General features: G+C 55.4%; 56 protein-coding genes, 1 other RNA gene and 1 other annotated feature (2 of these 58 only partly in view). Of the genes, 26 read left to right on the top strand and 31 right to left on the bottom strand.

Annotated elements, in window-relative coordinates:
* The 5 genes from AC0T7J_RS23915 to AC0T7J_RS23895 all read left to right on the top strand — a co-directional run.
* Positions 1-391: the 3' portion of a lysozyme inhibitor LprI family protein gene (locus AC0T7J_RS23915; RefSeq protein ID WP_473797972.1), read on the top strand. 59 nt of this gene lie to the left of the window's left edge; the window shows 391 of its 450 coding nt (coding positions 60-450); its start codon lies off the left edge, out of view; the stop codon is at positions 389-391.
* Positions 392-576: 185 nt separating this feature from the next.
* Positions 577-1,350: an SDR family oxidoreductase gene (locus AC0T7J_RS23910; protein ID WP_473797969.1), complete on the top strand. Its 774-nt coding sequence runs from the start codon at positions 577-579 to the stop codon at positions 1,348-1,350.
* A gap of 79 nt (positions 1,351-1,429) precedes the next feature.
* Positions 1,430-2,287, top strand: coding sequence for a tetratricopeptide repeat protein (locus AC0T7J_RS23905; RefSeq protein WP_473797966.1), 858 nt, complete (start codon positions 1,430-1,432; stop codon positions 2,285-2,287).
* A gap of 58 nt (positions 2,288-2,345) precedes the next feature.
* Complete coding sequence (locus AC0T7J_RS23900) at positions 2,346-3,260, top strand: SPFH domain-containing protein (RefSeq protein WP_010259065.1); 915 nt, start codon at positions 2,346-2,348, stop codon at positions 3,258-3,260.
* Positions 3,260-3,706 (top strand): NfeD family protein, encoded by a 447-nt coding sequence (locus tag AC0T7J_RS23895; RefSeq protein WP_473797962.1) that lies wholly within the window; start codon positions 3,260-3,262, stop codon positions 3,704-3,706. The genes AC0T7J_RS23900 and AC0T7J_RS23895 overlap by 1 nt, the downstream gene beginning before the upstream one ends.
* On the opposite strand, the gene cueR is transcribed toward AC0T7J_RS23895, so the two are convergent.
* Complete coding sequence (gene cueR / locus AC0T7J_RS23890; RefSeq protein WP_473797960.1) at positions 3,694-4,098, bottom strand: Cu(I)-responsive transcriptional regulator; 405 nt, start codon at positions 4,096-4,098, stop codon at positions 3,694-3,696. The two genes, AC0T7J_RS23895 and cueR, sit on opposite strands and share 13 nt — an antisense overlap.
* 97 nt (positions 4,099-4,195) lie before the next feature.
* Between cueR and copA the strand changes: the two genes are divergently transcribed.
* The 3 genes from copA (at position 4,196) to ybaK (ending at position 8,238) form a co-directional block, all read left to right on the top strand.
* Complete coding sequence (gene copA, locus AC0T7J_RS23885) at positions 4,196-6,709, top strand: copper-exporting P-type ATPase CopA (RefSeq protein WP_473797958.1); 2,514 nt, start codon at positions 4,196-4,198, stop codon at positions 6,707-6,709.
* Positions 6,710-6,780: 71 nt separating this feature from the next.
* The gene (locus AC0T7J_RS23880; RefSeq protein WP_473797955.1) at positions 6,781-7,584 is read left to right on the top strand and encodes a TraB/GumN family protein; all 804 of its coding nucleotides are present in this window, start codon (positions 6,781-6,783) and stop codon (positions 7,582-7,584) included.
* A 174-nt stretch (positions 7,585-7,758) separates the two neighbouring features.
* On the top strand, positions 7,759-8,238 hold the full coding sequence (gene ybaK / locus AC0T7J_RS23875; RefSeq protein WP_473797952.1) for a Cys-tRNA(Pro)/Cys-tRNA(Cys) deacylase YbaK: 480 nt from the start codon (positions 7,759-7,761) through the stop codon (positions 8,236-8,238).
* Here the strand turns inward: ybaK and AC0T7J_RS23870 are convergent.
* Positions 8,235-9,104: a LysR family transcriptional regulator gene (locus tag AC0T7J_RS23870; protein ID WP_010671230.1), complete on the bottom strand. Its 870-nt coding sequence runs from the start codon at positions 9,102-9,104 to the stop codon at positions 8,235-8,237. The genes ybaK and AC0T7J_RS23870 overlap by 4 nt on opposite strands.
* A gap of 89 nt (positions 9,105-9,193) precedes the next feature.
* Here AC0T7J_RS23870 and AC0T7J_RS23865 point away from each other — a divergent pair, with 89 nt between their 5' ends.
* Positions 9,194-9,625 (top strand): multidrug/biocide efflux PACE transporter, encoded by a 432-nt coding sequence (locus AC0T7J_RS23865; protein WP_473797949.1) that lies wholly within the window; start codon positions 9,194-9,196, stop codon positions 9,623-9,625.
* A gap of 34 nt (positions 9,626-9,659) precedes the next feature.
* Here AC0T7J_RS23865 and ushA read toward each other — a convergent pair whose 3' ends face one another.
* Positions 9,660-11,426, bottom strand: coding sequence for a bifunctional UDP-sugar hydrolase/5'-nucleotidase UshA (gene ushA / locus AC0T7J_RS23860; RefSeq protein WP_473797946.1), 1,767 nt, complete (start codon positions 11,424-11,426; stop codon positions 9,660-9,662).
* A gap of 541 nt (positions 11,427-11,967) precedes the next feature.
* Here ushA and ybaL point away from each other — a divergent pair.
* On the top strand, positions 11,968-13,662 hold the full coding sequence (gene ybaL / locus AC0T7J_RS23855; RefSeq protein WP_473797944.1) for a YbaL family putative K(+) efflux transporter: 1,695 nt from the start codon (positions 11,968-11,970) through the stop codon (positions 13,660-13,662).
* A 257-nt stretch (positions 13,663-13,919) separates the two neighbouring features.
* On the opposite strand, the gene AC0T7J_RS23850 is transcribed toward ybaL, so the two are convergent.
* From AC0T7J_RS23850 to AC0T7J_RS23835, 4 genes are all read right to left on the bottom strand, one after another.
* Positions 13,920-15,221: an inosine/guanosine kinase gene (locus AC0T7J_RS23850; RefSeq protein WP_010255936.1), complete on the bottom strand. Its 1,302-nt coding sequence runs from the start codon at positions 15,219-15,221 to the stop codon at positions 13,920-13,922.
* 58 nt (positions 15,222-15,279) lie between these two features.
* Complete coding sequence (hemH, locus tag AC0T7J_RS23845) at positions 15,280-16,239, bottom strand: ferrochelatase (RefSeq protein ID WP_473797941.1); 960 nt, start codon at positions 16,237-16,239, stop codon at positions 15,280-15,282.
* A gap of 113 nt (positions 16,240-16,352) precedes the next feature.
* Positions 16,353-16,997 carry an adenylate kinase gene (gene adk, locus AC0T7J_RS23840; RefSeq protein ID WP_010671225.1) on the bottom strand — a complete coding sequence of 215 codons (645 nt, stop codon included), beginning with the start codon at positions 16,995-16,997 and terminating at the stop codon, positions 16,353-16,355.
* Positions 16,998-17,102: 105 nt separating this feature from the next.
* Positions 17,103-17,987 (bottom strand): DUF6024 family protein, encoded by an 885-nt coding sequence (locus AC0T7J_RS23835; protein WP_473797938.1) that lies wholly within the window; start codon positions 17,985-17,987, stop codon positions 17,103-17,105.
* A 187-nt stretch (positions 17,988-18,174) separates the two neighbouring features.
* On the opposite strand from AC0T7J_RS23835, the gene AC0T7J_RS23830 reads away from it, so the two are divergent.
* Complete coding sequence (locus AC0T7J_RS23830) at positions 18,175-19,044, top strand: LysR substrate-binding domain-containing protein (RefSeq protein WP_473797936.1); 870 nt, start codon at positions 18,175-18,177, stop codon at positions 19,042-19,044.
* A 349-nt stretch (positions 19,045-19,393) separates the two neighbouring features.
* Here AC0T7J_RS23830 and htpG read toward each other — a convergent pair whose 3' ends face one another.
* The 6 genes from htpG to AC0T7J_RS23800 all read right to left on the bottom strand — a co-directional run bounded on the left by htpG (position 19,394) and on the right by AC0T7J_RS23800 (position 25,678).
* Positions 19,394-21,268, bottom strand: coding sequence for a molecular chaperone HtpG (gene htpG, locus AC0T7J_RS23825; RefSeq protein WP_473797934.1), 1,875 nt, complete (start codon positions 21,266-21,268; stop codon positions 19,394-19,396).
* Positions 21,269-21,365: 97 nt separating this feature from the next.
* Positions 21,366-21,971: a recombination mediator RecR gene (gene recR / locus AC0T7J_RS23820; protein WP_003850420.1), complete on the bottom strand. Its 606-nt coding sequence runs from the start codon at positions 21,969-21,971 to the stop codon at positions 21,366-21,368.
* Entirely contained in the window at positions 21,971-22,303 is a 333-nt protein-coding gene (locus AC0T7J_RS23815) for a YbaB/EbfC family nucleoid-associated protein (RefSeq protein ID WP_003850423.1), read from the bottom strand. Before AC0T7J_RS23815 ends, recR begins: the two co-directional genes overlap by 1 nt.
* A gap of 55 nt (positions 22,304-22,358) precedes the next feature.
* The gene (dnaX, locus tag AC0T7J_RS23810) at positions 22,359-24,434 is read right to left on the bottom strand and encodes a DNA polymerase III subunit gamma/tau (protein ID WP_473797931.1); all 2,076 of its coding nucleotides are present in this window, start codon (positions 24,432-24,434) and stop codon (positions 22,359-22,361) included.
* Positions 22,956-23,017, bottom strand: a sequence feature (DnaX frameshifting element). It overlaps the preceding gene by 62 nt.
* A gap of 158 nt (positions 24,435-24,592) precedes the next feature.
* Positions 24,593-25,144 (bottom strand): adenine phosphoribosyltransferase, encoded by a 552-nt coding sequence (gene apt / locus AC0T7J_RS23805; RefSeq protein ID WP_473797928.1) that lies wholly within the window; start codon positions 25,142-25,144, stop codon positions 24,593-24,595.
* A 144-nt stretch (positions 25,145-25,288) separates the two neighbouring features.
* Positions 25,289-25,678, bottom strand: coding sequence for a DUF454 family protein (locus AC0T7J_RS23800; RefSeq protein WP_010255914.1), 390 nt, complete (start codon positions 25,676-25,678; stop codon positions 25,289-25,291).
* A 57-nt stretch (positions 25,679-25,735) separates the two neighbouring features.
* Here AC0T7J_RS23800 and priC point away from each other — a divergent pair, with 57 nt between their 5' ends.
* Genes priC through rsmS form a run of 3 tightly spaced genes read left to right on the top strand, consistent with a single transcriptional unit; the run spans position 25,736 to position 26,730 of the window.
* Entirely contained in the window at positions 25,736-26,266 is a 531-nt protein-coding gene (gene priC / locus AC0T7J_RS23795; RefSeq protein WP_473797925.1) for a primosomal replication protein PriC, read from the top strand.
* A 57-nt stretch (positions 26,267-26,323) separates the two neighbouring features.
* Entirely contained in the window at positions 26,324-26,569 is a 246-nt protein-coding gene (locus AC0T7J_RS23790; RefSeq protein WP_473797922.1) for a GlsB/YeaQ/YmgE family stress response membrane protein, read from the top strand.
* An 8-nt stretch (positions 26,570-26,577) separates the two neighbouring features.
* Positions 26,578-26,730: a pleiotropic regulatory protein RsmS gene (gene rsmS, locus AC0T7J_RS23785; RefSeq protein WP_086905328.1), complete on the top strand. Its 153-nt coding sequence runs from the start codon at positions 26,578-26,580 to the stop codon at positions 26,728-26,730.
* Here rsmS and acrR read toward each other — a convergent pair.
* On the bottom strand, positions 26,727-27,371 hold the full coding sequence (acrR, locus tag AC0T7J_RS23780) for a multidrug efflux transporter transcriptional repressor AcrR (RefSeq protein WP_473797919.1): 645 nt from the start codon (positions 27,369-27,371) through the stop codon (positions 26,727-26,729). The genes rsmS and acrR overlap by 4 nt on opposite strands.
* Positions 27,372-27,513: 142 nt before the next feature.
* Between acrR and AC0T7J_RS23775 the strand changes: the two genes are divergently transcribed.
* From AC0T7J_RS23775 to ykgO, 4 genes are all read left to right on the top strand, one after another.
* Positions 27,514-28,707 carry an efflux RND transporter periplasmic adaptor subunit gene (locus AC0T7J_RS23775; RefSeq protein ID WP_473797916.1) on the top strand — a complete coding sequence of 398 codons (1,194 nt, stop codon included), beginning with the start codon at positions 27,514-27,516 and terminating at the stop codon, positions 28,705-28,707.
* 16 nt (positions 28,708-28,723) lie between these two features.
* Positions 28,724-31,879, top strand: coding sequence for an efflux RND transporter permease subunit (locus tag AC0T7J_RS23770; protein WP_473797913.1), 3,156 nt, complete (start codon positions 28,724-28,726; stop codon positions 31,877-31,879).
* Between the two features lie 161 nt (positions 31,880-32,040).
* Entirely contained in the window at positions 32,041-32,295 is a 255-nt protein-coding gene (locus tag AC0T7J_RS23765) for a type B 50S ribosomal protein L31 (RefSeq protein ID WP_010671219.1), read from the top strand.
* An 11-nt stretch (positions 32,296-32,306) separates the two neighbouring features.
* Positions 32,307-32,447: a type B 50S ribosomal protein L36 gene (gene ykgO, locus AC0T7J_RS23760; RefSeq protein ID WP_473797909.1), complete on the top strand. Its 141-nt coding sequence runs from the start codon at positions 32,307-32,309 to the stop codon at positions 32,445-32,447.
* 45 nt (positions 32,448-32,492) lie between these two features.
* Here the strand turns inward: ykgO and AC0T7J_RS23755 are convergent, their stop codons facing one another.
* Genes AC0T7J_RS23755 through AC0T7J_RS23745 form a run of 3 tightly spaced genes read right to left on the bottom strand, consistent with a single transcriptional unit; the run spans position 32,493 to position 34,891 of the window.
* On the bottom strand, positions 32,493-33,371 hold the full coding sequence (locus AC0T7J_RS23755; protein WP_473797907.1) for a metal ABC transporter substrate-binding protein: 879 nt from the start codon (positions 33,369-33,371) through the stop codon (positions 32,493-32,495).
* Between the two features lie 15 nt (positions 33,372-33,386).
* Positions 33,387-34,226 (bottom strand): metal ABC transporter permease, encoded by an 840-nt coding sequence (locus tag AC0T7J_RS23750; protein ID WP_473797904.1) that lies wholly within the window; start codon positions 34,224-34,226, stop codon positions 33,387-33,389.
* Positions 34,223-34,891 carry a metal ABC transporter ATP-binding protein gene (locus tag AC0T7J_RS23745; RefSeq protein WP_473797901.1) on the bottom strand — a complete coding sequence of 223 codons (669 nt, stop codon included), beginning with the start codon at positions 34,889-34,891 and terminating at the stop codon, positions 34,223-34,225. The genes AC0T7J_RS23750 and AC0T7J_RS23745 overlap by 4 nt, the downstream gene beginning before the upstream one ends.
* A 341-nt stretch (positions 34,892-35,232) precedes the next feature.
* Here AC0T7J_RS23745 and AC0T7J_RS23740 point away from each other — a divergent pair, with 341 nt between their 5' ends.
* The 3 genes from AC0T7J_RS23740 (at position 35,233) to AC0T7J_RS23730 (ending at position 36,351) form a co-directional block, all read left to right on the top strand.
* Positions 35,233-35,586: a hypothetical protein gene (locus tag AC0T7J_RS23740; RefSeq protein WP_473797898.1), complete on the top strand. Its 354-nt coding sequence runs from the start codon at positions 35,233-35,235 to the stop codon at positions 35,584-35,586.
* Between the two features lie 147 nt (positions 35,587-35,733).
* Positions 35,734-36,111: an Hha toxicity modulator TomB gene (gene tomB / locus AC0T7J_RS23735; RefSeq protein ID WP_473798004.1), complete on the top strand. Its 378-nt coding sequence runs from the start codon at positions 35,734-35,736 to the stop codon at positions 36,109-36,111.
* A gap of 24 nt (positions 36,112-36,135) precedes the next feature.
* Complete coding sequence (locus tag AC0T7J_RS23730) at positions 36,136-36,351, top strand: HHA domain-containing protein (RefSeq protein ID WP_003850458.1); 216 nt, start codon at positions 36,136-36,138, stop codon at positions 36,349-36,351.
* A gap of 134 nt (positions 36,352-36,485) precedes the next feature.
* Here the strand turns inward: AC0T7J_RS23730 and ffs are convergent.
* Positions 36,486-36,582: signal recognition particle sRNA small type (ffs, locus tag AC0T7J_RS23725), an RNA gene on the bottom strand.
* Positions 36,583-36,757: 175 nt separating this feature from the next.
* Between ffs and AC0T7J_RS23720 the strand changes: the two genes are divergently transcribed.
* Positions 36,758-37,069, top strand: coding sequence for an MGMT family protein (locus tag AC0T7J_RS23720; protein WP_473797894.1), 312 nt, complete (start codon positions 36,758-36,760; stop codon positions 37,067-37,069).
* 37 nt (positions 37,070-37,106) lie between these two features.
* On the opposite strand, the gene AC0T7J_RS23715 is transcribed toward AC0T7J_RS23720, so the two are convergent.
* Positions 37,107-37,664, bottom strand: a complete 558-nt coding sequence (locus AC0T7J_RS23715; protein WP_473797891.1) for a YbaY family lipoprotein — start codon at positions 37,662-37,664, stop codon at positions 37,107-37,109.
* A 190-nt stretch (positions 37,665-37,854) separates the two neighbouring features.
* Here AC0T7J_RS23715 and tesB point away from each other — a divergent pair, with 190 nt between their 5' ends.
* Positions 37,855-38,718, top strand: a complete 864-nt coding sequence (tesB, locus tag AC0T7J_RS23710) for an acyl-CoA thioesterase II (protein WP_473797888.1) — start codon at positions 37,855-37,857, stop codon at positions 38,716-38,718.
* 49 nt (positions 38,719-38,767) lie between these two features.
* Here the strand turns inward: tesB and amtB are convergent, their stop codons facing one another.
* The 5 genes from amtB to AC0T7J_RS23685 form a co-directional block, all read right to left on the bottom strand.
* Entirely contained in the window at positions 38,768-40,054 is a 1,287-nt protein-coding gene (gene amtB / locus AC0T7J_RS23705; protein ID WP_473797885.1) for an ammonium transporter AmtB, read from the bottom strand.
* A gap of 34 nt (positions 40,055-40,088) precedes the next feature.
* The gene (gene glnK, locus AC0T7J_RS23700; RefSeq protein WP_003850469.1) at positions 40,089-40,427 is read right to left on the bottom strand and encodes a P-II family nitrogen regulator; all 339 of its coding nucleotides are present in this window, start codon (positions 40,425-40,427) and stop codon (positions 40,089-40,091) included.
* Positions 40,428-40,684: 257 nt separating this feature from the next.
* Positions 40,685-42,460, bottom strand: a complete 1,776-nt coding sequence (locus AC0T7J_RS23695) for a SmdB family multidrug efflux ABC transporter permease/ATP-binding protein (protein WP_473797882.1) — start codon at positions 42,458-42,460, stop codon at positions 40,685-40,687.
* Positions 42,453-44,222, bottom strand: a complete 1,770-nt coding sequence (locus tag AC0T7J_RS23690) for a SmdA family multidrug ABC transporter permease/ATP-binding protein (protein ID WP_473797879.1) — start codon at positions 44,220-44,222, stop codon at positions 42,453-42,455. Before AC0T7J_RS23690 ends, AC0T7J_RS23695 begins: the two co-directional genes overlap by 8 nt.
* A 24-nt stretch (positions 44,223-44,246) precedes the next feature.
* Complete coding sequence (locus AC0T7J_RS23685) at positions 44,247-44,708, bottom strand: Lrp/AsnC family transcriptional regulator (protein WP_031592177.1); 462 nt, start codon at positions 44,706-44,708, stop codon at positions 44,247-44,249.
* A gap of 117 nt (positions 44,709-44,825) precedes the next feature.
* Between AC0T7J_RS23685 and AC0T7J_RS23680 the strand changes: the two genes are divergently transcribed.
* Complete coding sequence (locus AC0T7J_RS23680) at positions 44,826-45,860, top strand: PLP-dependent cysteine synthase family protein (protein ID WP_473797876.1); 1,035 nt, start codon at positions 44,826-44,828, stop codon at positions 45,858-45,860.
* 34 nt (positions 45,861-45,894) lie between these two features.
* Here AC0T7J_RS23680 and cof read toward each other — a convergent pair whose 3' ends face one another.
* Positions 45,895-46,716, bottom strand: a complete 822-nt coding sequence (cof, locus tag AC0T7J_RS23675) for an HMP-PP phosphatase (protein ID WP_473797873.1) — start codon at positions 46,714-46,716, stop codon at positions 45,895-45,897.
* A 92-nt stretch (positions 46,717-46,808) separates the two neighbouring features.
* Here cof and AC0T7J_RS23670 point away from each other — a divergent pair, with 92 nt between their 5' ends.
* Together AC0T7J_RS23670 and queC are read left to right on the top strand one after the other, a co-directional pair.
* The gene (locus tag AC0T7J_RS23670) at positions 46,809-48,527 is read left to right on the top strand and encodes an SgrR family transcriptional regulator (RefSeq protein WP_473797870.1); all 1,719 of its coding nucleotides are present in this window, start codon (positions 46,809-46,811) and stop codon (positions 48,525-48,527) included.
* Between the two features lie 41 nt (positions 48,528-48,568).
* Entirely contained in the window at positions 48,569-49,264 is a 696-nt protein-coding gene (queC, locus tag AC0T7J_RS23665; RefSeq protein ID WP_473797867.1) for a 7-cyano-7-deazaguanine synthase QueC, read from the top strand.
* Between the two features lie 50 nt (positions 49,265-49,314).
* Here the strand turns inward: queC and AC0T7J_RS23660 are convergent, their stop codons facing one another.
* The 6 genes from AC0T7J_RS23660 to clpX form a co-directional block, all read right to left on the bottom strand.
* Entirely contained in the window at positions 49,315-49,713 is a 399-nt protein-coding gene (locus AC0T7J_RS23660; RefSeq protein ID WP_010671209.1) for a YbgC/FadM family acyl-CoA thioesterase, read from the bottom strand.
* 97 nt (positions 49,714-49,810) lie between these two features.
* The gene (locus tag AC0T7J_RS23655; protein WP_010255849.1) at positions 49,811-50,164 is read right to left on the bottom strand and encodes a ComEA family DNA-binding protein; all 354 of its coding nucleotides are present in this window, start codon (positions 50,162-50,164) and stop codon (positions 49,811-49,813) included.
* A 140-nt stretch (positions 50,165-50,304) separates the two neighbouring features.
* Positions 50,305-52,173: a peptidylprolyl isomerase gene (gene ppiD / locus AC0T7J_RS23650; protein ID WP_473797862.1), complete on the bottom strand. Its 1,869-nt coding sequence runs from the start codon at positions 52,171-52,173 to the stop codon at positions 50,305-50,307.
* Between the two features lie 247 nt (positions 52,174-52,420).
* Positions 52,421-52,693, bottom strand: coding sequence for a nucleoid-associated protein HU-beta (hupB, locus tag AC0T7J_RS23645; RefSeq protein ID WP_473797860.1), 273 nt, complete (start codon positions 52,691-52,693; stop codon positions 52,421-52,423).
* A 214-nt stretch (positions 52,694-52,907) separates the two neighbouring features.
* Entirely contained in the window at positions 52,908-55,262 is a 2,355-nt protein-coding gene (lon, locus tag AC0T7J_RS23640; RefSeq protein WP_086905315.1) for an endopeptidase La, read from the bottom strand.
* 186 nt (positions 55,263-55,448) lie between these two features.
* Positions 55,449-55,789, bottom strand: the end of a protein-coding gene (clpX, locus tag AC0T7J_RS23635; protein WP_473797856.1) for an ATP-dependent protease ATP-binding subunit ClpX. 931 nt of this gene lie beyond the right edge of the window; only the last 341 of its 1,272 coding nucleotides appear in the window; the start codon falls outside the window, past its right edge; the stop codon is at positions 55,449-55,451.

Raw genomic sequence — 55,789 nt, 5'->3', positions numbered from 1 at the left:
ATTATCATCAGGGCCAGAACGTGACGCCTGCTTCAAACAGAATGAAGACATACCAACTGCATATAACTGTCTGTCTGCCAAAAGAGACAACAGCAATAAAGCGCTGGATGCGCTAATAACGGATACAGTCAAAAGAATCAAAGCCAATAATGTCGGCCCTTTTAATGGAAAAGAGTCCAGCAAAGAAACGTCCGGAGACGTTTACTCTCGGCGCTTTCTGGATGCGCAAAAAAAATGGAAGGATTACCGGACTCAACTTTGTCTGTCAGTAGCTACAGAGCTTAACGAAGACGCATACGACTACCAGTCATATATCGACCAGTGCCAAATTAATCTGAACAAAAACCATTCTGCTGAAATCACACAAATGGGACTGCCACCCGTCAACTAAGCACACTGGTCTTTCTGCTCAGACGTAAAATCTGAAACCGGGCATTTTTTGCGGGGCTGTATAGCCCCGTTTACCGCCCATTCTGCCAGCCGGTGCGGGCAACAAACTGTCAATCCACAACATAAAACATTAACCAATACAACTTAACTTATTGATTATTAATCTAATTAAAGGGGCGTGAATTTGTGCAAAAAACCATTCTGATTACAGGTTGTTCCAGCGGTATTGGCCTGGTTGCCGCTCACGATTTACTGGCGCGGGGTTACCGGGTGATCGCCGCCTGCCGTAAAGCAGAGGATGTCGCCCGCATGGAAACACTGGGCTTTACCGGGCTACAACTGGATCTCGACGATCCGCAAAGTGTGGATCGCGCCGCCGACACTGTGATCGCGCTCTGCGATAACCGTCTGACGGCGCTATTCAACAACGCCGGATTTGGACTCTATGGCCCGCTGCACACCCTCTCCCGCCAGCAGCTGGAACAGCAGTTTTCCAGCAACTTTTTCGGCGTCCATCAGCTGACACTGCGTCTGTTGCCCGCGCTGCAGGCCAGCGGCGATGGCCGCATTATTAATACCAGCTCCGTGCTGGGGCTGATCTCCACGCCAGGCCGGGGTGCCTATGCCGCCAGTAAATATGCGCTGGAAGCCTGGAGCGATGCGCTGCGGCTTGAAGTGCGCAGCAGCGGCATCCGGGTCAGCCTGATTGAACCCGGTCCGATTGAGACCCGTTTTACCGACAATGTGACGCAGGGCGAACAGCAGAACCCGGTGCGTAACCCCGGCATCGCGGCACGCTTTACTCTGCCACCGGAAGCCATTCTGCCTAAACTTCGTCATGCACTCGAGAGTAAACATCCGCGTTTACGCTATCCGGTGACGCTGGTCGCACACGTGATGATGCTGCTTAAACGGTTACTGCCCGGCTGGATGCTGGATCGCATTTTGCGCAGCCATTAATCAGCCATGCGCAATAGCGCTTGAAGCCGGGCCAGTTGGCCCCATATCCTTAGAACACTTTTTGCAAAGAGACTTATCCATGTCACCACAAGCTTCTATCATCGACATCAACGAATCTAACCTGCAGCAGACCCTTGAGCAGTCGATGCAGCTGCCGGTGTTGTTCTACTTCTGGTCTGAGCGCAGCCAGCACTGTCAGGAGCTGACGCCTGTGCTGGAGCGCCTGGCGCAGGAGTACGCGGGTCAGTTTATTCTCGCAAAACTGGATTGCGACAAAGAGCAAAGGGTGGCCTCGCAGTTTGGTCTGCGTTCAATCCCGACCGTCTACCTGTTCCAGGATGGTCAGCCGGTTGACGGTTTCCAGGGCCCACAGCCGGAAGAAGCGATCCGCGCCCTGCTGGAAAAAGTGCTGCCGCGCGAAGAAGAGCTAAAAGCGCAGCAGGCGATGGCGCTGATGCAGGAAGGTAAACCGCTGGAGGCGCTGCCGCTGTTAAAAGACGCATGGCAGCTGAGCAACCAGTCCAGCGAAATTGGCTTCCTGCTGGCTGACGTACTGATTACACTGAACCGCAGCGATGAAGCGGAAGCGGTGCTGAAAGTGGTGCCATTGCAGGATCAGGATACCCGCTATCAGAGCCTGATGGCGCAGATCGATCTGCTGAAACAGGCGGCCGATACGCCAGAGATTCAGCAGCTGCAAGCCGAGCTGGAGGCTGATCCGACTAACGCCGGGCTGGCTGCTAAACTCTCGTTACAGCTGCATCAGGTGGGTCGCAATGAAGAAGCGCTGGAACTGCTGTTCAGCTTCCTGAAATCCGATCTTAATGCCGCTGATGGCCAGGCGCGTAAAATGCTGCAGGAAATTCTGGCGGCGCTGGGTACCGGCGATGCACTTGCGGCACGTTATCGTCGCCAGCTCTATTCCCTGCTCTACTAACCGGCAGCACCCCGGGCCGAAGCGACTCGGCCCGTTAATCTGACAATGTGGAGGTTGTATGATAACTGTAATTCCTGCCCTGATTATTCTGGCACTGGTGGCGGTCTGGGCCACGGTTAAGATCGTGCCACAAGGTTTTCAATGGACGGTTGAGCGTTTTGGCCGTTATACCCGCACGCTGCAGCCAGGGTTGAGCCTGGTGGTGCCGTTCATGGATCGTGTCGGTCGTAAGATCAATATGATGGAACAGGTACTGGATATTCCCTCTCAGGAGATCATCTCCAAAGACAATGCCAACGTCACCATCGATGCGGTCTGCTTTATTCAGGTCGTTGACCCGGCGCGTGCTGCGTATGAAGTCAGCAATCTTGAGCAGGCAATTCTGAACCTCACCATGACCAATATGCGTACCGTGCTTGGCAGCATGGAGCTGGACGAAATGCTGTCACAGCGCGACAGCATCAATACCCGCCTGCTGCATATCGTGGATGAAGCGACCAATCCATGGGGCGTCAAGATCACCCGCATCGAGATCCGCGATGTGCGTCCGCCGCAGGAGCTGATTGGCGCGATGAATGCGCAGATGAAAGCGGAGCGCACCAAGCGCGCCGATATTCTGACCGCCGAAGGGGTGCGACAGGCGGCGATCCTGCGCGCTGAAGGGGATAAACAGTCGCAAATCCTCAAAGCAGAAGGTGAACGGACCTCGGCATTCCTGCAGGCAGAAGCGCGCGAACGCCAGGCTGAAGCGGAAGCTAATGCCACTAAAATGGTTTCGGAAGCGATCGCATCAGGTGATATTCAGGCTATCAACTACTTTGTGGCGCAGAAATATACCGATGCACTGCAAAAAATTGGTGAAGCCAACAACAGCAAAGTGGTGATGATGCCGCTGGAGGCGAGCAGTCTGCTGGGTTCGATTGCGGGCATCGGTGAACTGCTGAAGGAATCACGCACTGAGTCGAAACGCTGATGCTGGTCGATATTATCGCGCATCCGCACTGGTTCTGGCTGACGCTGGGCGGGTTATTGCTGGCGGCTGAGATGCTCGGCACCAGCGGTTACCTGCTCTGGAGCGGTCTGGCGGCAGTCATCGTCGGCCTCATTGAGTGGTTTATGCCGGTGAGCTGGACGGCGCAGGGTTCTCTGTTTGCCGTGCTGACGCTGATCTGCGTCTTTTTGTGGTATCGCTGGATGCGCCACCGTGAAGCGCGTCAGAAACCCAATGTTCTGAACCAGCGCGGCAGCCAGATGATCGGGTTGCAGCTCACGCTGGATACCGCGCTGCATAACCGCACCGGCCATGTGCGACTCGGGGACAGCAGCTGGCGGGTTGAGGCGGATCAGGATCTGCCTGCGGGCACACCGGTGGTCGTGGTCGGCATTGAGGGTATCACCCTGCGTATTCAGCCACGCTGATCGCAGCACCCGGCCAGATTGTTGATAATCGGGCATTCAGCGCTGTCATCGCCGGGACAGGCGTCCGCCAGCGCCAGCAGGCGAGCGCGCATGGCGTGTAGCTCTTCAATATGTGCCGCAATTTCATCCGCTTTCTGCAGGGTACGGGCTTTTACATCGGCACTGTGGCGCAACGGATTGTTAAACAGCGCCACCAGCTCACGACACTCATCAAGCGTAAAACCAACCTGCCTTGCCTGACGTAACAGGCTCAGCTCCTCAAGATGGTGTCCGTTATAGCTTCGGTAACCATTTTCACTGCGCAACGGCGGCGTCACCACCCCCTTCTCTTCGTAAAAACGAATCGCCTTGCTGGTCAGACCGGTCTTTTTTGCCACATCGCTGATGTTCATTTTCGTCCCCTTGACCTTCCCCTTGATGGAAGGTTTATGCTTAAGCATGAATCGAAACTGACCAATCGGTCAAATGGGATTACAGAAGGAGTTGATTATGTCACACACTATTTCTCTGGCACTGGACGGCTTGTCCTGCGGCCACTGCGTTAAACGCGTCAAAGAGGCACTGGAACAACGCGATGATGTTGACCAGGCCGACGTGACCCAACAGGAAGCGCTGGTTTCCGGTCACGCGGATGCGGCGGCGCTGATCGCCACCGTGGAGCAGGCGGGTTATCACGCGACGCTGAAAACGGCGGACGCTTCCCCAAAGTCTGAACCGTTGACAGCATCGGAGCCGCCGTCGGAGGCGCTGACAACGGAGACCGCTTCCCGTCCGGCAGAAACAACACTCCCCACCCATATGCTGCTGATTGAGGGCATGACCTGCGCCAGCTGCGTGAGTCGGGTGGAAAAAGCGCTGCAGCAGGTCGCTGGCGTCAGCCAGGCGCGCGTCAATCTCGGCGAACGCAGTGCCCTGGTGCTGGGCGGCGCTGATCCGCAGCAGCTGGTATCTGCCGTCGATGCCGCAGGTTATGGCGCGCAGGTGGTGGATGATGAGCAGGAGCGACGGGAGAAGCAGCAGCTCAGCGCCCGCAGCGCGATGCGGCGTTTCAGCTGGCAGGCTGCAGTCGCCTTAGCGTTTGGCGTGCCGCTGATGATCTGGGGCATGGTGGGCGACAACATGATGCTCACCGACCACAACCACGGCGTCTGGCTGACGCTGGGCATCGTGACTCTGCTGATCATGATCGTCACCGGCAGCCATTTTTATCGCAGTGCCTGGCGCAGTTTACGCAATGGCAGCGCCACCATGGATACGCTGGTGGCACTCGGCACAGGCGCCGCCTGGATTTACTCCTTTAGCGTGGTGCTGTGGCCCGACTTTTTCCCGCCACAGGCACGCCATCTCTATTTCGAAGCCAGCGTCATGATCCTGGGCCTGATCAATCTGGGGCATGCCCTGGAGCAACGGGCGCGTCAGCGATCCTCTAAGGCGCTGGAAAGATTGCTGGATCTGACGCCAGCCCAGGCGCGGCAGGTTGATCAACAGGGCGACAGGCTGATTCCGGTCAGCGAAGTGCAGCCCGGCATGACGCTGCGGCTGGTCACCGGCGATCGGGTGCCGGTCGATGGCGAAATCGCCACGGGTGAAGCCTGGTTTGATGAAGCGATGCTGACCGGCGAAGCGGTGCCGCAAAGCAAGACCCCGGGCGCAGCCATCTTTGCCGGCACCCTGGTGCAGGATGGCTCGGTAGAATTTATCGCCCGGGCGACGGGTAATCACACCACCCTGTCGCGCATTATCCGGCTGGTGCGTCAGGCGCAGAGCAGTAAACCGGATGTGGGCCGTCTGGCAGATCGCATCTCTGCCGTTTTTGTCCCGGTGGTGGTGTTGATTGCACTGCTCAGCGGCGCAGTATGGTATCTGTTCGGACCGCAGCCACAAATTGCTTACATGCTGGTGATCGCGACAACCGTACTGATTATCGCCTGTCCTTGTGCGCTGGGACTGGCGACGCCGATGTCGATTATTGCCGGTGTTGGCCGCGCCGCCGAGCTGGGCGTGCTGGTCCGCGACGCCGATGCCTTGCAGCGCGCCAGCCAAATCGACACCCTGGTGTTTGATAAAACCGGCACACTCACTGCTGGTAAGCCGCAGGTCAGTGACGTGCAGGTCTGGGGTGATGCCACCCGTGAATCCGTGTTAGCGACCGCGGCTGCGCTGGAGTTCGCCTCGGGTCATCCACTGGCGAAAGCGATTGTCGCCGAAGCGAAACTGACCCAGCCGCCTCTGTTAGCGCAATTTCGTACAATACGTGGCAAAGGGGTCAGCGGTAGTCTGGATGGCAGAACGCTGCTGCTGGGTAATGCCGCGCTGATGCAGGATAACGGCGTCGATTGCCAGACGGCGGAAGCAGAGATTGCGCGGCTGACGCAACAGGGTGCAACGCCGGTGTTACTGGCTGAGCAGGGCCAGTTAACCGGGCTTATCGCGCTGCGCGATCAGCTTCGACCGGAAAGCGGCGCAGCCCTGAAGCGACTGCATCAGCAGGGTTATCGCCTGATTATGCTGACCGGCGACCATGAAAATACCGCGCGCGCCATTGCGGCCGAGGTCGGTATTGATGAAGTGATCGCGGGCGTGATGCCGGAAGGCAAAGCGGCTGCCATTGAACAATTACAGCGGCAGGGCCGTCGCGTCGCGATGGTGGGTGATGGCATCAATGACGCGCCCGCACTGGCGCAGGCCGATGTGGGCATTGCCATGGGCGGCGGCAGCGATGTGGCGGTGGAAACGGCAGGTATTACGTTGATGCGTGCCGACCTGAACAGCGTGGCAGACGCGTTAGCGCTCTCTTCCGCGACCCTGCGCAATATCCGGCAGAATCTGTTTGGGGCATTTATCTATAACAGCATCGGCATTCCGGTGGCAGCGGGTGTGCTCTATCCGCTGACCGGAACCCTGCTCAGCCCGATTGTGGCGGGTGCCGCAATGGCGCTCTCCTCCATTACCGTGGTCAGCAATGCTAACCGCCTGCTGCGTTACCGGCCACCGCGCGAGTAATCGCCGTTTCAGCGCTGTTTTTCGCGCGCTGAAGTCGCTAGCATGGGGTTTTGAATCGCAAAGGACCGGGAATGACAGGCAACGTTTGGCGCTCACTGCGCGGCTTTATCAGCCAACTTTTTCCCGCCAGTTACCGCTGGCCTGCGATGGATGTCCGGCTTGGCGATCGTCAGCTGCATCTGGTCGGCAGCATCCACATGGGGACGCGCGACATGCAGCCGTTGCCCGCCCGTCTGCTGCGTCAGTTGCAGCAGGCGGATGCACTGGTTGTGGAAGCGGATATTACTCAGGGTGGTTCACCCTTTGATCACCATGGCGATCGTCCCGCGCTCTCCACCCGGCTGGATAGCCACGCGATGCAAACGCTTACCGCACTCTGTCAGGAGATGAGCCTCAATCTGAGCCTGTTTGATAATCTGCCCGCCTGGCAGGTGGCGCTGATGTTACAGGCGCAGCAGGCACAAAGGCTGGGATTGCGACCTGACTACGGCATCGATTATCAGCTGTTGCAGGCCGCGAAAGGTCTGAACAAACCGGTGATTGAACTGGAAGGTGCAGAGGCGCAGATCGCCCTGCTGACTGCACTGTCGGATGACGGCATGGCGTTGTTGCAGGATACGCTGCTGCACTGGCACACCAATGCGCGTCTGCTGCAGATGATGGTGAGCTGGTGGCTCGATACGCCGCCACGCCAGCCGGAGATCACCCTGCCCGCCACCTTCAGCCAGGCGCTGAATGATACGTTGATCGGTCAGCGAAATGCGCAGTGGTGTGACAGACTTCAGGGGTTATCGGCGGGAAACTATGTGGTGGCGGTCGGTGCTCTGCATCTTTACGGCGAAGATAACCTGCCTGAGATGCTGAAGAAGCCCTGAAAAAAAGAGAGCCGATAATATTATCGGCCCGTCAAAGAGGAATTTGTTTATGATTTTGGTTATCGCTCAGCAATCAGATTGCTGGCGCGCGGCCAATTCTTACTCAAAGAACAAAATTTCGCCACCTTTTTCCTCGATTCTGCGTAATAAGATTTTTCTTAGTAAGGAACCTGTATGACGCCCGCCGTAAAATTGCTGGAAAAACAAAAAGTCAGTTTCACCCTGCATCCCTATGAGCATGACAGCAGCGAAACCCATTTTGGTGACGAAGCGGTACGTAAACTGAATCTGGATGCGCGCCAGGTCTATAAGACGCTGCTGGTGACGCTGAATGGCGAGGCAAAACAGCTGGCAGTGGCGATTACGCCGGTATCGACGCAACTGGATCTCAAGAAGGTGGCAAAGGCGCTGGGCGCGAAGAAAGCGGATATGGCCGACCCACAGCTGGCGCAGCGGGTCACTGGCTATCTGGTGGGCGGCATCAGTCCGCTGGGCCAGAAAAAACGGCTGCCGACGGTGATCGACCACTCTGCCAGCGCGTTTGACGCCATGTTTATCTCAGGCGGCAAGCGTGGGCTGGATATCGAACTGGCTCCCCAGGATCTTTCACGACTGCTGGACGCCCCGTTTGCGGATATCGCCCGCCACGACTAAACCCGTGGCTGGGCGCAGAGTTGATCGATCATCCAGCGACCTGCCGGCCCAGGTGGCGTACGGCGTGACCAGACCACCTCAATGGCGATATGCTGCGGCCAGCCCGGCATCGACAACTCTTTCAGAACGCCATGACCAAACTGTTTCACCAGCCAGCGCGGCAGAATCGTCCAGCCAAACCCCTGCTCTGCCATCTCCAGCAGTAACAGATAGGTCGGTGCCGACCAGATGCGCCCCATTGGCGCGGGTTCAGATGCCTCAACCCAGGTATTTAATCGCAGGTGACGAACCCCTTCCAGCTCGCTCTCGCTCAGGGTCTTAAGCTGGGCCAGCGGATGATCGCGATGTAAAAAGACCGCCATCTGTGCTTCAACCTGCAGTCGCGCCACCGCAATATCCACCGGCAGATTGGGCTGTGCCCGCACCACGCCCAGATGTACCCGCCCGGCCTGCAGCAGATCCAGCACATCACCATCCTCGGCAATCATGACCTCCAGTTCAATCTCCGGATAACGGGCATCAAATTGCCTGAGCAGATGCTCGTGATGATCCGTTTGCCAGAAGTCTGACATGGCAAAACTGAGCCGGGGTTCAACGCCCTGCGACAGCCGTATCGCCAGCGCATCCAGCCGCTCGCTGGCTGCCAGGATCTGCTGAACCTGAGGAATCACGCGGCGTCCCTGCTCGGTGAGAACCGGCTGACGCCCTGCCCGTTCAAACAGCGCAAAGCCAAGGTCGTCTTCAAGACTGGCTACCGCCGCGCTGATGGTGGACTGACTTTTACCCAGCGCGCGCGCAGCGGCAGAGAAAGAACCGCTCGCCACAGTCTGCATAAAAGCCTCAAGGGATTCCGGGGAGTAACGCATCTGAACCATCGCTTTTTTCGATAGGTATTCATTTTATCTTAGCATTCCGACGTGTGAAAATGCGCCGCATCACTAAAGGAGAATTAATAATGCGTACCCGCTCACTTAAAGAACGTATTCTTCATGCTGTCTGCTTTGAAACGCTGGCGATTCTGACCGTTTCGCCGCTGGCGGCATGGGCAATGAATAAGCCGCTGTTTCAGATGGGATCGCTGGCGATTATGCTCTCGACGGTCGCGATGCTATGGAACATGATTTACAACAGCGGATTTGATCGCCTCTATGCGCCAGGCCAGAAACGCGGGCCGGGCGTGCGTGTATTACATGCGCTGGGATTTGAAGGCGGTTTTATCCTGATTGGTCTGCCGATTGCCGCCCTGATGCTGGATATTTCTCTGTGGCAGGCTTTCCTGGTTGAAGTGGCCTTTTTCCTCTTCTTCCTGCCCTATACCATGACCTACAACTGGGTGTGGGACAAACTGCGCGAGCGCTGGATCAGACGTCACTCCTGCCGGGCGTGATGAAAACGGGAGGCGCTTGCGCCTCCCTGTCAGTTCAATGCCTGGCGGCTGTTTCGTTCCCCCATGGCCAGATCCAGGCCAGGATCATTTTGGGATAGTTACGCTTCCGCGCTTTTTCCGCAGCCTCATCGCGCGCCCGGATCTGCTCATCGGTCAGATGCACAATCTGCCCTTTCGGCTGATAGTCGCTGGCTTTTACCGGCGAATGCGTCTTGATCCAGTCACGCAACACCTGCGCATCGATTGCGCCGCTGTTGAGATAACCCGCATGATTATCCAGACGCGGATAACCGTCGCCGCCAGCCGCATTGAAGCTGTTGGTTGCCATGCGATAATGCTGCGCATCCTGCAGCGGTTTTCCGTTAATACTGACGTCGCTGACATGTTTACCGTCGGCGGTCAGGCTGATACCGGCAAACTGAGCGTAGCCGCCAGAGTCAGGCTGAATATTTGCGACCACATCCAGATATTTTTTGATCTCCGCGCCGGTCAGGCTGACCGAGACCACCTGATTGCCAAACGGCTGGACCTGCAGCAGGTCACGCCAGCTCAGCTTGCCCGATTTCAGCGAGGTGCGAATACCCCCACCGCTCATCACCGCAAAATCGGCTTTGGTGTGCGCCATCTGAGCGCGCAGAATCAGCTGGCCGAGATTCGTCTGCTCAAAGCGAACCTGCTCTTTTTCACCGCTGAAGTTACCGTCGGCGCTGCCGACATTTACGGTTAACTTCGCCTCAGCCCGTTTCTGAAATGGCATCAACAGTTTCATCATGGCGGTGTTTTTCGGGATCTCTTCCTGCCAGGTGAGCCAGGTTTCGCTGCCATCCGCATTCTTTATCTGATGTTTGAGGTTGACCGGCACCAGCTGATAAGCCTCCAGCGTCACCTGCCCGTTACGGAAGGTAAAGTCACCACGTCCGACATATTTGCCCCATTTATCCGCCTGCATAATCCAGATCCCGTTTTGCTGATCGGGTTTGCAGGGCTGGCCAGGCTGATAATTTTTGACGCTGACGTTCTCTTTCTCCATGCAGACCGCATCATGCGAATGACCACCCACAATCAGATCGATCGTTCCGGCAGGCAGGCTGCGCGCCAGGGTGACGTCATCAATGCCATTGCTGCCATGCTTACCGTCGTCATAGTGACCAAGGTGGGTCAGCGCGACAATCACGTCCGGCTTCTCGGTGGCGCGCAGCTCGGCAACCGCCTTCACCGCCTCCGCAATCGGATCGCGGAATTCGGTATCTGTCAGGCCCGCCGGATTAGCCAGTTTCGCCGTATCCGGGGTGATCAGCCCGACCACCGCAATTTTCAGCCCGAGACGGTTGAATACTGCCCAGGGTTTAAACAGGCGCTGACCAGTACTTTTCTGATAAACGTTGGCGGCGAGCAGCGGGAATCGCGCCCACTTCTCCTGCTTGCGCAGAACCGCGATGGGCTTGTCGAATTCATGATTGCCCAGCGCCATGGCATCATAGCCAATCAGGTTCATCGCGCGAAAATCGGGTTCAGCATCCAGCTCATCGGATTCCGGCACGCCCGTATTCACATCTCCGGCAGAGAGAATCAATGCGCCACCGCCTCTGGCCTGCACATCATAGCGCATCGTGTCCATCAAGGTTTTCTGCGCCGCCAGACCATACTCACCCTGTTCATTAAACCAGAAATGACCATGCTCATCGTTGGTGTGCAGCAGGCTGAAACGATAGGTGCGATCGGCCTGAGCGGCCTGTGAAAACAGCGGCATCAGGGCCACCAGTAACGCTACGCCCGCCCCTGTCCATTTTGATAACAACACTGTGATTCTCCTTAATTTGCCGTCTGGCCCGATTTTCTGTCGGTTTGCCCCACTGTGTCGCACATTCCCCCGGCGAACTCAAGGCCAACCCACATCCGCCTGCCTGAATATGCCCACTCTTTTTATCACGGGCCCGCTTCTGCTTTGCGTGGCTGCGCCAGCCTAAGCCCGAGCGATCACGCCAGAGCCACGGCTGTTTAGGCCGATGACACCGCGACAGGCTGCAATGTCTGTTGTTAACCCGCTGCTTACTCCTGCAAAAGTGCCGCTGAACGGCTTTAGTGAGTCTGCCTGCAAATTTGACGCTTATCCGCGTCACACTCAGGTCATTTAGTCGTATTAATTTTTATTTATCCGCTGCGGTTTAAACCGCCAAATCAGCCAGCATTATGGAAAATGAATCAAAACGGCCTTCCGGTTGCGTTTTCATCTGATTTTCCTATTTTTTTAGGGTATTCCCGCAAATTGCTCAGCGGAAGAATAGATTTTGAATTAAACTCATTTGTTACAAGCGGATACATTTGTATACAAGGAGGCAGGCATGCATCACACCACACCGTTGATCACTACCATTGTCGGGGCACTGGTTCTGGCATTTCTCCTTGGGATGCTGGCGAACCGCCTGCGTATATCGCCCCTGGTGGGCTACCTGTTGGCAGGCGTGATGGCTGGTCCCTATACTCCCGGCTTTGTTGCAGATACCAATCTGGCCCCTGAACTGGCTGAACTTGGCGTAATTCTGCTGATGTTCGGTGTCGGCCTGCACTTCTCAATGAAAGATCTTATGTCGGTAAAGTCGATCGCCATTCCCGGTGCTATTGCACAGATCGCAGTTGCGACGTTACTGGGAATGGGATTGTCGTGGACGCTGGGATGGTCGTGGATGACCGGCCTGGTGTTTGGTCTCTGTCTCTCTACCGCCAGTACCGTGGTGTTACTGCGCGCGTTAGAGGAGCGACAGCTGATCGATAGCCAGCGCGGGCAGATTGCGATTGGCTGGCTGATTGTTGAAGATCTGGTGATGGTGCTGACGCTGGTGCTGCTGCCTGCGATTGCCGGCATGATGGAACAGGGCAACGCCAGTGCCGGACAACTGGCCTGGGACCTGCTGTGGACCATCGGCAAAGTCGCCGCCTTTATGGTGCTGATGATGGTGGTGGGACGTCGTGCGGTGCCCTGGATCCTCGCCCGCAGCGCCGCCACCGGCTCGCGTGAACTGTTTACTCTGGCGGTATTGGCACTGGCGCTGGGCATCGCCTTTGGTGCCGTTGAATTCTTTGATGTGTCGTTCGCGCTGGGCGCTTTCTTTGCCGGTATGGTGCTGAACGAGTCGGAACTGAGCCATCGCGCCGCGCGCGATACCCTGCCGCTGCGTGATGCCTTTGCCGTGCTGTTCTTTGTCTCGGTCGGCATGCTGTTTGACCCGTCAATTCTGGTGACGCAGCCGCTGGCGGTGCTGGGCGCGCTGGTGATTATCGTGCTGGGTAAATCGGTCGCTGCCTGGCTGCTGGTGTCGCTGCTCGGCCATTCACGTCGTACGGCATTGACCATTTCGGTCAGTCTGGCGCAGATTGGTGAATTCGCCTTTATTCTGGCCGGACTCGGTATCTCGCTGGGCCTGCTGACTGACGAGGGCCGCAACCTGGTGCTGGCCGCCGCCATCCTGTCGATTATGCTTAATCCGATCCTGTTTACCCTGCTGGAGCGTTTCCTGGCGAAAACGGAGACGATGGAAGAGCAGACGCTGGAAGAGGCGATTGAAGACGAGAAGCAGATCCCGGTAGATTTCTGTAATCATGCGGTGATTGTGGGTTACGGCCGGGTGGGCAGTCTGATTGGTCAGAAGCTGCTTGAGGCCAATGTTCCGCTGGTGGTGGTTGAAAACTCCCGCGCCCGTGTTGAAGCGCTGCGCGAGCGCGGTATTAAGTCAGTGCTGGGTAATGCAGCCCGCGCTGACACCATGGAACTGGCCCGACTCGACTGCGCGCGCTGGCTGTTACTGACTATTCCGAATGGCTATGAAGCGGGTGAAGTGGTCACCGCCGCACGTGAAAAACACCAGAATATCGAGATTATCGCCCGCGCCCACTATGACGATGAAGTCGAGTACATCATGGAACGGGGTGCCACCCGTGTGGTGATGGGTGAACGTGAGATTGCCAGCAGTATGCTGCAAATCCTGCAGGATGAGATGACACAGGGCGAAGATTTACAGCCCTGCGATGTCGTGCGCTGATTCGTGTTAAGCAAAGCGTGGCAGGCTACTGATATATCAAAATCAGGGTGAATTTTTACCGCAACGAATACACTCAACACGCAGGGAACACGGACAGAAAAAGAAAGCGTCCCGCGCCAGGGATGGCTTAAGCAACTTTCTGATCTGACCGTGTTCCCTGAGCAGGCTCGATCTCATCCGTGAACGAGGCAGACGTTGCCACTCATCTAAGGCCCTTCTCATCAGAAGGGCTTTTTTATGCGCGGCAGCTGCCAGCTTTACCGATCCCAGTAGGACTCTTCCAGACTGTCTTCCCGCTCCGGCAGGCCGCGGGTCAGACGCGGCGAATGCTGATTCAGCACCTGGTAGCTGACGCGGTTGGCATATTTACATACCTGCGCCAGCGACGAGTAGGTCAGATAAGGACGCGCATGTTTGCTGGAGTTCGGCACATTCAGGCTGTGATAGTTGTTGGCGGTGATGTCATGCAGTAACGCCGCCAGCGCACCATCTCCGGCGCCGTTGGTGTTCATGATCTTTTCCGGTCCGCCCATATAAGGCGCGATGTGCGAGAAAATGCGCAGCGGCTGCTGGCAATCCTGCTGGCGCATCACCCGGCTGAACTCATACTGATTGAATTCAGCAATCGCGCCAGGCAGCAGCGGATGGTTGGTTTTGCGTTTGAACTCTTCTTCGGTGTAACCCGCCATATAGAGCCCAATCGGGCCAGCGGTACACAGCACCAGATCGACCCAGTCCAGCGCCATATTGGCAGCGAGCAGCGGATCGCTTTCGCCGGTCAGCGCCAGCGCTTCTTCTTCATTCATCGCCACGATGCTGACATGCTCGCGCAGAAAATCGCGCCAGAACTGAGGATTGTCGCCAATCACATGTTTGGTGCCCAGCGTCAGCACCACCGGCACGTTATGGCGTTTGGCATACTCAATCGCCCGTAACGTTGCCTGCGGCATCGGTTCACCTTCGGCACAGCGCACCAGATAGGAGGTCAGTACCAGCGCAGAGGCTCCGGCGATCACCTCTTCCGGTACGTTATCCGGATGGAGCTGGTTCATCTGGCCGGGACTGATAGCAAAGGTTCGCTCGCCATGTTCGCCAATCAGCGTAAAGCAGCGGCCAATGGCGCCATCCACGCCCTGCAGATAGTTAAGATCGACCCGGCTTGAGGTGTTGCAGAGATAGCGATAGGCGTAGCCGCCAATCTGGATATTATTGCACATGACGCCGAGCAGCACGGAGCGGTCATCGGCCAGCACCGAGAAGTTATGCAGTGTGTTACCGATGGTGCCACCGGCAAACTGATGGGTGATCAGTGCTTCCTGCATCAGCTCGTTGTACAACGCTTCCGCGACGGCATTATCGATAACCAGCGAGTGCCCGGCACTCAGGCCATAACGTGCGAGAAAAGCGTCATCGACTTTGGCTTCGATATCCACCAGCGTCTGGTCGATACCCACCACCCAGCTGCCTGCATCAACATCGTGCTGGGCGGGCTGTAACAGGGGATCGCGTGCGCTGACGGGAAAGTAGTGTTTGGATTTGCGTTTGCCGGGAAATTTCATCGGGAGGTGCCGTCTGGAAAAACAGGCGGAGAATGATATCACACTCTCCGACTGCGCTTTAACGGCGTGCGTCGACCAGTTGCGCCATCATGTCGATATGCGCCTCATCGGCGTTCAGCGCAGGGATATACTCAAACTTCTCCCCCCCGGCATGCATAAAGATTTCGCAGTTTTCACCACTGATCTCTTCCAGCGTCTCCAGGCAGTCTGACGAGAAGCCCGGGCTCATCACCTGAACATGTTTGATCCCTTTAGCGGGCAGGCTTTCCATGGTTTTGTCGGTGTAGGGCATCAGCCAGGGCTCACGACCGAAACGCGACTGGAAAGTCATCATGTACTGATCGTCACGCAGGCCCAGCGCTTTGACCAGGGCCGCCGTGGTATCCGCACAGCGCTGCGGGTAGTCATCGCCTTCGTTAGCAAAACGCTGCGGAATGCCGTGGAAGGATAACACCAGCAGATCGGGCTGACCGTGCCGCTCAAAGGATCGCTCTACCGTCGCTTTCAGCGCGGCGATATAGGCCGGATGTTCGGCGTAGTCGCGGATAAACTGCACATCTGGCAGCGAGCGGTAATCTTTGAATACCTCGGTCAGGCCATCCCACACTGCGGCCACGGTGGAGCAGGAGAATTGCGGATAGAGCGGCAGCACAATCAGGCGGGTCACGCCCTGCGCCATCAGCTTATCTACCGCGCTTTTCAGGCTCGGATTGCCATAGCTCATACCCAGCTCGACGGGCATATCGACCCGTGCTGCCAGCGCATCGCGCTGACGCATGCTGTAAACCATCAGCGGGGAACCGCCTTCCATCCAGACCGATGCGTAAAGCTTAGAGACGCGCGGCGAGCGAAACGGCAGAATTACGGCATTGAGAACCGGCCACCAGAGCCAGCGCGGCGCGTCGACCACGCGCGGATCGCTTAAAAACTGTTTCAGATAGCGTTTAACTGCAGGTGTGGTGGGCGCGTCTGGCGTACCTAAATTAACCAATAACACGCCGGGCTTATCTTGCCTCATTTGAGTTCCTTGATAACAACGGGGATGCGTGAAAACGGGGAAATTGTAGCGGAATTAGTGGGAGGTAAAAGCGATTACTGCAAAAGGGGCCAGTAATACCGGCCCCTGTGAGCTTAGCCCAGGATCTTAGCCAGCTCGGCACTCACTTCGGTCACCTTACGGGTGCCGTCGATTTTGTGATAGGCGGTGTTGCCCGCTTCCGCTTCTTTGCTGTAGTAAGCAATCAGCGGCGCGGTCATCTGATGGTATTCCACCAGGCGCTTACGCACGGTCTCTTCCTGATCGTCTTTACGCATGGTCAGCTCTTCGCCAGTCACATCATCTTTGCCTTCCACTTTCGGTGGATTAAAAGTGACGTGATAAACGCGGCCTGATGGCGTGTGAACGCGACGGCCCACGATACGCTCAACGATCAGTTCATCCGGTACGGCAAACTCCAGCACGTGATCAACGGTGATCCCGGCCTCTTTCATTGCATCTGCCTGAGGAATAGTGCGCGGGAAACCGTCCAGCAGGAAACCATTTTTGCAGTCTTCCTGGGTGATACGCTCTTTGACCAGCGCAATCACCAGCTCATCGGTCACCAGTTTGCCAGCATCCATAATGGCTTTCGCCTGGTTGCCCAGCTCGCTGCCTGCTTTTACTGCTGCACGCAACATGTCACCGGTGGAGATTTGCGGAATGCCATACTTCTCCATGATGAATTGGGCCTGAGTCCCCTTACCTGCGCCCGGAGCTCCGAGCAGAATAATACGCATTGCGTAAATCCCCTTGCGAATCGCATTGATCTATCTTAGAAGCGAAAGAACATACCATTATGACCCGCTCATCACAAGGAAGGGCGCGGATCGCGCAGGACGCCTTTACTGGCTTTTTGGCCCTGAACCCGACCCCGCAGGTCTGTCGGCCGCTTTTTCAGATTTAACGCCTGCGCTGAGCAGGTATTGCAGTCGTCGGCTCAGATGATGCGTCATATTCACGCTTTTTTTGCCGCTGCCGCGCACGTTTGCATTCAGCAGTAGCCGCGCCTGCTGCGGCCATTTCACCACATCTTCCGCATCTGACAGCGCAGAGATCACAGAGGCCGGGACGTTAAAGCTGGCAAACGGCAAACCGGGCTGATGGCAGGATTTCATCGGCAGCGGATCTGACAGGGAAAGCGCATCGACGATGGCGGTATTGTAAGGCCGCCACTGCGGATCGTCGAAGCGGCGCAGTGCCTCATGCGTGGCGGTCAGGGTCATCCCCTGTTCAAACAGACGCAGTTCGCTGCGCACCAGCGTACTGAAGTCACAGGTCCGCAGCGCCACCAGCACCAGATCGCTGCAGATCTCGGCATGGCGATCCAGTCGGGTGACAAACAAATGGGCTTCGTCGATCAGTTTCTGATGCAGCACGCTGGCGAAACTCTCGCTCGCCTCCGTCACGCCATGATTCTGGCAATCCTGGAGCGGACGCACCCGGCCATTGGGCAATTCGACATGCGGCACCAGCCTGATGCTGCCCGCGATAAGCGGAACCGCTGGCAGGATGTTGAGTTCAGTCACCGGAAAGTGCAAGGCGTAACGGTTCTGATTGCGTGCCTGCTCCTGCCGCAGAAACAGCTGAGAAAGAAGGACCTGCGCCACATGCAGTGAGGGCGCAAAGAAGATATCGAACTGCTCCAGCCGGTAAAAGCGAGAAAGCGCCAGGCGTAACCGATGGCGCGCCTCTGCTGACGTTTCAGAGGATAAAGGGCCGTGTGCCATGGTTGTCTCGCTTTGGGGAATGTGCGGCGTAAACGCAGGTTAAGCGAGGCAGAATATCCATGAAAAATCACAGATATAAGGCTGAGTCAACCTGCCAGAATTTGCCCTACAGAGTAGGTCAATGCATCTGGACTTTAAAATGATATAAATTAACAATCCCTGTGAGATTTTTGCACAGGGGATAAGGATGAACGGACTGCCGCCACTGAGAGCGCTGCACTATTTTCACCAGGCAGCCTTACACAGCAGTTTTAGCGTGGCGGCTGAACATCTGCATGTTACACACAGCGCCATCAGCCATCAGGTTCGCCAGCTGGAGAGCTGGATGGGCAAACCACTTTTTGTCCGCAGTAATGGCCGCGTGAAACTGACCTCACACGGTGAACGTCTGCTGCTGAGCTGTCAGCAGGCGTTCAGTGAGTTGCGCAGTAGCTGCGAAAGCATTCGTACCGGTCTGCTTCAGCAGATTCGGATCTCCTGCGCTCCCAGCTTTTTGTCGCAATGGCTGATTCCCCGTATCGCCAGCTTTTATCAACGCTATCCGGAGATTGAAGTTCACTTCCAGCCGCTGACGCAGATCTCGCAACTGCGCAGCGAACATGTGGATGTCATGATCCTTAGTCATGGCGAGCCACCTGAATCTGACATAGACGCCACGCTGGTCAGCGAGGATGAGATTGGGCCGCTCTGCGCACCTCATTTTGCCTCGCAGCTACGGGTCGGCGAGGATCTTGCCGCTATGCCCCTGCTGCATGCGGATACCCGGCTGCACGCCTGGTCAGAGTGGGCGGACAAAGCTGGGGTCAGCGGCCGCTTTAATGGCGGTAAGCATTTTGAGAGTCTGACACTGGGGATTCAGGCTGCACGAAGTGGTCTTGGCGTCCTGATGGCACCGCGTTTGCTGGTATGCAAAGAACTGGAGGATGGCACACTGCTTGCGCCGCTTGGCTTTGTTCGCGTCGAGCGGGCCACATGGATGATGACAAAACAGAGCCGGCGTAACGATACGGAGATCAGCCTGTTTCGCGACTGGCTGCAGGATGCCGCAAAACCATAAAAAAAGCCGGTGAGGGTCACCGGCTCGATGCTGCTAATAATATCTGCCCTTCTCAGCGGTGAGACCGAGCCAGCGCAGAAAACACGGTCAGATCGGAAAGACGCAAAAGCCGTCATCCGTGACACGCTCGGCCCACGCAATTACGCACCTCATCCCTGAGGTGCGCCCGTAGCCGGGCCAACGCTTTGCGTTGTTCAAAAACGCTCCTGACGTTTTTGTCCATGGCACGGGACGCTTTCCTCTTCTGACCGTGTTCCCTGCGCACCGGATTCATTCGTAGCGGCCAGAATCACCCTGCTGTGGCTTCATCAGCCGTCTGAGGCCGGTGAAAACCACCGGCCTGTTGCCGTTATGCGGTCAGCAGCTGGTTCATGCGGCGGATAAACTGGTTAGGATCGTCCAGCGTACCACGCTCTGCCAGTAGTGCCTGATCCAGCAGCAGCTCAATCCACTCACCGAAGCGTGCTTCATCCTGCGTATCCGCAACACGTTTCACCAGCGGATGATCCGGATTGATTTCGAACAGGTACTTCACTTCCGGCACTTCCTGTCCGGCCGCGGCAAACAACTTCGCCATCTGCGTAGTCATCTCGTTGGCGTCGGTAGTGACAATCGCCGGCGTATCGGTCAGGCGATGCGTCAGACGCACCTCTTTCACGCGTTCGCCCAGCAGAGTTTTCACCCGCTCAACAAACGGCTCCAGCGCTTTTTCCGCCTCTTTCTGCTCTTCGGTCTCTTCATCCGCCAGCTTGCTCAGCGATTCATCCGCTTTGCTGACTGACTGGAAGGTTTTACCATCAAACTCAGTGAGGTAGCTCATCATCCATTCGTCGATGCGATCGGAGAGCAGCAGCACCTCAATGCCTTTTTTGCGGAACAGTTCCAGATGCGGGCTGCTCTTCGCGGCGGCATAGCTGTCAGCGGTGATGTAGTAAATCTTCTCCTGACCTTCCACCATGCGGCTGACGTAATCTTCCAGCGAAATGGTCTGTGCCGAACCTTCGCTCTGGGTGGTGGCGAAACGCAGCAGCTTAGCGATCGTCTCCTGGTTTGCGTGATCTTCCGCCGGGCCCTCTTTCAGCACCAGACCGAACTCATTCCAGAAAGTCTGGTATTTCTCGTTGTCATCTTTTGCCAGTCTTTCCAGCATCTGCAGGGTACGCTTAGTCAGCGCGGCGCGCAGGCTCTGGGTTACGCGGCTATCCTGCAGGATCTCACGGGAGACGTTCAGCGGCAGATCGTTGGAGTCAATCAGGCCACGCACAAAGCGCAGATAGTTCGGCATAAACTGCTCAGCGTCATCCATGATAAAGACGCGCTGCACGTAGAGTTTCAGGCCATGTTTCTGATCGCGGTTCCACATATCGAATGGCGCACGTGCCGGAATGTAGAGCAGGCTGGTATATTCCTGCTTACCTTCTACCCGATTGTGGCTCCAGGCGACCGGATCGCTGTAATCGTGGGCGATATGCTTGTAGAACTCGTTGTACTCTTCGTCGCTGATCTCAGATTTATTGCGGGTCCACAGCGCCTGGGCTTTGTTAATCTTCTCCCAGTGGGTGCCTTCGCCTTCTTCATCTTTGCTTTCGATCTCAACCGGTAGCGCGATGTGATCGGAATATTTGCTGATGATGTTGCGCACGCGCCATGCATCCAGGAACTCATCCTCGCCTTCGCGCAGATGCAGGGTGATCTCGGTACCGCGGTCGGCTTTCTCAATCTCAGCCAGGGTATATTCGCCCTCACCTGCGGATTCCCAGAACACACCTTCTTCAGCTGACGCGCCCGCGGCACGAGTACGCACCGTGACTTTATCTGCCACGATAAAGGCAGAATAGAAACCGACACCGAACTGACCAATCAGCTGGCTATCTTTCGCCTGATCGGAGCCCAGCGATTCAAGGAAGGATTTGGTGCCCGATTTAGCGATAGTCCCGAGATTCTCAATGACCTCATCACGACGCATACCGATACCGTTGTCGCTGAGCGTAAGGGTACGGTTGTCCTTATCAACAGAGAGACGAACGTGCAGCTCGCCATCACCTTCATACAGGCTGGAATCTGACAGGGCACGGAAGCGCAGTTTGTCTGCCGCATCCGAGGCGTTGGAGATCAGCTCACGCAGGAAAATTTCTTTGTTTGAATAGAGAGAATGGATCATCAGGTGCAGAAGTTGTTTTACTTCCGACTGAAAGCCACGGGTCTCTTGTCCTTTCATGGTCATTGCTACCTCAACAAAACAGGTTGAACAAACGTTGAGGTTAATGTGGGGATGACAGGGAGATTTTCAAGCCGGTGTCTGTCACAACACCGGCAAGTGATTAAAATTTAAACTTCTGGCGGCCCGCCAGTGAATGGGACAGCGTGGTGCCATCAACCATCTCCAGCTCACCGCCCACCGGCACGCCGTGCGCGATACGGCTGGCGTCAACGCCATACTGACCACAGAGTTCAGCGATGTAGTTTGCGGTCGCCTCCCCTTCCACCGTCGGGTTAGTGGCGAGGATCACTTCCTGCAGAGTTTCACTCTCCAGTCGCTGCTCCAGACGATCCAGGCCAATATCAGCCGGACCGATGCCGTCGAGCGGCGAGAGATGTCCCATCAGCACAAAGTAACGACCGCCAAACTGGCCGGTCTGCTCAATGGCGTGAATATCTGCCGGGCTTTCCACCACGCAGATTTGACCATTCTGCTGACGCCGTGGATTGGCGCAGATGGTGCAAATTTCCTGCTCGGTGAATGTCCGGCAATCGGCGCAGTGTCCGATCTCCGACATCGCCCGGGTCAGCGCCTGCGCCAGCCGCATGCCACCGCTGCGATCGCGCTGCAGCAGCTGGAACGCCATGCGCTGTGCCGACTTCGGCCCAACGCCAGGCAGACAGCGCAGCGACTCCATCAAAGATTCAAGCAGTGGACTGGTTTGCATCAGAACGGCATCTTAAAGCCTGGTGGCAGCTGCATGCCTGAAGAGACAGAAGCCATTTTCTCTTTCTGGGTTTCATCAATGCGACGTGCCGCATCGTTGAACGCGGCTGCAATCAGATCTTCCAGCATATCTTTGTCATCTTCCAGCAGGCTGGGATCGACTTCCACGCGACGGCAGTTGTGCGCGCCGTTAATGGTGACTTTTACCAGGCCAGCACCAGACTCACCGGTCACTTCAATCGCGGCAATCTCTTCCTGAACCTTGGCCATTTTGTCCTGCATCTGCTGGGCCTGTTTCATCAGGTTGCCCAATCCGCCTTTACCACCAAACATAGTTTTCTCTCTCAGCTGAGGCTACAACGCTATCGTTAAGATAGCAGCAGCGTGTTCAAACAGGTCGGATACTCTCCTCATCCAGATCGGCATCAAAAAATCGCTGCAGCGTCTGGATGTGGGTATCACAGGTGATCGACTGACGCGCCTGCGCCAGTTTCTCTTCGTAAATGGCCTGACGCCATTCAAGTGGCGTCAATACCGATGAATTATCGTCTTCAACGACCGAGAGTTCAACTCTCTGCCCGGCATGCTGACTCAGCGCATCGCCTAACACCTGCTGCGCCGACGGTGAATTAAGGTGACGCTGGCTGCTACGCAAATGCAGGCAGACCCCACTTTCGGTAATCTCTTTCCAGGCATTTAACGCCAGCTGCTGCACCAGTTTCGGCAGCGGCAGAATCGCAATCTCTGCGGCCCAGGGATCGCGCTGCTGCGCTTCTTCGGCCAGACGCGCCGCCAGCTCAGGGGTTTTCTCATGCTCCAGCGCAGAACGCAAGGCCTTTGGCGTCGCCACCGGCTCTGCCACTTCCACCGGCTGATTAACCGCTTTCCAGCGGTACGCTTCCTCTTTTACCGGCGCAGCAGGCTCGCGATCGCGAATACGCTGCTGACTGCGCTCGGTGACTGAAGCCAGCCGCTCCAGCGCGGAGTTGGCCGGCCGCGCACCTGGCGCTGCCGGCTCACGCTTTTTTGGCTTGTTCGCTCCCTGACGCAACAACTGAGTGCGCGCCTGCAGGAGCTGACTGGTGGAACTGGAGAGTGCGGTATCAGGTGCAACATCTGGCGACGGCGAATGCTGCGGTGCCGCATCGGGCGCGGCCATCTGCGGCTGAGCGGCAACCTGCTGCTGCGTCTGCTGCGCTTCGGGCGACGCTGTATGTGACGGCGGCGTCGCGGCGGCAGGTGACGGTGAGGCTGGCTGTGCTACAGGTTGCCGTGTTAACGGCGATGGCCCGGATGCTGCCGGTGCCGTCTGCGCAGGGGCGACAGGTGCCATCTGCTGAGTTAGTGCAGGACGCGCAATGGGTTCAGCCACAGCAGCCTTAGGATGAAATGCCAGAGCACGCAGCAGTGTCATCTCAACACCCATGCGACGATCGGGCGCTATCGGCAGATCCTTGCGGCCCATTAGCAGGGTCTGATAATAGAGTTGCAGATCGGCGGGTGGCACCACACGTGCCAGCTCACGCAACCGCAGAGCGTTGCTCTCATCGTCGTCGTTGAGCGAGGTGGGCAGCAGTTGCACCATTGCAATCTGGTGCAGCAGACGCAGCATTTCTACCAGCAGCGCTTCCCATTCCACCCCCCGTGACGCGGCCTGGCTCAACAGGTTCATCACCTGCTGACCGTCACCGTCGACCAGCGCTTCCAGCAGCCCCAGCGGCTGTTCATCATCCAGCGTGCCGAGCATGACGCTGACCGTGCTGCTGGTCACCGCACCCTGCCCCATAGCAATGGCCTGGTCGGTAAGGCTCAGCGCATCGCGCATACTGCCATCGGCAGCCCGCGCCAGCAGCTGCAGCGCCCGGGTTTCACTCTCAATCTGTTCCTGCTTCAGGACATGCTCAAGCTGCTGACGGATTTGGTCAACATCCAGCGCTTTGAGGTGGAACTGCAGGCAGCGCGAGAGAATGGTCACCGGCAGTTTCTGCGGATCGGTGGTCGCCAGCAGGAATTTAACGTGTGAAGGGGGCTCTTCCAGCGTCTTTAACAGCGCATTGAAGCTGTGACGCGACAACATATGCACTTCATCGATCAGATAGACTTTGAAGCGGCCACGCGCCGGGGCGTACTGCACGTTGTCGAGCAGATCGCGGGTATCTTCAACTTTGGTACGCGATGCGGCGTCAATCTCAATCAGATCGACAAAGCGGCCCTGCTCAATTTCACGGCAGTTATCGCACTGACCACAGGGTGTGGCAGTGATACCGGTTTCGCAGTTAAGGCCTTTGGCCAGCAGACGCGCAATGGTGGTTTTCCCTACTCCGCGGGTGCCGGAAAAGAGATAAGCATGATGGATGCGTCCCAGAGACAATCCATTCGCCAGCGCCGTCAGAACATGTTCCTGACCGACAACATCAGCAAAAGCCTGGGGACGCCATTTTCGCGCAAGTACCTGATAGCTCATGTGGAGTTCGACGAAGTTGGATGGAAAGATGAGCGCAGACGCTCTGCAACCCCTGTATAAGATTGCAGTAGTCTACCAGCTACGCTTTTGGCTGGCACTCGTTATCTTGACGCCGAAGGCGCGACGGCCTTACCGGGTGGCAAGGCCGAAAGAGTGGCTTAGTGGCCGGGGAATTTAACCAGACTGTAGCTCTCAACGCCCAGGGCATTAAGACGCGCTTCTCCGGTCAGATCGAACAGGTTAATAATGAAAGCCGCGTCTTTAACTTCACCGCCTGCACGACGAATCAATTTAACGGTCGCTTCAATCGTTCCGCCAGTCGCCAGCAGGTCGTCAACCACCAGCACCAGATCGCCTGGCTGGATGGCATCTTTGTGCAATTCCAGCTGATCGGTGCCGTACTCCAGCTCATAGGATTCGCTGTAGACTTCACGGGGCAGTTTGCCGGGCTTACGCACCGGCACAAAACCAACGCCGAGGCCTAACGCCACCGGTGCACCAAACAGGAAACCACGCGCTTCCGTGCCCACCACTTTGGTGATGCCTTTATTACGGTAACGCTCAACCAGCAGCGCAATTGACGCGGCATAGGCTTTGGGATCTTCCAGCAGGCTGGTGACATCGCGGAACAGGATGCCTGGCTTAGGATAATCGGGAATGCTTTTAATGCTGTTTTTAATGAATTCAAGCTGCTGCGCAGTGTCGGTCATAATGATACGCCTGGTAAAAAATTCTGTTTCGCGCAGCTTCAAAAGCGCTTATACCTGATAACAGGCTCAGCGGAAGTCAATTCACAAAGGGAAGCCACGCACGAAGACGCCCAAATCTAAGCAAATGACCGGCTAAATGCAACTTTATCGCGGCGGCGGCGGCGCGTCCGCTGCTTCTGCCACCACCGGAATACGCCACATAAACAGCAGCAGCGCCGCCAGCATGATCAGCAGCATGATGCGTACCCAGAGCTGATGCACCAGGAAGAGTGAGAGACTAAAGGTGGCGACTATCAGGCAGATAGCGCGTACTTTAGCCCCTGGCGGCATCGCGCGATGCTGCTGCCAGTGACGCAGATAGCGGCCAAATGGCGATTTCCACAGCAGCCAGTGATGAAAACGCGGCGATGAACGGGCAAAACACCAGGCAGCCAGCAGCATAAATGGCGTGGTAGGTAATAAAGGTAATACAATGCCCAGCGTCCCCAGCACAATCGCCAGCCAGCCGAGGGTTAATAACAGAATGCGTTGCATGAATGCCGCCCAACTCTTTCCTCATCAGCGTACGTTAGCACAATTGAGTGTCACGCGATGAGTGTGATCGCCATACAGCAGCGACTGCAACAGCTCCTTATCGCCCTGCGGCAGGAACTCGCCTGCCATTCCGATGGAATTTGCCGTCTGCCACGTTTTGATACTCAGCTGTTTCGCACCAAAGGCACGCGGCTGGCTGATTACCTGCTGGAAGTGGAACAGAACTTTGCCCGGCTGTGCGACAGCAGCCACGATCTGGCCCGCAGTGCCTGGCTGGCTGAACGGCTGGTCGATCAGATTGCCGCCCTGCAACGAGAGGCGAGTACGCAACAGCTGCGTACCCGACGCGAACAGCCCGTCAGGAACCCGCGCGCCGCAAAATATCAGGAGTACCGTGAATTTGAACGGCGTTTGCTGGCGATGATCGATCAGCGTGAGCAGAGACTGGCGCTGGCCGAAACGCTGGCGGTACAGCATCAGCTGAAACAGGATCTGGAAACATTAGAGGGACGACTGGTACGCTGTCGGCAGGCCATTCGCTCGGTTGAGTGGGCCTCTTCATTGCGCGGCAGCGAGCAGAGCGAATAAAGCGCAGCGTGACAAAAGCGCTTCTATACTGGGTGTGATTCGGCGCGGAGAAGAACCATGGCTTTACTTGTGTGGCTATTAAGCGGTTTACTGCTGGGGTTGCTCAAGCGACTGCTGATGCCGGGACCACCCGGCGGCCTGGTTGCGACTTTGACGCTGTCGATGATCGGTGCACTGATTGGCGGCTATATCGCTACCTATTTTCAACTGGGCACGCTGGCAACGCTGCATATCGGTGCACTGGGCATGGCGATTATCGGCGCATTAGTGATGCTGCTGGTCGCCGCTCGATTACGTATTTAGGAGAAGAGATGTCACTGGAGAATGCCCCCGACGACGTCAAACTGGCTGTTGATCTGATTCAGCTACTGGAAGAGCATCAACTGCCGGTGGAAACTGTACTGTCAGCACTGGCCATGGTGCAGCGCGATTTCGAGAACAAGCGTGATCGCCCCCCGGCTTAACGGTGGGCTGTCGCAGTCAGCGTCGGACTGAAGAGCAGCATATCGATAAAGGCATTGACCAGCGTCGGCGCGTCACCGGCTAAATCAAAACTGTCCGGCGCAAACAGCCAGCTTTCCATCATACCGTTGACGTAACCGCGCAGGATAAGAGCGGCCTGACGCGTGCTGAGACTGCCCGGAAGTTGTCCGGCTTCAATACACTGGCGCAGGACATCTTCGATTTTGTCGTAGCATTCCAGCAGTAAGCTTTGCTGCATATTCTTCAGCGCCGACATTTCGCCCACAAATTCGCATTTGTGAAAAATGATCTCCATCAGGGCGCGACGCTGCGGATCCTTTGCTGTCGCGTCAAAGATATAGACCAGCATTGCTCGCAACACAGAGAGTGGATCGCCAGGGTATTTTGTTTGATACTCAAGTTCCACATCGTCCAGACCAGCATCACAACGAAGCCATATTTCATGTAATACATCGGCTTTATTTTTGAAGTGCCAGTAGATGGCTCCTCGCGTGACGCTGGCAGCGGTTGCAATATCCGCCAGAGAAGTGGCTGAAACGCCCTGCTGCGAAAACAGAACAATGGCGGCATCAAGAATTTGATGTCGCGTTTCAAGTGCTTGCGCTTTGGTTTTTCGTGCCATACGGGGCTTTTTTTACAAACAGGTAAGTTTACATACATTTGCGAATGTATGTACCATAGCATGACCTGCGACTTGACACAGCAATGGGTTTTTCAGTTTGTGATCCATTGACCAATTGATATCGGACACTAGAGGTTTATTTATGAATAAAATCAGAGGATTATCGCCTCTGGCGGCCGTCCTGATGCTATCAGGCAGCTTTTTGTTAACAGGATGTGACAATAATAAATCCGAACAAGCCGCCCAGCAACCGCCAGCCGTGGGGGTTGTGACATTAAAAACTGAACCCCTGAAAATTTCGACTGAATTACCTGGCCGTACCTCGGCATATCGAGTGGCCGAAGTCCGCCCACAGGTTTCCGGTATCATTCTGAAGCGTAACTTTATTGAAGGCAGCGATGTCAAAGCGGGTCAGTCTCTTTATCAGATCGATCCTGCTACTTACCAGGCGGCCTATGACAGTGCTAAAGGTGATTTAACCCAGGCGCAGGCCAATGCACGTATCGCTCAGCTGACCGTTAAACGTTATAAGCCGCTGCTCGGCACCAAATATATCAGTCAGCAGGATTACGACACCGCCGTCGCCACGGCCGCGCAAAACGATGCTGCGGTACAGGTGGCAAAAGCTAATGTGGAAACAGCCCGTATTAATCTGGCCTACACCAAAGTTACCTCCCCTATCAGTGGCCGTATTGGCAAATCGTCAGTAACCGAAGGTGCGCTGGTTCAGAGCGCCCAAACCACCGCGCTGGCGACCGTACAGCAACTCGATCCGATGTATGTCGACGTCACTCAGTCGAGCGAAGACTTTATGCGCTTACGTTCAGAACTGGAGTCGGGTCAGCTGAAGCAGAATGATGGCAAAGCCAACGTCACGCTGCTGATGCAAAATGGCAAAAGCTATGAACAGCAGGGTACCCTGGAGTTCTCTGACGTTACCGTCGATGAAACCACTGGCTCCATCACGTTGCGCGCCATCGTGCCGAACCCGAAACATACCCTGTTACCCGGCATGTTTGTTCGCGCACGTCTGGATGAAGGTACCAACCCTAATGCGTTGCTGGTTCCGCAGCAGGCAGTGACCCGTACCCCAACCGGTCAGGCAACGGTCATGGTAGTGGGTGCAGATAACAAAGTTGAAGCACGTCAGGTCACCACCTCGCAAGCGATTGGCGATAAGTGGTTAGTCACCGACGGTGTTAAAGCGGGTGAACGTGTGATCAGCACGGGTCTGCAGCGAGCCAAGCCGGGCGCACAGGTTACCCCACAAGAAGTCTCAGACGATGCGAAAGCGGCACCCGACTCAAAGCCGCAGTCTGACAAGTCATCGTCATAACAGGAGCCGTTGATTCATGGCTAAGTTCTTTATCGATCGGCCCATCTTTGCGTGGGTGCTTGCCATCATCATCATGCTGGTCGGTGCGCTATCGATTCTCAAACTTCCGATTGAGCAATATCCCAATGTTGCGCCGCCGGCGATTGAGATTCAGGCCACCTACCCTGGTGCGGATGCTAAAACGCTGCAGGACTCGGTGACTCAGGTCATCGAACAAAATATGAACGGCATTGATGGACTGATGTATATGTCCTCAAGCAGCGACTCATCCGGTACGCTGACCCTGACCATCTCGTTTGAGTCAGGCACAGATGCTGACATCGCGCAGGTTCAGGTGCAGAACAAACTGCAGCTGGCGACGCCGCTGTTACCGCAGGAAGTACAGCAGCAGGGGATTCAGGTTAAAAAATCCTCCAGCAGCTTCCTGATGGTAGCGGGCTTCATCAGCGACGATGACAATATGACGCAGAATGATATTTCTGATTTTATTTCGTCATCAATCAAAGATCCGATAAGCCGTACCAAAGGCGTGGGTGATACCCAGGTGTTTGGTGCCCAGTACGCGATGCGTATCTGGATGGATCCGCACAAGCTGAACAACTACAACCTGACGCCGGTTGATGTGATCAGTGCACTGAATACTCAGAACACCCAGGTCGCTGCCGGTCAGTTGGGCGGTACGCCGCCGGTTCCGGGACAGCAGCTTAACGCCTCTATCATTGCGCAAACCCGTCTGACCTCAACCGATGAGTTCGGCAAAATTCTGCTCAAAGTTAACGAAGATGGTTCACAGGTTCGTCTGCGTGATGTGGCAAGGATTGAACTCGGTGCGGAAAACTACGAGATCGTTGCCCGTTATAATGGCAAGCCTGCCTCCGGTATCGGTATCAAGCTGGCCACCGGTGCGAATGCGCTGGATACCGCCAATGCGGTGAAAGCAGAACTGGCCAAATTGCAGCCTACGTTCCCGGCGGGTATGAAAGTGGTCTATCCGTATGACACTACGCCTTTTGTTAAGATCTCGATTTTCGAAGTGGTGAAAACGCTGGTCGAAGCGATTGTGTTGGTGTTCCTGGTCATGTATCTGTTCCTGCAGAACTTCCGCGCCACGCTTATACCTACCATCGCTGTGCCAGTGGTATTGCTGGGTACTTTTGCCGTCATCAGTGCTTTTGGTTATTCAATAAATACCCTGACGATGTTCGGGATGGTGCTGGCCATCGGCCTGCTGGTGGATGACGCCATCGTGGTGGTCGAGAACGTTGAGCGCGTGATGGCGGAAGAAGGATTACCGCCAAAAGAAGCGACCAAACGATCTATGGAGCAGATCCAGGGTGCACTGGTGGGTATTGCACTGGTGCTGGCCGCCGTATTTATACCGATGGCGTTCTTTGGGGGGTCGACCGGCGTTATCTACCGTCAGTTCTCTATCACTATTGTTTCGGCAATGGCGCTGTCGGTGCTGGTCGCCTTTATTCTGACACCGGCACTCTGTGCCACCATGCTGAAGCCGATCAAAAAAGGCGAGCACGGCAAAACCACCGGTTTCTTCGGCTGGTTTAACCGCATGTTCGACAAAAGCACCAACCACTATGTGGATAGTGTGGGTCACATGATTCGCAGTACGGGTCGCTATATGGTGATCTACCTGGTGATCGTGGTGGGTATGGCGTTTCTGTTTATGCGACTGCCCTCTTCATTCTTACCGGAAGAGGATCAGGGTCTGCTGCTGGCTCAGGCGCAGTTGCCTGCTGGCGCAACTCAGGAACGTACTCAGAAAGTGCTTGATCAGGTGACGGATTACTTCCTGACGCAGGAGAAAGACACGGTGAAATCCGTGTTCACCGTAAACGGCTTCGGCTTTGCCGGTCGTGGACAGAACACAGGTATCGCCTTCGTCAGTCTCAAGCCGTGGGATGAGCGTACCGGCAGCGACATGAAAGTCCCCGCGATTGCTGGCCGTGCCATGCAGGCGCTGGGCGCAATCAAAGATGCGATGGTCATTCCTTTCAACCTGCCCGCCATTATTGAACTGGGTAACGCGACCGGTTTCGACTTTGAGCTGATCGATCAGAATAACCTTGGCCACGATAAGCTGACGGAAGCGCGTAATCAGCTATTCGGCATGATTGCGCAACATCCTGATACGCTGGTGGGTGTCCGTCCCAACGGGATGGAAGATACGCCGCAGTACAAGCTGACGATCGATCAGGAGAAAGCACAGGCGCTGGGTGTATCACTGAGTGATATTAACACTACGCTGGCGGCTTCCTGGGGCGGTTCCTACGTCAATGACTTCATTGACCGCGGTCGCGTGAAGAAAGTTTACGTCATGGGTAAAGCGGACTCTCGCATGCTGCCGGAAGACATTGGTAAATGGTACGTGCGCAACAGCAGTGGAACCATGGTGCCCTTCTCTGCCTTCTCGTCAGCAAAATGGCAATACGGTTCGCCGCGCCTTGAACGTTACAACGGTCTGCCTGCGATGGAAATCCTGGGACAGGCTGCGCCAGGCAAGAGCTCGGGTGCAGCGATGGACCTGATGGAAGAACTGGCAGCGAAACTGCCTGCCGGTATCGGCTATGACTGGACCGGCATGTCCTATCAGGAACGCTTGTCAGGTAACCAGGCTCCTGCGCTTTATGCCATCTCGCTGATTGTGGTCTTCCTCTGTCTCGCCGCACTGTACGAGAGCTGGTCGATTCCATTCTCGGTTATGCTGGTTGTCCCACTCGGGGTCATTGGTGCACTGATCTTTACCACCCTGCGTGGCCTGAGTAATGACGTCTACTTCGTAGTGGGGTTACTGACAACCATCGGCCTCTCTACCAAGAACGCCATCCTTATCGTCGAATTTGCTAAAGATTTGATGGATAAAGAGGGCAAGGGGCTGATTGAAGCTGCGCTGGAAGCATGCCGTATGCGTCTGCGTCCTATCCTGATGACGTCACTGGCGTTTATTCTCGGGGTACTGCCGCTGGCGATCAGTACAGGTGCCGGTTCCGGTTCGCAAAACGCCGTAGGTACCGGTGTTATCGGTGGTATGGTTACCGCGACCATACTGGCGATCTTCTTCGTTCCTGTGTTCTTTGTGGTGGTACGACGCCGCTTTGGCAAGAAAAAAGAAGAATCAGCGAACAGTCATCCGGTTGAGCAGAACCAGACTCACTAAGTTGTAAATCATCTAAGGCCGCGCAAGCGGCCTTTTTTATGCCTGCGATTCTGTCCGTCTGATTTACAGACTCTTCACTTTTACTGCCTCACGGGCAGTTGCAATCCTGGCCTGTGCACCGCATAATAATGTTATAGTATAACATTACATAGGCATGCATTATGAAAGCGAATATTCATCCTCACTATCGTCACGTGGTCTTCCATGACACATCGGCTGATGTCTGGTTCAAAATCGGATCAACGATCAAAACCGATCGCACTGTGGAGTTCGAAGGCGAAACACTGCCCTACGTCACCCTGGATGTGTCGTCTGCCTCACACGTTTTCTACACCGGCAAACAGAAAGATTTCGCTAAAGAGGGCAGCACCGCGCGCTTTAACCAGCGTTTCGGGCGCTTTCTTGGCAAGAAATAGGGGAGAGGATCATGCAGGTATTCAGCTCGCTGCGTTCAGCAAAAAATCGCCATCGGGATTGTAAAGTGGTCCGCCGCAAAGGCCGTATTTACGTTATCTGTAAATCGAATCCGCGGTTTAAAGCAGTACAGGGAAGAAAGAAAAAACGCTAGTTTGTGTCGTGATGACTGGCCGGGCTTGCCCGGCCTTTTTTATGCTTAGTGCATGCTCTTCAGCATCGCGTTCACATTGTGTTTAAAAGCTGCCTGATAGGTCGCGGCCGGACCAGAGGCCGTGGATAACGCTTCCGGGTAAAGCTCACCGCCTGGCTCTGCACCGGTGGCGCTGGCAATCTGTTTTACCAGACGCGGGTCGGTCTGGTTCTCAATGAAATAGCGGTTGATGTGCTGCTGCTTCAGTTGGGTGATTAAGTTACCCACGTTGCTGGCACTCGCTTCAGCTTCAGTAGAGAACCCTACCGGCGCGAGGAAAGTCACGCCATAGCGCTGTCCAAAGTAACCAAACGCATCATGACTGGTCAGCACTTTTCGCTTGTCGGCTGGCACACCGTCAAAGGCTGTTTTTGCCCAGCGATCCAGCGCCTGCAGTTGCTGAATATAATTCTGTCCACGCTGACGAATATCCGAAGCATCGTCGGGATCGGCTTTAACCAGCGCATTCATTACGTTAGTCGCGTAAATAACGCCGTTTTGCATGCTGTTCCAGGCGTGAGGGTCGGTAACGGTTTTACCCTCCTCTTCCATGCTGCGGGTGGTCACACCGGTTGAGGCGACAACGGGCTGTCCACGATAGCCTGAAGCGCTGACCAGCCGATCCATCCACCCTTCCAGTCCCAGTCCGCTGACAAACACCAGATCGGCCCTGGCCAGTGCCTGACTGTCCTGCGGTGTCGGTTCAAAAGTATGAGGATCGCCATTCGGCCCCACCAGACTTTTGACCTTTACATGATCGCCGCCGACCTGTTTAACGATATCAGCCAGCACGGTGAAACTGGCCACGACATCCACCGTTTTGGCCATCGCCAGCGGCGTGGCAAACAGCGTAGCGAGCGCCAGGCTAACCGGTAATTTTTTCATAGATACCCCTTTAGATTAATGGCGGCGTAAAATTCCGCCGCACGGCCCTGCAAGAATGGAGAAAAAAAACAGCATGGCGGCGCTCAGCACCACCGCGGGACCCGCTGGTAAGGAGAAGTGCCAGGAGAGGATCAGCCCGGCCAGCGCTGAAATCATTGCCATGAAAATAGCGATCATCAGCATCGCGGCGAGATGGCGACTCCAGAAACGGGCGCTGGCGGCGGGCAGCATCATTAACCCCACCGACATCAGGGTGCCCAGCACCTGAAAACCCGCCACCAGATTCAACACCACAAGCATTAAAAACAGACCATGTACCAGAGGCGCACTCCATTTTCCCTGTGCCCGCAGGAAGTCACCGTCAAACGCGTCTATAACCAGCGGACGATAGATCATCGCCAGCATAATCAGCGTAAAGGCTGCAATGCCACCCACCAGCAGCAGTGCAGCGTTATCCACCGCCAGCAGTGAGCCAAACAGAACGTGCAGCAGATCCACACTTGAGCCGCGTAGTGAGACCAGCGTGACGCCCAGTGCCAGTGAACCAAGATAGAACCCGGCAAAACTGGCATCCTCTTTCAAAGGCGTGTAGCGACTGACCGCGCCAGAGAGCAGCGCTACGGCTAAACCGGCGATCAGGCCGCCGACCCCCATCGCGACCAAGGACAGTCCGGAGATCAGATAGCCAATGGCGGCACCGGGAAGCACCGCGTGAGATAAAGCATCGCCAATCAGGCTCATACGACGCAGGGACAGGAATACACCGAGCGGCGTGGCGCTGACGGCCAGCGCCAGGCAGGCCACCAGTGCGCGCCGCATAAAACCAAACTCAATGAAGGGTTGAATCAGGGTCACGGGGCACGACTCCTCAGAGAGGAAGCCGGCATGCAGGTACAGCTGACATCACTTTCATCCATCGACATGACGTTACTGAAGTAACGCGCCACCAGCGGACGATCGTGCAGTACCACCAGCAGGGTTGTTCCGGCCTGCTGTTGCTGCTCAAGGATCGACATCAGTAATGTCACCGTCTGGCTGTCAATGCCGTTAAAAGGCTCATCCAGAAGCCAGAGCTGGCTGCGCTGCAACATCAGCCGCGCAAACAATACCCGCTGAAGTTGTCCGCCTGATAACGTCGCGGGCTGCGCATCCGCATATTCGCTCATCTGGACGGCCTCCAGCGCCTGCCAGATCTCCCGACGCAGTATCCGGTTGATGCCGCCGAACCAGCCGCAGCGTGGCCAGCAGCCAATAGAGACCAGTTCAAATACCGTCAGGGGAAAGCGGGTCTCAAGCTCGGTGCGCTGCGGTAACCAGCCAATATCCCGGCGCGCAACCTGCAGCTCGCAGCGTCCGGCTATCGGTGGCAATAAACCAGCAATGGTTTTTAAGAGGGTTGATTTGCCGCTACCGTTAGCGCCGACCAGGGCGGTCATCGAGCCTGCTGCGAGCAGGCCGGTAATGGCCGGGGTTACAACCTGTCCCTGGTAGCCAGCGCGGAGCGCGTTAAACAGGATCATGCACTGATCCCCCATTTTATCGCTATGGCAAGCAGCGCAATGAATAGCAGTGCTACCCCCAGCCGCCCGCCCAGTGACATAAGTAATCCACTCTGACGCATCACTTCACCAATACGTTATAACATAACAGTAAAGATACCTGAAGTTGCTCGCCGTTGAATGTGGGATTGTGTATCAAAAGATAAATACAGCCTGCACTCACATTCAGAGCCGCACAGGTGATACCGCTCGCTGCTGCGTCTGGTAACACTCATTAACTGAGAGTTTTGTGCTCAACTGGCTTGCAAACGGGTTGCAGAAAACCAATGATAGGTTTATTAACGGTTATAAGTGGATGAGATATGCTGTCACGCATTGAATGTGATATTGCTGCCGGTGAATCAGACTGTGCAAAAATAGCAGAGATTGTTCAGCGGAATATTCTCAAAATAACTGATTTGTTAGTAGGGGATTTACGCTGGTATTCACAGAATGCACGGTTAGTTCCAGGAAGCTTAAAAATCATATCGGTTAAATACCAGGATCCAGATAGTTTTAAATTACTTTACGATTTTGACTGGAATTTATTTAGTCCCTGCCTGGATCTAAATGAAACCGTGACGCAGTCAGAGCAGGTAAACTTTCACATTAAGCCCGGCGCACTTGAGTTTGATGTGATAGACAATCAGCAACCCTCCCCTGGCGATGAATTGTAATATTTAGTAATGGAGGTGAGCAGAACTAATGGTTTTACACTATCTTTAAAGCATCCCGTTTAATAACTGCCCGAATAATCGCTTCCTGGCCGCGTTATACTCTATCGCCGCCCTGCGGCAACTGTGCTAGCTATGGAGGGGAAAAAGATGGACGAATACTCACCGAAACGGCATGATATTGCCCAGCTTAAATACCTGTGTGAGAGTCTGTTTGACGACAGCATGGCAACGTTAACCGACAGCCATCATGGCTGGGTAAATGATCCCACTTCTGAAAGCAATCTACAGCTTAACGATTTGATTGAGCACATCGCCTCTTTCACCATGAATTACAAAATTAAGCACGTTGAAGATGAAGCGCTGATTTCGCAAATCGATGAATATCTTGACGATACTTTTATGCTATTCAGCAATTATGGTGTCAATGGTCCGGATCTTCAGCGGTGGCAACGTTCAGCAAAACGCTTATTTAATCTGTTCACTGAAGAGTGCGCTTTTCTCCAGCAACCGAGCCATTCATTATAGTACAGACATGAGAACGGTTTATTTATGAACAAAACCCTGACTAAAACCGATTATTTGATGCGTCTGCGGCGCTGCCGCTCACTTGATACCCTGGAAAGGGTGATTGAAAAAAATAAGTATGAATTACCGGAAGACGAATTAGCAGTATTTTACTCGGCAGCTGACCATCGCCTGGCGGAACTGACGATGAACAAGCTTTACGATAAAGTACCAGGCTCAGTATGGAAATTTGTCCGCTAATCTGACCGCTTACTGCTAAGCCTTACCCCAATAAAATATCGGATAATCCTGCCTGCCGGCAAAGGATCGGCCCAGGCGGGTTTTGCCTGTCTGCAGCTTAGGGGAAGAATATCGAAGGGAGAAAGTGGTGGGGGCCCTGCCAGCTACATCCCGGCACACGCATCACCTGCTACGGCTGCTTCCTTCCGGATCTGACCGAGTTCACAAGCTAGCATTGCGGGAGAACCAACAGGGCCCCCATTGACAAGCCCTCTTTACGAGAGCGGGGGCATTATCTGGGAAGGAGGTGGCAATTGCAAGCGTAGTCGGGACAACCGTTGTTTTCTTGAACAACCGCCGCTTTTACGCTTCCACCCCCCGTCGCACATGGTAAAGTTAACCCCCTTTTTCCTGATAAAATAAGTCCATGAATCAGCCCGACACTTTCCAGCAACGCATCTGGCAAATTGTTGCCGCTATTCCGCCTGGCCGCGTCGCCACCTATGGCGATGTTGCGCTGCTGGCCGGTTCTCCGCGCGCGGCACGTCAGGTTGGCGGCGTGCTGAGCCGCTTACCCGAGGGCACGACCCTTCCCTGGCATCGCGTCGTAAACCGACACGGCACCATTTCTCTTCAGGGTGACCGTCTGTTGCGGCAGCGGGATGCACTGGAAGCGGAAGGCATAGAGGTGAGTGATGACGGACAGCTCGAGCTTGAGGCTTATCGCTGGCGATTTTAGACAGGAAAAAGGGCGACAATGTCGCCCCGAAAAGAGATTACAAACGGGTTGGAGCAGGAACCGCAGCGGACGGCGTCACCTGAGTCGGTGAAGTCGAAGGAACGGTCGTTGTTGCGCCCGGCTGGGTTGGCATCGCCATTGACGGTACTGGTACCAGCACCAGCTCTGCTTTGGTACCACCCTGGTTGATCACCGGCTTCACGCCTTCAGTGATAAAGGCCAGCTTACCGTCGATTGAGATGGCTGCGCTTAACAGAATGCGTGCACCAGGCTGGATATCGGCTGGGTTAAACGGCAGCACGAACTGGAACGGTGCCTGTTTGCCTTCGGTACGTACCACGCGCTGCGACAGCACTTTTGAGGGTGCATCGGCAACGGACGCATCAGAGAGCGTCACGGTTAACACCGCATCCGGCGGCAGCGCAATGCGCTGGCGGATAAAGACTGAACCACTTACGTTAGGCTGCGCAATCGCCGCCGTCTGTCCTGCAACCGCAGAACCCAGAGTGGGCGTTGGCACGGGTTTACTCTTGTCGGCGCATCCTACAACAGCAACCGCCATAACTACTCCACTGAACACATGCCTGAGTTTCATTGATGTCGTCTCCATTTGATCAAAATGATTGTCGGCAGCGAATCCTGCTTACAGCGCTTCACTCGCCGTATGCCCTTAATGTTGGCACAAAAATGAAATTTTGCCTGGCACCGACAATGTAGAAAGTCTGATTGACGTCAACTGGTCCGATCTTTCACACTGAGCAGGTCACTATATTGAGGAACGCGCCATGAGTCAGGCACTGCAAAATCTGCTGAATTTATTAAATCTGGAGAAGCTGGAAGAAGGTTTATATCGCGGCCAGAGCGAAGATATTGGTCTGCGTCAGGTGTTTGGCGGTCAGGTGGTGGGTCAGGCGCTGTATGCCGCAAAGCAAACCGTTGCTGAAGATCGCATTATTCACTCGTTTCACAGCTATTTTTTGCGGCCCGGCGATAGTCAGAAAGCGATTATTTACGATGTTGAAACGCTGCGTGATGGCAAAAGTTTCAGCGCACGTAGGGTCAGTGCCATTCAGAATGGGCAGCCCATTTTTTATATGACCGCCTCGTTCCAGTCACCGGAAAGCGGCTTTGAACATCAGAATCCAATGCCACAGGTGGTGGGGCCCGAGAATCTGTTAACTGAACAGGCGATGGCGCAGAAAATGGCGCATCTGCTGCCAGAAAAGCTCCGTGAAAAATTCATTGCTGAGCGTCCGCTGGAGATCCGTCCGGTACAGATTCACAATCCTCTCCGGGGTCATGTGGATAAGCCGGAGCGCCAGGTCTGGATCCGCGCCACCGGCCCGCTGCCCGACGACTTACGTATCCATCAATATCTGCTCGGCTACGCTTCCGATCTCAATTTCCTGCCGGTCGCGCTCCAGCCGCACGGTAAAGGCTTTTTAGAGCCAGACATGCAGGTCGCGACTATCGACCACTCAATGTGGTTCCACCGCCCGTTCGACTTCAGTGAATGGCTACTCTATAGCGTGGTCAGTACGTCGGCGTCAGGCGCACGGGGTTTTGTCCGGGGCGAGTTCTACAATCAGCAGGGCGTGCTGGTGGCCTCAACGGTTCAGGAAGGAGTGATGCGTCAGCGCAGCGAATAAAAAAAGGGGCGATTGCTCGCCCCCGATTGATCTTTTTAGTGCCCATCCGTTACTGGTTGTAAGCATTCTCGCCGTGGCTGTTTACATCCAGACCTTCACGCTCATGCTCTTCCGGAACGCGCAGACCGACAATCAAATCAGCCAGCTTGAAGCCGATGAAGGCGACAACGCCTGACCAGACGATAGTCAGGCCCACGCTGAAGAGCTGTACCCAGACCTGATGGCCCATGGTGACACCCTCTGCATAACCAACGCCGCCCAGTGAAGAGGAGGCAAACACGCCAGTCAGGATACAGCCGACAATGCCGCACACGCCATGCACGCCGAACACATCGCAGGGATCATCCACGCGCAGCCATTTTTTCAGGGTGGTCACGCCCCACAGTCCCGCCAGTCCGCCGACCAGACCGATGATTAATGCACCGCCGACGCCGACATAACCACAGGCAGGCGTAATCGCTACCAGCCCGGCAATAAAGCCTGAACAGGCACCCAGCAGCGAAGGCTTACCACGTACCGCCCACTCGCCAAAGGTCCATGACAATACCGCGCCCGCTGTTGCGACAACGGTGTTCAGGAAGGCCAGCGCCGCGATTTCGTTTGCTGCAGAAGCAGAACCGGCGTTGAAACCGAACCAGCCGACATACAGAATGGCAGTACCCGTGAATACCATCGGCAGATTGTGTGGTTTGAAGGCCTCTTTACCAAAGCCCGCGCGTTTGCCCACCAGATAAGCACCCACCAGACCGGCAACAGCGGCGTTAATGTGCACCACGGTGCCGCCAGCAAAGTCCAGCGCGCCATCCTGTGCCAGGAAACCACCAGCCCACACCATGTGCGCGATAGGCAGGTAAGCCAGGGTGAGCCAGACGCCGACAAAAATCAGTACAGCAGAGAAGCGAATACGTTCAGCGATAGCACCGACAATCAGGCCCACCGTGATACAGGCAAACGAGGCCTGGAACGCGACGTGAATATACTGATAGAAGCTGCCCATGACGGCGGTCAGCTGAATGTTTTTCAGCATCACCCAGTTAAAGCTGCCAAAGAATGCGTTGCCTTCACTGAACGCCAGTGAATAGCCGTAAACCATCCACAACACGCAGACCAGTGAGAAGGTGACGGCAACCTGGGTCAGCATCGACAGCACGTTTTTACCGCGAATCAAACCACCGTAAAACAGCGCGATACCTGGAATTGACATAAACAGCACCAGCGCGGTGCAAATCATCATAAATGCGTTATCAGCCTTGTCCGCAACGGCAGGCGCAGCCATCGCGAGTGAGGGTAACAGTGCCAGGCTGGTGAGGCCCAACTTAGCGAAAATTCTATTCATTTTTATTCCATCCCATCACAGTACTGAGTCTTTATTACAGAGCGGCTTCGTCGGTCTCGCCGGTACGAATACGGATGACGCGCTGCAGTTCAGCTACGAAAATTTTACCGTCGCCAATTTTGCCGGTGTAAGCCGCTTTACTGATGACATCCACCACTTCGTCTAACTGATCGTCGGCAATAGCGATATCAATTTTGACCTTAGGCAGGAAGTTCACGCTGTACTCTGCGCCACGATAAAGCTCTGCATGGCCCTTCTGACGGCCAAAACCTTTCACCTCGGAGACGGTCAGTCCCTGAATGCCGATAGAGGATAAAGCTTCACGCACATCCTCCAGCTTGAATGGCTTAATTACGACGGTAACCAGCTTCATTGGATCCCCTCCAGCGAGTAAATAAGTAACGTTTACGGACACGCAGGGATATAAGCAAAGCCTGTGCCAGAGTGTGAAAATAACGGTAATCAGTTATTCAGGCGAGACGCGGCAAGGGATGCTTTAAAGAGGATTACAAACAGAGAGGTCACGGAGCGGGAATGGCAGCATAGGGCTGCACTCCTTTGGTGCTTAAGGCGTCAAAGGAGTGCATTTATACAGATTAATCTGATAAAAGCGCGCAAAAAAGGTGCAAGTCAGCTTTCAGTTGTTACAGCGACGCCCGATGCCAGATCTTCGCCTGCCTGTTGCAGCTGATACATCTGCCAGTAACGCCCCTGCATCGCCAGCAGTTGCTGATGGGTGCCCTGCTCGACTACGCGACCACGATGCAGCACCAGAATCTTGTCCGCTTCAGTAATCGTTGAGAGGCGGTGAGCAATCACTACCAGCGTGCTGTGCTGGCGCAGGGCCGTCAGCGTCTGCTGAATGGCCTGCTCCGTGCCAGAGTCGATATTGGCTGTCGCCTCATCGAGGATCAGTATCTGCGGCAGATCAACCAGCACCCGGGCCAGTGCCAGCAGCTGCTTCTGCCCGACCGACAGATTGTTGCCCTGCTCGCCCAGCCGGGTATGAATCCCCTCCGGCAACGCCTGCGCCAGCGGCGCCAGCTGCACCTGTTCCAGCACCGTCCAGACGGCCTCTTCACTGATATCGCGTCCCAGCCTCACATTCGCCAGCAGCGTATCGGCCAGCACCACCGGATCCTGCTGCACCATCGCAATACCGCGTCGCAGCACGGCATGGCTCAGGTCACTAATGGGTCGATCATCAATGCGGATCTCGCCACGCGTCACCGGGTAGTAACCCATTAACAGATTCGCCAGCGTGCTTTTACCGCTGCCGGTATGTCCCACCAGCGCCACAAACTCGCGTGGGGCAACCTCAAGATTGATATCACTGAGCACATCGCGGTTTTCGCGGTAGGCAAAACTCAGATTGTTCAGGGTGATATGACCTGAAGTCAGCGGGCGCTGATCGGCACCATACTGCTGCTGTGCGGCATCCATCAGTTCAAAAATACGCTCGCCTGAAACTACCGCCTGCTGCAGCATCGATTGCTGAGTGGTCAGCTCAATCAGCGGCTCATTCAGACGCCCCAGATAGGTAATAAAGGCATAGAGTACCCCCACTTCAAACACGCCAGGCATCGAGAAACTAAACAGGATCAGCAGCCCGCACAGCACCATCGCTGAAAACAGGCTCAACAGCGGACGCAGCAGAAAACCATCCAGACGCAGCGTTTCCATTCGCGCCAGATAGTGAGAGCGGCTCGCTTCGCCCATTCGCTCACCAAATCGCGCCTGCTGACGAAACTGCTGGATCACGCTCATACCGCTTATCACTTCGTTAAAGCCATTATTGATGTCTGCCAGATAGCTGCGAACGCGGCGGGCAATGGGCGTGCTGTAGCGCTGATAGATGAACATCACCACCAGTACCAGCGGAAAGATCACCATCGCCACCAGCGCCATGCGCCAGTCAAGGCTGAACATCGCCACCATCATGGCACCGACCAGCGCGGCACTGCGCAGCACGGTTGAAACCACGGTGACGTAGAGATCGCGGATTACTTCGGTGTCATTAGTCACGCGCGAAATAAGCTGCCCGACCGGCTGAGTATCAAAGGCACTCAGCGGCTGACAGAGTGCGGCATTCATCACGTCACTGCGTAATCGCTGTACCACACCGATAGCGGCACGGTTGAACAACAGCGCCTGCCAGTAATGCAGCCCGGCGGCCAGCAGCTGAAGCAGGATAAAACTGACCACCAGTCCGGCAACTACCCCCCAGGGCATCTGATGTTTCGCCACCAGGTTATCGATAAAGTAGCTGACCAGCACCGGCCCGGTCACTTCCGCTGCGGCAGCGATCCACAGCATCCCTACCGCCAGCGACAGGGATTTACGCCACGGCTTACCGTAGCTCAGCAGACGCTTCAGGGTTGGCCACAAGCGTGCAGACTTAGCCATGCGGCACTCCTTTCTCATTTTCATCATCATCCAGCGCTGCTTCCAGTTGCTGGTAACGGTACATGTCCCGATACCAGCCAGCGCTGGCGGTGAGCGCGTCGTGGTCACCCCGCTGCGCCACCCTGCCCTGCTGCAGGACCAGGATTTCACTGGCTTCCGTCAGTGCCGATAAGCGGTGCGCGCTGATAATCAGCGTGCGTCCCTGACCCCAGATGCGCAGGTTATGCAGGATTTCGTGTTCGGTACGGCCATCCACTGCAGAAAGCGCGTCGTCCAGAATCAGGATTTCCGCATTCAGCAGCAGCGCCCGGGCAATCGAAAGACGTTGCTTCTGTCCACCTGACAGCATCACACCGCGCTCTCCGACTTCCGTTTCATAGCCCTGCGGCAGACGCAGGATATCGTCATGAACGCAGGCCAGCGTAGCGGCATGTTCAATCTCCTGCTGGGTTGCGCCCGGTTTCCCCAGTGCAATATTGTTCGCCACACTGTCTGAGAACAGGAACGGTGTCTGGCTGACCACGGCCAGGCGGCTGCGCCAGCTGTCCAGCCGCAACTGTGGCAGCGGGATTTGGTGATAGCGGATATCGCCCTGCTGAATATCAAAGTGGCGCTGAATCAGGCTGAGCAGCGTGCTTTTGCCACTGCCGGTTGGCCCGCACAGCCCCAGCATCTCGCCGGGTTTCAGCTGGAAGCTGACATCGCTTAACACCGGACCCGCGCTGGCTGGATAGTGGAAGGCGCGAATGGCGACCTGCAGCGTACCCGGTTCGGGTGGCAGTGACTTGTCGCCATCTTCCACCGCCGGTGCTTCCGCCAGCAGCGCGCCGATGCGGCTCCAGGCGGCACTGCCGCGTTCAACAATATTAAACATCCACGCCAGCGCCAGCATCGGCCAGATCATCAGGCCGAGATACATCACAAAGCTGGTGAGCTGACCCAGCGTCATCTGGCCATGCCAGACCAGCCAGCTACCGCCGCCAATCGCCAGCAGGTTTGAGAAGCCGATAGCGATATAGATAGTGGGATCGAAACGGGCATCGACCCGCGCCACGCGCAGGTTTTTTTCACCGGTATCGCGGGCAATGTCGGAAAATTGCTGCGACTGATGCTGTTCAAGGCCAAAGGATTTAATCATCCGGATGCTGGTCAGGCTCTCCTGCGTCTGATCGTTGAGGCTGGAGAAGGCGGCCTGTGCCAGCTTAAAGCGATGGTGCAGTTGATTACCGTAGCGATGGATCACGATGGCCATAATGGGCATCGGCACCAGCGCGAGCAGCGTCAGCTGCCAGCTGATCTGCGTGCTCATTACCAGCAGCACCACGCAGCCCATGACCAGCGAGTCGACCAGCGTCAGTACGCCTTCCCCGGCAGCAAACACCACCCGATCCACGTCGTTGGTAGCGCGCGCAATCAGGTCGCCGGTGCGGTGACGCAGATAAAATGCGGGTTGCTGACGACTCAGCTGGCGATAGAAATCTTCGCGCAGCTCAACCGCCAGCTGGTAGGAGGCACCAAACAGCAGCACGCGCCAGACATAGCGCAGCAGATAGACCACCACCGCCGTTGCCAGCATGATCCCAATCCACATCATAATGCGGCTGGTACTCATGTTGTCACGCGTCACGCCATCGACAATCACCCCGACCACATGCGGCGGCAGCAGCTGCAGAATAGCAATAACAATCAGCAGGATGACCGCACCCAGATAGCGCCGCCACTCCCGCAGAAAATACCAACTTAATTGACTGAATAATCGCACAACGCTGCTCTCAATCTCAGGCCCTCAGGGGGCAACAGGTAAAGCCGTGGTGTATTTAATCTCTTCCATGGCGAAGCTGGATGTCACATCAATCAGGCCGGGCACCCCATTCACTACTCGCTTGTAGAAAGCATCATAGCTTTTCATGTCGGCTACCTGAATGCGCAGCAGGTAATCATACTCGCCTGCCATACGGTAAAAGGCCATCACCTCTGGCATGCTGCTCACCACCGAGACAAATGCCTGATACCAGTCGCGGCTGTGCTGCTGCGTTTTAACAAACATAAACGCCGTCAGTGACAGTCCGATTTTATCCCCATCCAGCAACGCCACCCGAGCGCGAATAATGCCATCATCTTCGAGCTTTTTCAGGCGCTTCCAGCAGGGTGTGGTGGTGAGGTTGACGGCATCCGCCAGCGCCTGCAGCGACAGCGTGCAGTCATGCTGCAGCAGTGAGAGCAATTTAAGGTCAGTTTTATCTAACATTTGCGGCTCCGGGAGAATCATTTTCTCCATTACCGCCATTTTAGCGGTAATTGTGCAATCTCTTTTTCCTGCACGTGCCATAAAATAGCCGCATCACTTTTTTACCGGACGCCTGAGATGCACACCTGCTGGATTCGCCACGCTATCAACGAAATTAACGCTGATTTTCAACGATCGGCTGAGACCCATTTGATCCGTTTCGATCTGGCGGACTTTCCCGGTATCTGGTTCTATCTGAAAGATGAAAGTACCCATCCCAGTGGCAGTCTTAAACACCGGCTGGCACGATCCCTGTTCCTCTACGGCCTCTCCAACGGCTGGATTAAACAGGATACGCCGATTATCGAAGCCTCGTCAGGCAGCACTGCCGTTTCTGAGGCGTACTTCGCAAGGCTGCTGGGTCTGCCCTTTATTGCGGTGATGCCCGCGAGCACCGCGAAACGTAAAATTGAGCAGATCACCTTTTATGGCGGACGGTGCCATTTTGTCGAGGATCCCTGCCAGCTCTATGCTGAATCTGAACGGCTGGCGCGGGAGCTCAATGGCCATTTTATGGATCAGTTTACCTATGCTGAACGCGCCACCGACTGGCGCGGTAATAACAACATCGCAGAGAGCATTTTCCGCCAGATGCAGCATGAACCTTATGCGATTCCCCATACGATAATCATGAGTGCGGGCACCGGCGGTACCTCAGCCACGCTGGGCCGTTATATTCGTTATCAGGGACTGGAAACGAAACTGCTGGTCGTTGATCCGCAGCATTCGGTGTTTTTTGATTACTGGCAGCAGCGTGATGTCACCCTGACCAGCACGCGTGGCAGTATGATCGAGGGGATTGGCCGTCCACGAGTGGAGCCATCTTTTATGCCAGACGTCATCGATGAAATGATAAAAGTGCCGGATGGTGCAACGCTGGCTGCCATGCTGAAACTGGAAAAGATTCTGGGACGCAAGCCAGGCGCCTCTACCGGCACCAATTTCTGGGGCATGATGCAGGTGGCGAAACGCTTACGGGCAGCGAATCAGCAGGGAGCACTGGTGACACTGCTGTGCGACAGCGGCGAACGTTATCCCGATAGCTACTATCAGCCTGAATGGGTGGCAAAACATATTGGCGATATCACGCCATGGCAGCGCGAGCTGGAATAAAAAACCGGACATCCTGTCCGGTTCACGGCAATCCTCAGCATTCGGGGGAATACGCGAGGTCGGGTGTCGCCAGCCAGTGATTTAAATAGTGAGACACCGCCTGTGTCTCGCAATGCCCTAATACCGGCAGATGCGGTAGCGCGGCTTTCAGCTGCGCCATCGCATTACCCATGATGAAACCTTGTCCGGCCTGCGCCAGCATCTCGCGATCGTTCATCGCATCACCAAACGCCATACACTCCGCCATGGTCAGCGACAGATGATCACATAACAGTGCCAGCGCGCTGCCTTTATTGCAGCTGGCGGGCAACACCTCCAGACAATCCACGGCAGAGAAGCAGATGTTAGCCTGCTCGCCCAGTGCGGCATCCAGCTCTGTTTTTAGCCGACAGAGGCGCTGATGCTGATCGATGAAGCAGATTTTTGTCACCTGATGCGCGGGCAACCTTTTAAGATCGCACAGCTGATAGCCAAATCCGCTGATCTGATGGGCCGCGAGCAGTTCAGGCTGTGGGTGATCGGTAAACCACCCCTGATCGTTGAAAATATGCAGGGTGGCGGGCGTGTCCCAGCGGCGGTGAATCACCTCTTCGGCGACTGCAGAGGGCAGATCACGCGCAAAGATCAGATTGCCTTGCCTGTCGTGTACACGCGTGCCATTACCGGTAATCAGCCACGCGGGCAGTGTCATTTTTTCCCGTAAGACCTGCATCTCCAGCAGATGGCGGCCCGTCGCCAGCGCCAGATTTACGCCACGCAGATGCAATGCCTGCAGGCTATCCAGCGTCTGCTGACCCAGCTGATGATCCGGCAGCAATAATGTGCCATCCATATCGAACGCGGCTAAACGCACCATGATTTACCTCCTGCTGAAAGATGAACTCCACTATTGCCTGTTAATTGCGGAACTAATAGTGAATACTTTTAAAAAACTGTTCCGGGTTTAACATGCGCCAGCTTAACCGTCTTAATCAGTTTCAGCGCCTGTGGCAGCAGAGCCAGGGCGCCCCACAGCAGACCTGCGTGGCGGAAATGGCCCGCCATTGCATCTGCAGCGAGCGTCATCTGCGCACGTTGCTGTCACAGTGGCAGCATGCAGGCTGGCTTAGCTGGCGCGGCGAGCCAGGTCGTGGCAAACAGGGGCAAATCGCGTTTTTGCGCACACCTGAACAATTACGGCAGCAGTTGCTGCAACAACAGCTCAATGCCGGAGACGCAGCTGACGCGCTGCAACTGCTGGATCTGCCGCCGGAAAGGTTGATCAATATGCTGCGGCCTTTAATGGGTGGACAGTGGCAGAATGATACGCCGGTTCTGCGCATCCCCTACTATCGCCCGATGGAGAGCACCGAGCCACGCCAGATTACTGGCCGGGCCGAACAGCATCTGGTGCGCCAGATCTATTCCGGTCTGACCCGCTTTGAGCAGGATGAGCCGGTCGGCGATCTGGCGCATCACTGGCAACACGATGAGGCATCCTGTAGCTGGTTATTCTGGTTACGGCCTCAGTTGATGTGGCACAACGACGAACCTGTGCAGGCCGCGCAACTGGTAACGCAGTTCCACCAGCTGTTGCGTGATAACCGCGTCAGAGTGTTGCTGGCCGATGTGGTCAGCGTGGATGCCCCCCATCCGCTTGCGGTGCGGTTTATAATGCAGCGGCCAGATTTCTGGCTGCCCCATCGGCTCGCCCATCTGTTGTGCCTGCTGCCTCATCCCATTGATCCCGCCACGGGCAGCGGGCCGTGGAAACTTGAGCACTTCAGCGCCGAGCTGGTCAGGATTGAAAGCAACGCACGCTGGCATCTGCAGCGTCCGCTGCTGCAGGCGGTAGAGTACTGGATTACGCCTCAGCTGTTTGATCCCGCTCTCGGCAGCAGCTGCCGTCATCCGGTGCAGATTGCGATCGGCGATGCCACAGAGCTCAGGACGCTGCAACCGGTCAGCAGCAGTATCAGCCTCGGCTTCTGTTATCTGGTCTGCCGGCCGCGAGCCGGATTTACACCAGATCAGGCGCGCACGCTTTTCCAGCTGATACAGCAAAGCGGCATTGTCAGCCGGTTGCCACTGGATGAGGGACTCATTACACCCAGCAAAGAGCTGTTACCCGGCTGGCGTGTGCCGCTGACTGATGCTGTCCCGGTTCCCTTGCCGGCGACCCTGACGCTGCATTATCAGTTGCCGGTTGAGCTGCATCAGATGTCACAGGCGCTGGTGACACTGTTAAAACAGCACGGCTGCACCCTGAAGGTAGTTTTTCATCCGGTAAAAAACTGGCACGGCATCGACCCGCTTGATGAAGCGGATATCGTGATGGGCGACAGACTGATTGGTGATGCACCGGTCTTTACGCTGGCCAGCTGGTTGCAGACTGACCCGCTATGGCGGCCGCTGTGGCCCACACTGCAGGGCGAAGAGATTCAGGCGCAACTGCTGGCTATCCAGCAAATTGCTGATGACGAAACCCGTGCCCGCTCGCTGCATCAGCTTTATCATCAGCTGATGACGGACGGCATCCTGCTGCCACTGTTCAATTATCGCTACCAAATCTACGCGCCGCCGGGCGTTGAAGGGATTGAACTGAATACGCTGGGCTGGTTCGATTTCAGCCGCGCATGGATTCCGCCGCCCATTGATCCGCCATGCAGCTGTTCAGCGGCGGACTGAGGCATTACCATAAGCGCAAAATTAATTATCAGGAAAACACCATGAAACGCGCTGTTGTAGTTTTCAGCGGTGGACAAGACTCCACTACCTGCCTGATTCAGGCATTACAGCAATATGATGAAGTCCACTGCGTCACTTTCGACTATGGACAACGCCATCGGGAAGAGATCGATGTCGCCCGCGATCTGGCGATGAAACTGGGTGCGCGCGCGCATAAAGTGCTGGATGTTACCATGCTGAACGAACTCGCCGTCAGCAGCCTGACGCGGGATAACATTCCGGTGCCGGCTTACAATCCCGAGGCCAGTGGATTACCCAGTACGTTCGTGCCGGGACGTAATATTCTCTTTCTGACACTGGCCTCGGTTTACGCTTATCAGGTCGAAGCGGAAGCGGTGATCACCGGCGTCTGTGAGACCGATTTCTCGGGCTATCCCGATTGCCGCGATGAGTTTGTCAAAGCGCTGAACCATGCGGTATCGCTTGGCATGGCGCGCGACGTTCGTTTTGAGACGCCGCTGATGTGGCTCAATAAAGCGGAAACCTGGGCGCTGGCGGATTACTGGCAGCAGCTTGCGCTGGTACGTGAGCAGACGCTGACCTGCTATAACGGCGTGAAAGGTGACGGATGTGGTGAGTGTGCAGCCTGTCATTTACGGGCCAATGGCCTGCAGGGTTATCTTAACGATCGTGCTGGCGTAATGGCAGCAATGAAAGCAAAAAGCGGCCTTAACTAAGACTGTCTGACGTGGCGGCAGAGAATCTGGATTGCCGCCTTTATATCGGCTCATGCCATCAGACGCATCAGTCGTTCGCGTAATTCCCCTTCCAGCGCAACCGCTTTCTGGGTCCGCAAATCAATACAGACAAATGTGAGTGCGGCATCTGCCACCACGGTCTCCTGACCTGCCAGCAAAACCCGCTGCGCAATAATGCCGCTTTTTCCATTCAACTGCGTGATCTCACTGTCGATAGTCAGTACGTCGCCCAGCACGGCCGGGCGACGGTAGTTGATGTTGATGTTTACCACCACAAAAGCCAGTTTCTGTTCCTGCAACCAGTGGAAGGCTTCCACCTCTTCCAGCCACTCCCAGCGCGCCTCCTCCAGAAACTCAAGATAGCGCGCATTATTGACGTGCTGATAGACATCCAGATGATAGCCGCGCACTTTTATGGTGGTCTGCATGGTCATGCTCTCCTGCTGTGAATTGACTGGTTGGACCTGTTCACTTTAGCAGAGTCGCCTGTCTATCGTAGGTTAAGCATCACAGATGTGTACTGCTTCACAATTTCAGCCGGGCCGCATTTCGCTCTATCAACGCATTGCCGATACCCGGCACTTCACTGAGTTGCTGAATCGCGCTAAACGGTCCGTACTGTTCGCGATAGCTTACAATCGCCTGCGCCTTTTTCAGCCCCACCCCATTCATAACGGCAGAGAGCTGTTCGGCTGTCGCTTCATTGATGCTGACCTGCTCCTGCTGTGGCTGCGCGGCGGCTTCCGGCTTCGACGCAGGGTGTGAGCTCTGCGTGACGGCTGCGCTGACAGGTTCAGGTGCCGCAGAGACGCTGCTGTGACAGAGTGCGCCGCCCAGCGCGAGTGAAAGATAGAAGGCAACGAGTTTAGGTTTAGCCATGCTGTATTTCTCCTTGTGTGTAAACAGCAGCGACAGAGTGGCACTACTGCACGCAGGGCTCAAAAGCGGGATTTCAGAAATGGAAAAGGCCGCGAATGCGGCCTTTGATTGTTACAGTGGTTGCGCAGTTTCTGCGAGGCTTACTGCATTTGTGCGGCAGCGCCGTACTTAATTTTGGCCTCTTTACGCAGGTTTTGCAGTAACGCTTCAAACGCCAGCTGCGCATTATTCTGCGTGACGCCTTTGACCATTTCGTCAATCTGCGCCTGCGGCATGCTGCCGGTTTTAACTTTATCAACCGCCACCAGGACCACATTGCCCTGCATATCTTCGCTGACACCCCAGGAAGGTTTATTTTCCGCAGGCTGAGGCAGGTTAAAGGCAGTCTGTGCCACCGGATCCTGCGCATTACGATCAACGGTCTTGCTGGCGCTCAGCGTCAGACCTGCGGCAGTCAGCGCATCCTGCTTACCGGCTTTGAGATCGGCCAGCAGCTTATCGGCCTGAGCTTTCGCCTGCTGCGTCGCTTTATCATGCTTAAGCGTGTCAGTGATCTGCGCCTTAACCTGCTCAAGCGGTTTTACCGCTTCCGGTTTATGCTCACTGATACGCAGCACAAAGGCACGATCGCCATCAACAGTGATGATATCGGAGTTGTTGCCCGGCGCGCCGTTTTGCCCGACCAGACCCCCGTTAAAGATCGCCTGCTTCACCGCATCGAAGTTAAGCTCATCTGGCAGCGAATCCTGACTAAACCAGCCGGTCTCTTTCACTTTCAGACCAGAAGCCTGTTCTGCGCCCGCCAGTGACTCATTGTCATTGCTGGCCGCTTCGCTGACTTTCTGTTGCACTTTGTAGAAGGCATCAACGCCCTTCTCCTGCTTCACTTTGGCTGCAATGGCGCTGCGCACTTCATCCAGGGGCTTAACCTGCTCTGGCTGAATATCGTCAAGACGAACCACCAGGAAGCCCACTGAAGATTTGATCACGCCTGACATCTGGCCTTTCTCAGTCAGACCGGCATTTTTCAGCTCATCCGGGGTTGTAGAGGGTTCGAGCCAGCCCATATCGCCGCCCTTACGTGCAGAGATCGGGTCAATTGATTTGGCTTTTGCCACGTCAGCGAAGCTGGCACCCGCTTTCAGCTGCGCCAGAACCGCATTGGCATCGGCTTCCGTTTTGGTCTGAATGACGCTGTAGCGCGTACGCTGTGGCTGCGAATAGTCTGCTTTATGCTGGTCGTACCAGGCCTGAATATCGGCCTCGCTGGCCTCCTGCTGCATGCTGGCCGCATCCATCAGAAGGTAGCTGACACGGAACTGCTCTGGTGCCATAAAGCTGGTTTTATGCTGCTGATAATACTGGCTGATTTCGTCGTCAGTAACGGTCTGCTTTGCCGCCAGTGCATTGACGTCCAGCGTCGCCTGACGAATCTCACGCTGCTGTGAAACCAGGTCCACCAGTTTGCTGGCTTCGCCTTTTAGCGTGAAGTCGGTGTTAGCCACGGCATTGATCAGCTGTTGATTGGAAAGCTGCTTACGCAGCGCTTCGGCATACTGGTCGGCGCTGAAGCCCATATTGCTGATCAGACTCAGATATTTGGCATTGTCGAATTTACCGTTGGTCTGAAAAGCCTGCTGATTGAAGATAGCCTGCTTCACCTGATCATCGCTGATGCTCAGGTGGAGATCTTTGATGTAGCTATCAAGCAGCGCCTGATCGATTAACTGCGACAGCGCCTGCTGGCGAATCTGCTGCATGTAGCCATCGTTGCTGGCCAGCTGAGAGAACTGGTCGCCCAGCATCTGCTGCTGACGGCTGCGCTCGCTGTTGAACGCCTGCTCCAGCTGTCCCCGGCTAATTTCCTGGCCGTTAACTTTGGCCGCATAGTCGTTATTGCCGCCAATCAGATAGTTGCCAACGCCCGTCAGCACAAAGGAGAGGATAATCAGCCCCAAAATAATCTTGAGCACGACATGGTTCGACGCCGCGCGTAAATTGTCCATCATGGTATGGCAACACTCCGCTGTAGTGTGAATGTAAAGCTCGGTCGCAATTCGCCATTGGCTGGCGACTCACGCAACTGCTGGCTTAGCTGGCAGTCTCAATCCGGTCCAGGTCCATCTTACGGCCCGATTCTCACCGGTTAAAACAAAAAAGGCACATCTGATTGATGTGCCCGTATGTTACATGAGAACGGGTTAATCGTCCTCTAATCCACTGAAGAAAATGCGTCAATGAATCTATTCGTTGTTATTAATTGACAGAGTCTTTCAATGCTTTACCAGCACGGAAGCCTGGTACTTTACCGGCCGGGATGGTGATCTCTTTACCGGTTTGCGGGTTGCGGCCGGTACGTGCAGCGCGGTCACGCACAGAGAATGTGCCGAAACCTACCAGAGCCACTTCATCACCGTCTTTCAGCGCATCTGAAACTGAGCCCATAAATGCATCTAAAACACGTCCCGCTGCAGCTTTAGAAATATCAGCATCGGCAGCAATTTTGTCGATCAATTGTGACTTATTCACTCTCTTCATCCCCTCTTTTATTATTTCACATCGTACCCTGCATCCGGCAGGGTGCGAACGCGCAGCAAGTTATATCAAGCCTGTGGAGCCGAAACAACGGAATTTCTCTGAGAACGTCGCGTCGGCAGCCACCTAAATTAACGGCACAAAAAAAAGCTGGCAAGCGCCAATTGCCTTGCCAGCTCCGCTTTTTAACGGTTTTTGCCGTTAATCACTATTTTGCTGTTACGACCTGCATACCGTATGGCGCATTTTCCAGTGCCAGATTCAGCACCTCTTCAATGCGTTTCACCGGATGGATCTCCAGATCGGCAATCACGTTCTGTGGAATCTCTTCCAGGTCGCGCTTGTTGTCGTCCGGGATCAGCACGGTTTTAATGCCACCACGGTGCGCTGCCAGCAGTTTCTCTTTCAGCCCGCCAATCGGCAGCACCTGACCACGCAGGGTGATCTCACCGGTCATCGCCACATCCGCTCGCACCGGGTTACCGGTCAGACAGGAGACCAGCGCAGTACACATGGCGATACCGGCACTTGGGCCATCTTTCGGCGTAGCGCCTTCAGGGACGTGAACGTGAATATCACGTTTTTCGTAGAAGTCACCATTGATGCCCAGCTTCTCGGCACGCGCACGCACGACGGTCAGCGCAGCCTGAATCGACTCCTGCATCACTTCACCCAGAGAACCGGTGTAAGTCAGCTTGCCTTTCCCCGGTACGCAGGCGGTTTCGATGGTCAGCAGATCGCCGCCCACTTCCGTCCACGCCAGACCCGTAACCTGACCCACTCGGTTTTCGCTGTCCGCACGACCGTAGTCGAAGCGCTGAACACCCAGGAAATCCTTGAGGTTTTCACCATTGATGGTGATGTGCTTTTTCGTCTTGTCCATCAGCAGCGATTTCACCGCTTTACGGCACAATTTCGACAGCTCACGCTCAAGGCTACGCACACCGGCTTCACGGGTGTAGTAACGGATAATGCCCACAATCGCGCTGTCTTCAACCGTAATTTCACTGGCTTTCAGGGCGTTGCGCTCAATCTGCTTGGTCAGCAGATGCTGCTTAGCAATGTTCAGTTTTTCATCTTCGGTATAACCCGACAGACGAATCACTTCCATACGGTCCAGCAGCGGTGCCGGGATATTCATTGAGTTCGATGTAGCAACGAACATCACATCAGAGAGGTCATAATCGACTTCCAGATAGTGGTCGTTGAACGCAATGTTCTGCTCGGGATCGAGCACTTCCAGCAGCGCTGAAGCCGGATCGCCACGCATGTCAGAGGACATTTTGTCGATTTCATCCAGCAGAAACAGCGGGTTTTTAACCCCGACTTTCGCCATTTTCTGGATTAATTTACCCGGCATAGAGCCGATGTAAGTACGACGGTGACCACGGATTTCAGCTTCATCACGCACGCCACCCAGCGCCATACGCACATATTTACGTCCGGTCGCTTTAGCGATCGACTGACCGAGAGAGGTTTTACCTACTCCTGGCGGTCCGACCAGGCACAGAATCGGCCCTTTGATTTTGCTGACGCGACTCTGAACCGCAAGATACTCAAGAATACGATCCTTCACGCGCTCCAGCCCGTAATGGTCGGTATCCAGCGTCTCCTGCGCTTTACGAAGATCTTTCTTCACTTTGCTGCGCGCGTTCCACGGAACCTGCACCATCCAGTCGATATAGCCGCGAACCACGGTCGCTTCAGCGGACATCGGGGACATCATTTTCAGCTTCTGCAGCTCAGCTTCCGCTTTCTCGCGCGCTTCTTCCGGCATTTTTGCCGCGTCGATTTTGCGTTTTAACGCTTCGTACTCGTCGGGCGCATCGTCCATCTCGCCAAGCTCTTTCTGAATCGCCTTCATCTGCTCATTCAGATAGTACTCGCGCTGGCTCTTCTCCATCTGCTTCTTAACACGGTTGCGAATACGCTTCTCAACCTGGAGCAGATCGATTTCAGATTCCATCATCGCCATCAGATATTCCAGACGTTCGTTGACGTCGGACATCTCCAGCACAGACTGTTTGTCTGCCAGCTTCAGTGGCATATGTGCTGCGACGGTGTCGGCAAGGCGGGCCGCATCGTCAATATTGTTCAGCGAGGTTAAAACCTCGGGTGGGATCTTTTTATTGAGTTTGATGTAGCCTTCAAACTGATTGATTGCCGTGCGCACCAGCACTTCCTGCTCGCGCTCTTCAATCTCTGGCGAAACCAGATATTCAGCTTGTGCCACAAAATGGTCACCGTTATCGGCCAGCGTCGTAATGTGGGCGCGCTGTAAACCTTCGACCAGAACTTTCACGGTGCCATCCGGCAGTTTCAGCATTTGTAATACTGAGGCAACGGTCCCTACTGAAAAGAGATCGTTAATGCCAGGTTCATCCGTTGAAGCCTCTTTCTGTGCGACCAGCATGATTTTTTTATCATGATCCATTGCGGCTTCAAGGCACCGAATTGATTTTTCCCGGCCAACAAACAACGGAATTACCATGTGCGGATAAACCACCACGTCGCGCAGCGGCAACACGGGGATTTCAATGCGTTCAGAACGCTCAGGATTCATAGAGCTCTCTCTTTGTTTAATGTCCGCCAGGTGATGGGAACCGCATCAGGCAGGTATGCAGTTAAACCCACAGGTATCTGAGTATATGGGGATGATTGTCCGACATTCAACGTCACAGAGGCGAGAAAAGCAAAAGGGGAAACATTTTCCCCTTTTTTATTACTACAGGATGGACGATCTGTTTAATTATTCGCCAGATGCCTGGGCTTCATGCTTACCGTAGATCAACATGGGCTCAGACTGACCTTCAATAACTGATTCATCAATCACTACTTTTTCCACGTCATCCATGGAAGGCAGGTCATACATCGTTTCCAGCAACGCGCCTTCTACAATTGAACGCAGACCACGTGCACCGGTTTTACGTGACATCGCTTTCCTGGCAATGGCGGTTAACGCCTCGTCACGGAACTCCAGCTCAACGCCTTCCAGGTTAAACAGCGCCTGATACTGTTTGGTCAGGGCGTTCTTCGGCTCACGCAGAATCTGAATCAGCGCTTCTTCGCTCAGCTCGCTCAGGGTAGCAA

The organism is Pantoea sp. E956-1, assembly GCF_982223955.1.
Note: the sequence above shows the minus strand (reverse complement) of the source record. Positions and strands in the feature narration are given on the sequence as shown.

What these genes read in the sequence shown, in the direction of transcription:
- AC0T7J_RS23905 (WP_473797966.1), top strand. Translation starts at nt 1,430, where the DNA reads ATGTCACCACAAGCTTCTATCATCGACATCAACGAATCTAACCTGCAG.
- AC0T7J_RS23900 (WP_010259065.1), top strand. Translation starts at nt 2,346, where the DNA reads ATGATAACTGTAATTCCTGCCCTGATTATTCTGGCACTGGTGGCGGTC.
- AC0T7J_RS23895 (WP_473797962.1), top strand. Translation starts at nt 3,260, where the DNA reads ATGCTGGTCGATATTATCGCGCATCCGCACTGGTTCTGGCTGACGCTG.
- cueR (WP_473797960.1), bottom strand. Translation starts at nt 4,098, where the DNA reads ATGAACATCAGCGATGTGGCAAAAAAGACCGGTCTGACCAGCAAGGCG.
- copA (WP_473797958.1), top strand. Translation starts at nt 4,196, where the DNA reads ATGTCACACACTATTTCTCTGGCACTGGACGGCTTGTCCTGCGGCCAC.
- AC0T7J_RS23880 (WP_473797955.1), top strand. Translation starts at nt 6,781, where the DNA reads ATGACAGGCAACGTTTGGCGCTCACTGCGCGGCTTTATCAGCCAACTT.
- ybaK (WP_473797952.1), top strand. Translation starts at nt 7,759, where the DNA reads ATGACGCCCGCCGTAAAATTGCTGGAAAAACAAAAAGTCAGTTTCACC.
- AC0T7J_RS23870 (WP_010671230.1), bottom strand. Translation starts at nt 9,104, where the DNA reads ATGCGTTACTCCCCGGAATCCCTTGAGGCTTTTATGCAGACTGTGGCG.
- AC0T7J_RS23865 (WP_473797949.1), top strand. Translation starts at nt 9,194, where the DNA reads ATGCGTACCCGCTCACTTAAAGAACGTATTCTTCATGCTGTCTGCTTT.
- ybaL (WP_473797944.1), top strand. Translation starts at nt 11,968, where the DNA reads ATGCATCACACCACACCGTTGATCACTACCATTGTCGGGGCACTGGTT.
- AC0T7J_RS23850 (WP_010255936.1), bottom strand. Translation starts at nt 15,221, where the DNA reads ATGAAATTTCCCGGCAAACGCAAATCCAAACACTACTTTCCCGTCAGC.
- hemH (WP_473797941.1), bottom strand. Translation starts at nt 16,239, where the DNA reads ATGAGGCAAGATAAGCCCGGCGTGTTATTGGTTAATTTAGGTACGCCA.
- adk (WP_010671225.1), bottom strand. Translation starts at nt 16,997, where the DNA reads ATGCGTATTATTCTGCTCGGAGCTCCGGGCGCAGGTAAGGGGACTCAG.
- AC0T7J_RS23835 (WP_473797938.1), bottom strand. Translation starts at nt 17,987, where the DNA reads ATGGCACACGGCCCTTTATCCTCTGAAACGTCAGCAGAGGCGCGCCAT.
- AC0T7J_RS23830 (WP_473797936.1), top strand. Translation starts at nt 18,175, where the DNA reads ATGAACGGACTGCCGCCACTGAGAGCGCTGCACTATTTTCACCAGGCA.
- htpG (WP_473797934.1), bottom strand. Translation starts at nt 21,268, where the DNA reads ATGACCATGAAAGGACAAGAGACCCGTGGCTTTCAGTCGGAAGTAAAA.
- recR (WP_003850420.1), bottom strand. Translation starts at nt 21,971, where the DNA reads ATGCAAACCAGTCCACTGCTTGAATCTTTGATGGAGTCGCTGCGCTGT.
- AC0T7J_RS23815 (WP_003850423.1), bottom strand. Translation starts at nt 22,303, where the DNA reads ATGTTTGGTGGTAAAGGCGGATTGGGCAACCTGATGAAACAGGCCCAG.
- dnaX (WP_473797931.1), bottom strand. Translation starts at nt 24,434, where the DNA reads ATGAGCTATCAGGTACTTGCGCGAAAATGGCGTCCCCAGGCTTTTGCT.
- apt (WP_473797928.1), bottom strand. Translation starts at nt 25,144, where the DNA reads ATGACCGACACTGCGCAGCAGCTTGAATTCATTAAAAACAGCATTAAA.
- AC0T7J_RS23800 (WP_010255914.1), bottom strand. Translation starts at nt 25,678, where the DNA reads ATGCAACGCATTCTGTTATTAACCCTCGGCTGGCTGGCGATTGTGCTG.
- priC (WP_473797925.1), top strand. Translation starts at nt 25,736, where the DNA reads ATGAGTGTGATCGCCATACAGCAGCGACTGCAACAGCTCCTTATCGCC.
- AC0T7J_RS23790 (WP_473797922.1), top strand. Translation starts at nt 26,324, where the DNA reads ATGGCTTTACTTGTGTGGCTATTAAGCGGTTTACTGCTGGGGTTGCTC.
- rsmS (WP_086905328.1), top strand. Translation starts at nt 26,578, where the DNA reads ATGTCACTGGAGAATGCCCCCGACGACGTCAAACTGGCTGTTGATCTG.
- acrR (WP_473797919.1), bottom strand. Translation starts at nt 27,371, where the DNA reads ATGGCACGAAAAACCAAAGCGCAAGCACTTGAAACGCGACATCAAATT.
- AC0T7J_RS23775 (WP_473797916.1), top strand. Translation starts at nt 27,514, where the DNA reads ATGAATAAAATCAGAGGATTATCGCCTCTGGCGGCCGTCCTGATGCTA.
- AC0T7J_RS23770 (WP_473797913.1), top strand. Translation starts at nt 28,724, where the DNA reads ATGGCTAAGTTCTTTATCGATCGGCCCATCTTTGCGTGGGTGCTTGCC.
- AC0T7J_RS23765 (WP_010671219.1), top strand. Translation starts at nt 32,041, where the DNA reads ATGAAAGCGAATATTCATCCTCACTATCGTCACGTGGTCTTCCATGAC.
- ykgO (WP_473797909.1), top strand. Translation starts at nt 32,307, where the DNA reads ATGCAGGTATTCAGCTCGCTGCGTTCAGCAAAAAATCGCCATCGGGAT.
- AC0T7J_RS23755 (WP_473797907.1), bottom strand. Translation starts at nt 33,371, where the DNA reads ATGAAAAAATTACCGGTTAGCCTGGCGCTCGCTACGCTGTTTGCCACG.
- AC0T7J_RS23745 (WP_473797901.1), bottom strand. Translation starts at nt 34,891, where the DNA reads ATGATCCTGTTTAACGCGCTCCGCGCTGGCTACCAGGGACAGGTTGTA.
- AC0T7J_RS23740 (WP_473797898.1), top strand. Translation starts at nt 35,233, where the DNA reads ATGCTGTCACGCATTGAATGTGATATTGCTGCCGGTGAATCAGACTGT.
- tomB (WP_473798004.1), top strand. Translation starts at nt 35,734, where the DNA reads ATGGACGAATACTCACCGAAACGGCATGATATTGCCCAGCTTAAATAC.
- AC0T7J_RS23730 (WP_003850458.1), top strand. Translation starts at nt 36,136, where the DNA reads ATGAACAAAACCCTGACTAAAACCGATTATTTGATGCGTCTGCGGCGC.
- AC0T7J_RS23720 (WP_473797894.1), top strand. Translation starts at nt 36,758, where the DNA reads ATGAATCAGCCCGACACTTTCCAGCAACGCATCTGGCAAATTGTTGCC.
- AC0T7J_RS23715 (WP_473797891.1), bottom strand. Translation starts at nt 37,664, where the DNA reads ATGAAACTCAGGCATGTGTTCAGTGGAGTAGTTATGGCGGTTGCTGTT.
- tesB (WP_473797888.1), top strand. Translation starts at nt 37,855, where the DNA reads ATGAGTCAGGCACTGCAAAATCTGCTGAATTTATTAAATCTGGAGAAG.
- amtB (WP_473797885.1), bottom strand. Translation starts at nt 40,054, where the DNA reads ATGAATAGAATTTTCGCTAAGTTGGGCCTCACCAGCCTGGCACTGTTA.
- glnK (WP_003850469.1), bottom strand. Translation starts at nt 40,427, where the DNA reads ATGAAGCTGGTTACCGTCGTAATTAAGCCATTCAAGCTGGAGGATGTG.
- AC0T7J_RS23695 (WP_473797882.1), bottom strand. Translation starts at nt 42,460, where the DNA reads ATGGCTAAGTCTGCACGCTTGTGGCCAACCCTGAAGCGTCTGCTGAGC.
- AC0T7J_RS23685 (WP_031592177.1), bottom strand. Translation starts at nt 44,708, where the DNA reads ATGTTAGATAAAACTGACCTTAAATTGCTCTCACTGCTGCAGCATGAC.
- AC0T7J_RS23680 (WP_473797876.1), top strand. Translation starts at nt 44,826, where the DNA reads ATGCACACCTGCTGGATTCGCCACGCTATCAACGAAATTAACGCTGAT.
- cof (WP_473797873.1), bottom strand. Translation starts at nt 46,716, where the DNA reads ATGGTGCGTTTAGCCGCGTTCGATATGGATGGCACATTATTGCTGCCG.
- AC0T7J_RS23670 (WP_473797870.1), top strand. Translation starts at nt 46,809, where the DNA reads ATGCGCCAGCTTAACCGTCTTAATCAGTTTCAGCGCCTGTGGCAGCAG.
- queC (WP_473797867.1), top strand. Translation starts at nt 48,569, where the DNA reads ATGAAACGCGCTGTTGTAGTTTTCAGCGGTGGACAAGACTCCACTACC.
- AC0T7J_RS23660 (WP_010671209.1), bottom strand. Translation starts at nt 49,713, where the DNA reads ATGCAGACCACCATAAAAGTGCGCGGCTATCATCTGGATGTCTATCAG.
- AC0T7J_RS23655 (WP_010255849.1), bottom strand. Translation starts at nt 50,164, where the DNA reads ATGGCTAAACCTAAACTCGTTGCCTTCTATCTTTCACTCGCGCTGGGC.
- ppiD (WP_473797862.1), bottom strand. Translation starts at nt 52,173, where the DNA reads ATGATGGACAATTTACGCGCGGCGTCGAACCATGTCGTGCTCAAGATT.
- lon (WP_086905315.1), bottom strand. Translation starts at nt 55,262, where the DNA reads ATGAATCCTGAGCGTTCTGAACGCATTGAAATCCCCGTGTTGCCGCTG.